Here is a 57,671-nt window from a genome sequence, read left to right as displayed (position 1 = left end):
TAACTATTTGCCCTGTTTCTTCGCAAATCTCAGCAATTTCTCGATGCACCTCATCAGTTTTACCAGCTTTCAACCAACCCAAATTAATTACTACATCTAATTCATTAGCACCATTTTCCACTGCCTCTTGAGCTTCGTACAATTTCACGGCTGAAGTCGTCGCCCCAGTAGGAAAACCTATGACTGTACAGATTTTCGGCATCTTATTATGCAGTAATTCGGCCGCAAGGCGTACATAGCTGGGATTGACACAAACCCCTGCAAAGTGAAACCTTTGAGCTTCTTCACACCATTGCTCAATAAGATCCGGAGTCGCTGTTGGTATTAGCAGAGTGTGGTCTATATATGGCGCAATATCAATATCGTTGTCTGGATATTCTGCTGCCATCGCTTGTTTACCAATGATTGATTATAAAAATTTATAAAACTTTAATACTATTTTAATAAATAAGTCTACAATTCTTATTACTTTATAGAAAAACTAGTACAGTTTTGCGTTAACTATATAACAGACACAGCTAATTCTATCTCTACTGTTGACAATCGTACTTGTTTTATGTAGGCGAAAAACTCCAGAATAGTTTGAGCTAAAGCTTTTGATGCTAAATAAGGCGCGCCATTGCCAATAGTTTTAAACATATTAGTTAATGACATATTTTCTGGAAGTATAAAGCTAGCAGGTAAAGATTGTATTGCTAAAGCTTCTGCTACAGAAATTCGCCGGACTTTATAAGGATGTAAATGTACTTCATTATTGCCATAGCAAGCAGTAGGAGAATAACGCCATCTGTGTAGACGTTTATAAGATTTTTTAGAATCGTCGCCTTCATCAATACTCAGGTAATGAATTAGAAATTAGTTGAAAGATATAATTCATTGACATCAGTGATCCTTACTATTGTGACATCACTCGAATGGTATGCCAATAAAGATCCAGAGATTGCAGAACTTTGCAATAATGCCTTAATGGAACTGATTGATAAACAAGCAGCGACTACTCCTGAATTGGTAGTCGCTGACTCTGAAATTGGTATGGATGGTTTCTAATCAAGTTATTAACTTCTGGTGAAATTAACCCACCGCTTTCTCAGCACCAACAAGTTCACCCTCAGCAACTTCTGGTAACAAACGCTTCACGCCTTGCTTCACAAACCCCTGCCAAAATACCACTTGTTGGTTCTGTTGAAATACCTTTTGCAAAGTTTGCCCCAGTTTCTCAACATTAAACCCAGTGGCAGAATTTACTGCTACTTCTTGCTGTTGGAAATATTCTATCAAGCTAAGTCCAGCCAACCGCGTGAGATAAGCTGCACTTACACCCTGCACTGCACCACCAGCAACGTAGGTGATAGCGTGACTCTTGAGAACAGTACCAATCACTTTACTAGAAAGTTCAACTAAGCCTAGTTTTAGCATCAAGCTTCCCATTTCTCCGGCTATAGTTTTTGCCTGTTCGAGGGAGAATTTCTGCTGATAGATATTACCCAAATCTACGATCATTTGGACATTGATTGCCGTAGTTGCCAAAATATCTAAGGCGGGAACTGGGTTAGCAAAAGCAGCCGCCGCAGCTATCCACTGATATTGTTCAATCACTGGGTGAGCGCGATCGCATCTTACCCCATTTAAGTAATTTTTCGCTTCAGCTTTGAGCAACAGTGCTTTTCTCATCGTAGTTGCCCATACCAATTGTTGCCCTTGCTGTGCTAAAGTCTCACCTAGTTGCTGCGTCAGTTGCTGAATTTCTGGCGCTGGTTGTTCCATCCACTCTTGCACAGAACCATCATCGTTGTGCTTGCGCACTTTCACAGGTAGGGGAGAGGCTGAGGTTGCTACAACATGAGACTGCATTCGCTGTTTTAAAGACAGCAATATACTGGCACGTTCATCTACCAAATACTGATCTTGTTTATTGAAAACCAGCATCAGGTGGTGTTTTTCTGCTTGTAGTTGCTGGATGGTTTGAAATTCTGTATCTGTCAAATCACCGTTTGTCAGGAACAGAATAAAATCAGTTGCTTTTGCTTGTGTTAATGCAGCTGCATCTGATTTTTCACCAGCGTCTGCAAATAAAGACGGTGTTTCTTGTAAACAGACTGTTTTTTGTAGTTGTGGACACCAGTGAGATTTTAGTACTTCTATTAAGGTGGTTTTACCCACCGACTTACCACCAGTCACAGCTAGGTGAATTTCTTCCCTGTCTAACTCAGAGTACAACTGGGGAATTTTTTCTCTTAATGCTGCTAAGGCATGATGATTTTCAGCTTCCCCTGCTAAATGATTTATTACAGTTTCAGCTTTGGCGATCGCACTTTCTACAGTTTCTCGATCCACAGGTAAACTATCAAGTACATGGGAATCCTGTTTAGTGCGATTTTGCTTTAAAAACAACAAACCACCACCAACCAATAAAAGACTTAGAACACTATATTCTCCTAGTTGGATGATCGAATCGTGCCAACTTTGTAAAATCCAGAGGGAGAACGATAGTCCAAGTCCTCCTACTAGTATTGGTCGCTGCAACTTCACAACCATGATTCACCGCGCTTTTTGGATTATTTCTACTCCAGAATAGATCAAAAGTTAGTGGTTAGTAGTTAGTGGTAGTTTACTACTCCACTCTTACGCAAAGCCTATGAGCGCACGGCTCTTTCTTGATACCGGGAAAAGAGTCCACCGCTTGTCTACACACCCCACCCTTACCTTAAGCCGAAGAAGGTGCGTCTACACACTCCATAACCGAGGTTGGCAATGAAAATTTGTTCACCCCCATACCCATTTTCAAGACAGTTCTACTCTGGGTGTCACACAACGCGGTATATTCAGGTGAAGAGAGAGAGCATCGTAAATTAATCTGTGCCGAGAATTATTGCTATCCTCAACGGTAAAGGGGGAGTTGGGAAAACCACTACCGCAGTTAACCTGGCTGCGACTTTTGCAGAAGCACAAAAAGTTCTTCTGGTAGATGCAGATGTTCAAGGTTCTGCTAGTTGGTGGTATAGGCGTAGTCAAAACAGCATGGGATTTGATCTATCTCAAGTGACAGATCCCAAATATTTAGGTGGTTTGCGTAAGATAGAAGGATACGATTTAGTGGTAGTCGATACGCCTCCAGCGTTACACTCTACAAGCTTGAAAGCGGTAGTAGCGATCGCAGACTATTTAGTTTTGCCCACACCGCCAGCACCGATGGACTTAGCTGTTCTAATTGATACAGTTAGTCAAGCAGTCACTCCTTTGTAAATTGCCCATCGGGTGCTTTTAACTAAAGTAGATACACGTAGTTTAGGGGAAACATTAGAAGCACAAAATACACTGATAAAATTGGGTATTCCAGTTTGTAATGCTTTTATCCGTACTTACAAAGCTCACGAACGAGCAGCACTAGAGGGTGTAGCAATTACTCAATGGCGAGGCAAAAATGCCAAAGAAGCAGAATCAGACTACCGCCGCGTAGCAGAAGAATTACAACGTGACTGGAGAAAATAGAAATCATGGCTACTAGAAAACGGGTTGCCGATGTATTACAAGAAGAAGCACATAAAATATCATCACCAGAAGTAGAATCTATTATTGATGTTGCTGCTGAGGAAGTAACAGAGGAAACCACCCCAACTACAGAAGAATCAACTGCTAAAAATAAACGTACAAATCCAACTAAAGCTGATTTAGAAATTACTATCAATCAGTTGCAAACATCCCTAGAACAAACACGTCAAAACGAAGCAAACCTCCGACAGCAACTTAGTAATTTACAGTCATCCTTATCTGAAAAAAATACACTCATAAAGCAATTACAGGCTTCTGTTGCAGAAACACAGCAAAATCAAAAAAATCTCCAATCCCGAATTAGTGAGTTACAATCGGTCTTATCTGAAAAAGATAAATTAGTCGAACGCTTAACAACAGAACTTGACGAAGCCAAGCAAGCTGCTGTACAACTGGCACAGGCAAATTCTCAGCTTACAGAAGAGATTAATAATTTGAATAATCCTAAAAAGGAAAAAGCAATTCCCAAAGCATTAACTTACAGAAAATCATACCGCACACCTACACCAGAAAAACTACCACCTCAAACACCCACCGAACCCGCAGATAATTCTAATCAAATGTGGTTGCTTGATTAAAAAATTGAGATTTGAGATAGCTAATATAGATCTCAAATCTAAAATCCATAGTTCAATAGATATTTTGTCAGATCTCTCATGTACAATTTCTTACCTTTTGCTTACTTCCAGGATAAAATCGTACCTTTTCAAGAAGCAACAATTTCCATTGCTACTCACGCATTACATTATGGAACTCTCGCTTTTGGTGGAATGCGAGGTATTCCTGATCCCCAAGACCCTACACAAGTTTTATTATTTAGATTAGACCGTCACTGCCAAAGGTTAAGTCAAAGTGGAAAGTTCATACACTACGATATCTCAGCTGAAAAAATCAAAACAGCCATAATCGAATTTGTAAAAAAAAATCAACCCACTACTTCTTTCTATATTCGCCCCTTTGTCTTCACTTCTGATTTAGGCATTGCCCCCAGGCTGCATAATATAGATAAAAGTTTTGCTATTTATGGATTAGAACTAGGAGATTATTTATCTCCCGAAGGAGTCAGTTGTCGCATTAGTTCGTGGTGCAGACAAGAAGACATTAGCTTTCCATTGCGAGGAAAAATTAGCGCCGCCTATATTACTTCTTCCCTTGCTAAAACAGAAGCTGTTGAATCTGGGTTTGATGAAGCAATCTTAATGAATTCCCAGGGGAAAGTGAGTGAAGCCTCTGGTATGAACATTTTTATTGTGAGAAACGGAAAAATAATTACCCCTGGATTTGAACAGGATATTTTAGAGGGAATTACCCGCGATAGTGTGATCAAAATAGCTCAAGACTTTGGTATCCCAGTGGTGGAACGTCCTGTAGATAAATCTGAACTTTTAATTGCTGATGAAGTATTTCTATGCGGTACAGCAGCTAAGGTTGTACCAGTCAACAGAATTGAAAATTATTACTTACCAGAACATCGACCCATCGCTGAAAAACTGAGAGAAAAACTAACAGCAATTACAGAGAATAGAGACCCTGATTATCGTGATTGGGTATATCCAATTTCTATATAATCAACTCTATCTTGCTCTCTTGTAATATAAATCACAGCTACACAAACAAAATCTACGAAGTGGTTTTAAAATCCTTGATTTTGAGTTAATCTGCTTCGGCAGATTTATTTGGTATAGCTGTGATTTATAATTGCCAAGGCTAGGTACTAACTTAAATAAATATTTCTCCTCTCAAATATCAATCTTTTTCACTAAATTCCAAAATATGCTGTGCCGTAATTTGCGGTTGCTCTAAATGAGGGATATGTCCACAATCTTGAATCCAAATTAACTGACTATTAGGAATCGCTCTATTAAATCTTTTAGCATCTTTAGTACCTAAAATCCGATCAGAATCACCCCATAAAATCAGTGTTGGTTGCTGAATTTCTCCCAATTTTTTAAATCTAAAGGCTGTGTAACCACCACTTTTAGTAAAGGCAATTAAAGCTTGTTGCCAATTAGGACATTCTAAATGCAAAGCTGCACACAGCTGAGCATCTATCGTCGCTAAGCTTTTATTTTTATATGCAGCACGACTAATACTTTGACGTACTCTAGGATTACGCAAAAATTGAGCCGCTAAATAATCAAACGGCGGAAACATATATTTAGCTAACGGCGAACTACCTATCAAACCAGCACTATCAATTAATACTAATTTTTTAACTATTTCTGGATAGGTGAGTGTAAAATCAATCGCCGCCGCCCCCCCCATTGAAGCACCGACTAAAATCATCGGTTGATTAATCAAGGTTTTCCAAAAATGATAAAGATGGGTTTTAATTTCTGCTGTACTAAACCTTATTCCTGTCGGGCGATTTGTAAACCCAAAGCCTAACAAATCTATTGCCCAAGTTTGATGCTTTTCTGCCACTAATGGCAGCAAACGGCGATATTCTAGGACGGAACTGTCAAAGCCATGAATTAATAGTAACGGCGTCCCACTATTACCCTTTTGCACATAAGTTGTGACAATTGGTTGAGTACTTAAGGGAGTAGCGATCGCAATTTGTTTTATACTTTGAGCCAGAGTCACGGAGGTAGATTCTGTAAGTTGCCTAATTGCAGCAATTTCAATCCCTGATTGGGACTCAGACTGAATCATCTCCACCTCCAATTCAAGATTATAAGGGATCGGGGACTCGGACTCGGCAAAGAATTTGCTCAAATTCTTAGTTACTAGTCTTAGTTTTCATTACAATTTTTAAACATATCATAAGAAAAATAGTTCATGATCGGTAGTTACCTCCTCATTTCCTTATTTCCTATTCTCCTGACTAGATGAAGAGGTTGCATCTTCAACTTTTTTAAGTGCGAGAAAAATGTCATAGCGATTACTACGACTATCATTAACCGCAGATGTGATACCAATTGAGCGTGTGGCTGCTAAGAACGTTTTTTGATTTGGTAGTAAAGTCGGTAGAGGAAAGTTTTGAACTGTGCGTTCCACATCTAAGAAAAACTGGCCATTGGTAGGATTGGGTTCTGAAGGGACTGTTTGTTGAAATAGTGGAGTATTTGCTAGGGTATTGTTGAGTTTAGGAATTATCTTATCGCTGACAGGAGCGCCAAGTGCAAAGAAAGCCACATCTGCATCTAACCAACCATGGGTAGCGGTTAGAGTTCCCAAAGGTCCAAACCAATTGACAACAGGTTTACCTGCTACTGATGTCTGTTGAATCTGGAATTGGTATTGAGTTTTCATCACTTCATCAAGTTTTTTGAGAGATGTTTCCGCACGGGTGCGATCGCTCGCCTGTACCATGAATACTAAAGAGGCACGGAAATTATCTGATAAACTGTCCCGGGGTCTACTGGGAATGACTGAGACTGAAAATTCATTACCCATCCAACTCAGTAAATCTTGCTCGAAATCAAGATTAGTGAAAGATTTGAAACCTGCTTTTAGCTGTTCTGGTGGAATAGGTGAGAGTGGGTTTCCCTGGGATGTAGAAACATAGTCTGACCACAATTGCCTTAAATTACCGCCAGAAAGCATCATCAAAGTTTCTGGTGGGACAAGGTTTGGCATCTTTCCGGCTTTGTTTTCTACCCTGAGTGTACGTTGACTGTTGGGATTAAGCCAGGAAATACCTTTAATCCGTATTCCTTGTGACTCTAAGGAAATGCTTCCAGCTAAACCTTGGTTATTTTGTAATTGTGCTAGAACTTGAGCAGGCAAATGATGATTACCAGATGCAGCAGCGATTTTAGCAGAGACAGGTATATTTACATAGAATTGAGCAAAAGCTTGAGAGGTAGCAATTTTAGGAAAGTTATCCGTAAAACCCGCAGTTGTCGCCAGGGATGTTTTATTTTTATATGCTTGAATCGCACGTTCTGTGGTTTTAGGGTTATCTGTAATTACCAAGAACTGCTGATCTATGACTGCTGCTGATAAATTTTCTCCCGATGCGGAGTTAGTTTCTTTGATGGCAATTCCTTCATAGGTACGATCAATCCATTGGCCTGCTTTTGGATTTTTAGGTTGTGCTAAAACTTTTTTCGCTTGCTCGGGATTTTTAATTGGTAGTACTACCACTGTAGACCTTTGATTGACAGTAGTATTACCATCGGTTGCCACAGGCTTAGATGCAGGTTTAATTGCTTCTGGGGATAGAATTGCTATTGTTACTTGTTCGCCAACCCAAGGACTAATATCTTTTTGAAAATCGTAACCGTTATTGGTGAGGAAGCGATCGCGCAACTGCACTAAATTTTTATCCAGTTCGATTTGAGTTTCTTTTGTGCCAAACTCTCTTAATTTCTGCCATTGAGCGCGATCTGTACTCAGAGAAACTGCAAACAGTGCATCCTGGGGAATGATATTTGCACCTACTGGTAAATCTCGAGACAATAATTGTCCTTGGGTTAACAGCCAGTATGCTGTCATACCACCAGCAATTAATATTCCAGCAGATGAGAGTGTTAGTACTAGAGATGGTTTCTTTTTTTTCATCGAAACAGACACAACAGGCAGCGCCATTGAACCAAATACCTCATTATTAGGGAGCTCTTTACTTGCTTTGTTGGCAAAGTAAACCAAAAGGTTTTCTCAGCATTGAAGATGTTAATTACATTTATTTTTTGGCTTTAGAGTCTGAAATATACTTCGGTAATAAGTTACCATTTTTTTCCAAAATTGCCATTATAGTTTGTGCATTGTATAGCAATCCTATCTAATTTGTGAGAATCACAATATTTCAGCCAAAAAGTTTAATGAAGCTAACCACCAAGACGCCAAGAACGCCAAGGATTCGTAAGTTATGCGTAAGTTCTACTGTTTAGGAAGTCAGATGATGTTGTCTCTCACGAATGATTGATGATTTTTTGTTTTATTGATTGGAAATTAAATTAATCTTCTATAAGTAAGTAGCAAAATTGACAATCTGGCCACTAATTACCGCAACTGTAATTGCTTAAATATCAAAAATTGTGTAGTTAATAAAATATAATTTTTTTGATTATTTTATTTAAAAATAATGGTACGGTTACAAATGCAGTTGCATCAACCATAGTCACTTTTGTAGTTTATTGTGATATTGAGAGTAAAAGAATATTTGATTTCTTACACAGTCTGACAATTTGACTCAACTGCGATCATTCAATAAACCAAACCGTAAAGAAAGTAGTTTGCTGTCCGGTAAATGCTACCAGACCAATCCAATTTTTGCAAAGCCTTCTCTACTTAGACCTTGCACCTACTTTTTCGTCCACCAAGAAATAAATTTCCAGAGTATTTAGGTTAAGTAATATCAAGTTCGGCTAATTGCTTACAATATAATGCTTCGGTGTTGGTCATTGGTTTTTCCCATTACCTATTACCGCTATCTACAAAAAAGACACAACTATCAGGCTTTAGCGCCTGCTTAAACATCTGGCAAAAAGCCCTCGTCGTATTCTCAAGCACATTGACGGTAGTACTCGACTTGCTCTCTGAGAATGTCAGGGTTCATTAAAATTAAAGACCTCTTGATTTTTACTTGCTTCTGGCGATTCTAAATTATTAGCTTCTCCTTCTACCTGTTTTTCTCCACCTTGTTGCAATAGTTGCATCGCTCCCAAGTATTTTGTTAGATAAGGCGAGAAGACTTCATAAATTAGGGTTAAAGGTTGCCCGTGATGCCAAAACAAGTAATGACGTCCCCAAAAAGGCCCCTCCTCATCAAAGCCAGATTCCAGTCCATCTGAGTAACCATAGTAAATCCCCTGCACATCTCGATACAACTCTGTGCGGAGACGAGCTAAACTTGCCCAAATGGGTAATGAACGATTTTGTAAGTACTCATCCACATGAGAGGCTTCCCACCATGAAGTGGCATATGCTAACCTTTGCCCTGAGGCAGTACGTAGCCATACCTGCCGTCGTAGTCTTGGCCCCGGTACAGCCTTGATTAAGTCAGGAGCACCGTCTAAATCCATACCAACCAATGACATGTCAATGACATCCACTTCTGTTGGTTCGCCTGTGAGTAATTGTAAGTGTCTGGTCGGGGAGCCATCACCTAAAAGTAACAGTTGCCAAGCCGGTGCTAGTTGGGCGTGTGGCAAACCTTGTTGAATCACTTCCTCCCCACCTTGCCATATCGGAGTGAGACGATGCCACCCCGTCGGCAATGTTAAGTTGTTTGTCGGTGTAAAAGTAGCAGTCAATGTTCTTTACAAAACTTCACCTATTTATATGAAAGCATAAAAAATCTTCCTACCCAAGACAAGGGCAGGGAAATTAAGGATTATTTAGTGGTTAGTGATTATTAATGCATAAACCTTACACCATTTTTCTACCGCCTTATCAGACACACCAAAGTCTTTGGCTATTTGTGTTGTTGGTTTTTCCCACACCAATTCTTGCAGTTCTGCTTTTGATGGTCTTTCTACTTTTCTGGTGTGAATTCTTGAGTCTAGGTTAACTTTTCTAGTTGTTAAATCAACTCCAAATTCTTTGTAAGTTCGCTTTGGCGCATCTTCTGTAAAATCTATAAAGTCTTCCCACCAGTAAAAAGGTGTTGCAGAATTAGGTACTTTGGTAGTTATGTAGCAACCACTAAAATTAACTGAGGGATACACTACTTTGTCTATGTCAGGTAAATAAACAGCATAATAATCAAAGTCACCTACTTGGTACTTTTTCTGGTGAATACCTTTTTTGTCTACCCAAATAGTTCTGTTTACTACTCTGTTCAAGGTTAAGTCTGCTATTGCTTTTGTAGCAGCAATATCACCCTTGTTTTTAGTGTGATGTAACAAAAACGAACCCTCAAATGAGGTAATCATAATATCACTTCACAGTGCTTAGGGGTTCGTATTTAGTTAAAACGAGCGCGGCAGGACTCGAACCTGCGGCCGATTGCTTAGAAGGCAATTGCTCTATCCACTGAGCTACGCGCCCATGTCAAAAAAGGCTTTAGTTAAAGCCAGCTTATCTATTATATATGTCTTGTGATCATAATGCAAGCTAAATTTATTTACCACCGTAAAAAAAGGCAATTTCTTTTTCTTTGAGAGGTGCAAAACCAGCATCGATAAGCTTTTGATTCAGTTCATCTTGGGTAATATGTTTGGCACCAATCCGGACTATGCGCGATCGCATAGTATTACTAACGCCACTACGCTGTCTATTTGCCTCTAGTGCCATGACTTGATGATAAAGTTCCAGCTTGGCGCTGGGAATGGGAGTACCGTCAAAATCAATTCCCTGGGCGATCGCTTCATCAACAGCATCAGCACCCTTTGTAGTTGACTGGATTTCGTTGGTTTCGGTAGTCATGGCAATATTACTTCATACTTACATTTGAATTTTACCAAGTATAAGGACACTCAGTAGTAAATACTTTTCCTATATTCCTAATTTCTGGCAAAGCCTTTTCCCAAGCTGATTTGACCCAGCAGAATAAACAATTACTAAATGATTATATCTAAAGAAATGCCGTATATTTTCGTATACGCTTGTATATATAAAATTTTTGGTTTAATCTCTAACCAACGGTATATTCAATCTAATTTAAAATTGAATATTCGGAATTGCTGAAATTATTTGCAAATTCCGAATTCCGGTTTCACAATTGTTTTGGTCATAGGTGGTGCAATGTCTGACCCTCATACTCCTCAAAGCAAAGACCGTACCCTAGAAAAAGCTCTGACCAACAAAATTATTGATGATTATTTTGAAAACTCAGAAAGCTGGCTAAGAGCGATTTTGCGGATGTGCATCTTCTCCTTGGCTCACTTCGATGGACAACCTGTGTTTATGGTGGAATGTCCTAATCAAGCCGTAGCCAAGCGGTTGAGCCGGAAAACCTACCCTTTTCGAGGGATGGTATATTATTTAACAGATGACTTCAATGCTAGCGATCGCAGCTTGTTTTGCTACCAAGAAAATAAAGAGGGAAAGTGGCGCTGCTTTGACACCAGCATCAATGCTTGGACTGACTTACAGAAGGCAAAAAGCAGGAGACAGGAGGCAGAAGGGTAGATCATCAAGGCAAAAGGCAGAAGGAACATTCTTAATTTCTCCCCATCACCCTATCCCTCCCCATCTCCCCACACTTCCCTAACTTTTCACCTCTGGGGGCGCGTCACCAAACCACCAAAAAACGCCCCCAAAATCGTGCCAGTCCATAATCCGGTCGTACTACCTTGCCAGATTGCTCCTGGTGCTACCAAAGCATGACACGCCTGCTTGAAACCCCAGGCTTGATTTTGACATCTTTGGCTATGAATACTCAAGCTAATTTGTCCACCAATGTAACCACTCACAAAGCCAGATAGTAAAGCAAAAAAGGTGCAAATTAGAATTCGGTTTTTAGCCATTGTTTAATTTGGTAATTGTTGATTGTTGGTTGTTGTAGAGACGCGATGTTCCTCGTGTCTGTGCATTAGTAGTTAGTTATTGCTTAAGTTGCGGGTGATATTGTGGCAAACCTAAATACTTTGTCAAATTCACGTTATATAAAGTAACCTAAAATTACTGTAATCAACTCGTAGTAAGTATCTCTATCCCTTTTTTAAGGACTAAAGTTCTCACTACAAACCTTTAATTATTTATGCCCTCCTACTTAGTACAACATTTGATTAACTTGTAGCGAATTCTCTATGGAAGGTGTTACTGAATCAAGATATGAATTTACAATTCACAGGTTTGTAGAGACGTAGCAATGCTACGTCTCTACAAAATTTGGCATCGAACTACAAAAATGTATGTAAACATAATTCATACCATTTCACAAAATTTTTGATACAAATTCTCTCCCTTGTCTTCCTTGTCCTCCTTGTCCTCCTTGTCATGACCAAATTTAGTAACGCCCTATAGAAAGACTCTGCATCCCTTTGCACTCACTCTGCATTCCTTTGTGTTTAAGAGCGCTACAACTTTACGCAAAGCTGTACTTAATTAGCAAAGCTTTGCGCCCGTAAAGTAATTAGTAGTTGTTTATTAACCACCAACCAGCAACTAGCAACCACCAACCACTAACTAACACATCAACCCGTATTTCTCATACCAGCAGCAATACCATTAATTGTTAACAGTGCGCCGCGCAGCAGTTCGCCTTTACTATATCGTGAGTGAATCACTCCAGATGTGGCTATATTCTTCGACTGGCGTAGGCGCTTCAGCAGGGAAACCTGAATAAAGCCCAAGGGTACAATTGTACCATTGCGTAACTGTACTGATCGCTGCAAGACAGGATCGCCATCTAAAAGCCGTTGGTGTTCAGTAATTTTGAGTACTAATTCCCGTGTGAGATAGTATTCGCTGGCGATTTGTGCAAATAGTTTCTCAAAACGGGGTTTATCCTCAGGATTAGACAACTCTTCAACATAGCGCCGCGCCATTTGCAAGTCTACTTTTGCCAAAGTCATTTCTGCTTTGGAAATTACCATCTTGAAGAAGGGCCATTTCATATAGAAATAGCGCAGTAATTGCAAATTTTCTTCTGGTTCTTCATTTAAAAACTCTTGCAAAGCTGTGCCAACACCGTACCAAGAAGGGAGCAAGAACCGTGTTTGTGTCCAGCTAAATACCCAAGGAATCGCTCGCAAACTGCTTAAATCTTTTTTACCAGAAGGACGACGGGCTGGACGAGAACTAATTTGTAAGAGGCTAATTTCCTCAATCGGTGTAACTTGGTGGAAGAAGTCGATAAAATCTGGTTGTTCGTAGATCAGGGAACGATAATGAGTACGCGATCGCACTGCTAATTCTTCCATGATTTCATTCCAAGGTTCAATATCATCAAACCCTGTTTTCAATAAGCTGGCTTGAATGACAGCTGTAGTCATTGTTTCCAAATGGTACAGTGCTAAATCACGCAAGGAATACTTAGAAGCTAAGACTTCCCCTTGTTCAGTAATTTTGATGCGCCCATTGATACTGTGACCAGGCTGTGCCAAAATTGCCTCATAAGCCGGGCCACCACCACGTCCAACAGAACCGCCACGCCCGTGGAAAATCCGCAAAGTCACCCCATGTTCTTCAGCTATTCGCTGTAAAGTTTTTTGAGCTTTGTGAATCTCCCAGTTGCTGCTTAAAAAGCCAGAGTCTTTATTACTGTCAGAGTACCCCAACATAACTTCTTGGAGGTTGGGAGTCAGGGGATAAGAAAAAGAGGTGGAGGAAGTTGGAGGAGGGGAGACATTTTCCCTATCGCCAGTCCCCTGTCTGTCTCCTTGAATTGCAGCGTAGCCTCCAGCCAACAAGGCGCGATACAAAGGCAATTCAAACAGCTGTTGCATCACACTCTTAGAGCGTTGCAAGTCTTCCACTGTTTCAAATAGGGGAACTACTTGGATCGTACCTACTGCTGTACCAGGATCGTAAAGTCCTGCTTCTTTAGCAAATAGCAATACTTCTAGTACGTCGCTGACTTGGCGACACATACTGATAATGTAAGTTTTGCAAATATTATTACCAAATTCTCGTTGTAGCGATCGCACTACCCGCATAGTTTCGATAATATCATTGGTTTTTGGTGAAAAAGGTAGTTCGGCGGGAATTAACGGGCGGCGAGTTTGCAATTCTCCTACTAACCAAGCAACTTTTTCTGCTTCTGTTAGTTCATTGTAGGAACACTTTAAAATTCCAAAGTATTCCAAAATCTCATTTAAAGCATCCGAGTGACGGCTTGATTCTTGTCGGATATCTAAACAAGTCAAATTAAAGCCAAAAATTTCGACTTGGCAGATCAGATTTTCCAGTTCCTGGCAATTTAATCCTGTTTCTGCTAAGTTACGTTCAATTAACCGTAGTTCAGCTAAAAATTCTTCTCCAGAGCGATAAATAGGAACTTCAGTTTTTGGTGTTTCGCGATTGTATAAAGCCAAGTTGCGATCGCGTGTATTTTCCAGTCGCTTCAGCACATAGGACATTTTGAGCCGATAGGGTTCTTGACGATAACGTAAAGCTAATTCGTCGTAGACTTCACTCAACTGGGACTGGTCTATTTCTAATGATTCTAGTAAGTCTGGTAAGACATCACTCCAATGCAGCGACACACTCAACAAATTAATTAGCCGCTTCACTGACTGAATGTATCTTTCTAAAACTATTTTGCGCTGATAACAGGCAGTCTGCCAGGTGATTTCTGGGGTGACTGATGGGTTTCCATCCCTGTCTGCACCTACCCAAGAGCCAAACTTACAAAAGTTCTTACTTGGTGGTTCTAACCAGGGAAAAGTATTAGCTAAAGCATATTTGAAGCGTTTGTAAAGTTGGGGGATAGCATCAAATAACACTTCTTGGAAGTAATGCAGAGCATAGTCTACTTCATCAAGTACAGAAGGTTTGAACTGGTGCAATTCATCGGTACGCCACCAGAGGCGAATTTCTTGGATTAATTGTTCCCGTAGTTCTGCCACTTCCCAAGCATAATCAGGATTTTCTACACGTTTTTCTGCAACATCAAGTTGTTGCAGTAGTTTTACTACTCGTCGCTGTTTATCGCGGATGGTATGACGAACAATTTCTGTGGGATGAGCAGTGAAGACTAATTGCACATCCAATTGGGAAATAAGGCGTTGAATTTGCTGGGGTGGTACATTTAGCTGGTATAACTGGGGAAATAGGGCTGCGAAAGTGTCTTGGCGTTTGCGATGGGGATTGGCTTGCCAACTTTTGCTGAGCAATTCTGCCCCTAATCCGCTGCTGGCTTCAGAATTTGTCGAGGATGTGTTTGCTATTTCCTGGGTTCCTGGTTCACCTGACGCCTCATAGCGAGTCATTTGCTGCCGTTGTTCGTAGTCCTGCTCGATGATGTTGATCAGCTGGAAGTACAATGCAAAAGCACGAGCCGCACGAATAGCTTCGTTGATATTTAATTGCTCTATTAATTTAAATACGGAGGAAGCTTGGTCAAGAGTCGCTTGTCCTTCTGGTGAGCATAAATCACGTAACTGCCGTAAAAGATCGACCATTTTTTGACCGCATTCTTGCCGCAGCACGGACTCCCACAATTCTTCTACTATTTGTAGTCGATGGCGCAAAAATAAATCTGAGGCGGGGTAGATGTTCACTTCCTGAGCGAAAAAGTATAAAAGAGAACTCATATTTTTTGTTCTAGTAAAGCCTATTACTTTTTATGATTTCAGGTTTTGCTCTTGACCGTCATGGAATTTGCCACAATAATTTTGAGAAAAAATAGTATAATATTTGACGCTAATTTTCTGGATTCTGTTCTGGAAACTCAAGGATGGGAAGGCGATCGCCACGAAATAATTCTTCGCTGGCTTCCCCAAGAGCTTGTAGTGTTTCTCCGGTGGCTTTCTCTGCTAACAGCAAGATGATCACCGATGCTGTACCCATTTGCAAAAGGAAAGATTGGGGAATGGTAAATAAACCCAAATTAAGTCCTGAGTTAGCTGAAGATTTGGAATTAGCAGCTTGCATAAGTAATTCTCGTGAACTGGAGGAAATCGATCAAAGACAGCAAAATTAAACAAAGCTCAGATTTAGCGAGCTTAAATAATTATTTTTACTGATGAGTGTAAATTAACAAGTTAACAAAAGCGTTAAAAAATTCATGGTGGATAATTCTACGGTTCTAGTTTACAAGTGATTAGGGGAACGGGGATAGGGGATTGGGGATCGGAATAAGGGACAAGGAAGACAAGGGAAGGGAAAGGATAAATAAAACATTAAACCCCTGCTCCCTGATCCTTGCTCCCTACTCCCCACTCCCCACTCCCCAATTCCTACTCCCCAGTTCCAATTCCCAATCCCCAATCTCACCTTTCCATGAAAATAGCATTACCAGTTAGTCAAAAGTCCTTAATACAATGGGTAAGCCAAGCAACAGGAATCAGCTCTTTAGGTGTGAAAGTCCGATTGCGGGGAAATGATCTGCACATTCTTTGCGAAAGTCCAGAGTGTCCCCAACGTTGGCGTACTCTTGTGGATTTGCTGCACGCGCTACAGCACACTGACTTGGACGCTCTGACCAAAAATGAACAACCTTCAATCTACCAAGTTTTCGTCTACGGTCGGAAAAAGGGGGAAAATCGCCCGCAGTGGTGTCATCAGGTTTTCTTAAACCAGTTGGATTTGCACCTACAACAGGTGGAGCAAGCCTTGATCGCAGATGCGGAAAAATCCAGTCGCACGGGTGGGGCGCTAATTCTTTCTAATGAAAGTTTGGCACGTAAAGGCGATCCAAATGCGATCGCTCGCTATTTGAGTGAAAGTCTTAGTACCTTTGGGATAGGGGTGGAAGTCAAAGCCAAAAAGCAACAACCGACTCTCGAAAATCCCAGCAATCAAAATCGCTTGTTGATTTACTGTCAGTCTAGCTATACTCCCGATCCTTCATTAATTGCAGAACCAGTAGCTCAGAAGTTACGCAGTCTCAAGCTTTCTGGTTATCAAGATGCAGTGATCGCCACACAAGTGGATGGCGAAACAGATTTTGACTGGATGCTAAGAGTGGATCTGACGCCTCCAGAAATCATGCTGAAAGAATGGGCGCGTTGGGGAGATTTACAAGCGATCGCCAGGATTTTAAATGAAAGACTGTCTGATCTGGCAATCAAAGTCACAGCAACTCTCAAAGAATCTACACTACATATATTTTGCAGTGCTGCTGACCCCAAGGCAACTGAGCAAATTCCCGATAAAACTCAGTGCTTACAGGCAATTATGCCCCAACTTCAAGCCCTTGCTCCCCAAGGTATTCTCGCCGCCACAGTTTACGGACACCAAACAATCGATCACGAACCCGCTTGGATTGATTGGCAATCATTACCTGCAACAGAACACCCAGATTTAGCAGTATCAGCGTTAGAATTATCCTCAGCTGGAGATGAACCTGCTATCATTTTCTTACTTGAGCGCTTGCTCAACCCCGACATAGATACTCGCCTCAAAACAGGTGGAACTCGCGTCCTCTTGTTACGTAAAGGCGATCTATTACACATCATGTGCGAAGCACTTGTGTGTCCTTCACGCAAACAGGTAGCAAGTAAAGTTACTCAGTTTGTCAGACAGTTAAAAATAGTAGGAATTGCAGGCGTACGAGTCTATGGTCGCCGTGCGGGTAACAAGGAACCTTTTTGGCACTACGGGGTCGATTTTATCAATCGTCAACGTCTAGTACCAGAACCGACTCCTGAATTTGCCGCCACTGCTGCTTATGTTGGTGAACTTTTAACACCTGAAGCTAACGAGCCTGTACTACGTCCCGATTTAACCAGCCAAGATGTACAGAGTATTTTTGTAGAAGTGGCTCAGGACTGGGGTGCAAGAATCAGAAGATGGCTTTTAGCAACGCAGCTGTTTGCTGAAAAGGAACAGTCACAAGAACAACAGGTAGAAGAAAATGGCTGGCGGGTGGCTTTAGTTTGGGGCTTGTTGGGGTTTTTGCTGACTCTGCAATCAGACTGGATTTTGGGCTATATAACTTCTCACTCCATCCCAGAAACACCAAAGATTGCTAGTACCCGACCTCAATTATCTTCAGCTGAAGAACAAAATCAAAGGTTGGAAAGAACTGTTTTTTTTACCAATACATCGCCTGCATCTAAAAATCAGGTGTTTAATGCTTCTGGATTCACCCAAAAAGAAGAATCCATCACTAGGGGAAAAGCAACTGCAACTGCTATTTTATTGGCAGCGCGATCGCCAATGCCAAGTTTCAACGCTCGTCAATTAGATGAGCAACTAGCACTCTACAAACAACGTCTTGCGAAAAACGGTAAACCACCAGATGTATTAATTATTGGTTCTTCTCGCGCTTTGAGAGGAATAGATCCCACCACACTTTCTCAAGCTTTGGCAACTCAGGGTTACTCAGATATCGATGTGTTTAATTTTGGGATTAATGGAGCGACAGCACAAGTTGTCGATTTTATCCTGCGTCGAGTGCTACAACCATCAGAACTACCAAAATTGATTATTTGGGCTGATGGTGCGCGTGCTTTTAACAATGGTAGAGAGGATGTCACCTTTAAAGCGATCGCAGCATCTCCTGGTTATCAACAAGTATTACAAAAAGCACCAGCCAACGAAAATTCTCAGAATTCAAACACCACCTCAGCATCGATAAAACGGGAGCAAAGCTTTAAAAACACAACTCATACAGATAATAATTCTCAAGCATTAGATGCAAGGTTAAACCAAGCTCTCGCAACTATTTCTACTACCTATAATCAACGAAATCAACTTAAGAGTTTACTCAACAAAACACTGAAGTCTTTACCTTTACTCAGAGGTAAATCAGCAGTTAATCAAAAAATTACATCAGCAGACCCAGAACAGGATGTTTTTGAACAAGCAGTTGATTTTGACGGATTTTTAGCAATACCTATCCGTTTTAATCCAGCTACATACTATCAAAAACACCCCAAGGTTAATGGTAGCTATGACAATGACTATAAATCTTTCCAATTAGGGGGTGAGCAAGACGCTGCTCTCCAAGCAGTATTGCAATTTTGTGCATCCACAAAAATTACTATAGTATTTGTGAATATGCCCTTGAGTGCAGAATATCTTGATGCAGTACGAAAAAAATACGAACAAGATTTTCAGCAATATATGTTACGCTTAGCTGAAAATTCCAATTTAATCTATCGGGATTTGAGCTTAATTTGGCCCCAAGCCAACGAAAACTTTTCTGACCCCAGCCATCTAAATCTTTATGGTGCAGAAAAAGTTTCCAAAAAACTTGCTATTGATCCAATGATTCCTTGGCCGACCAAATAGGTTATTGGATATTGGCTAGTGAATAGTAGTTAGTGGTAAATCATAACCAATTACCAGTTACCCATTACCAATTGACTATTTGCATGAACTTCATATCAATTTTATACGGAATATTTTTATTGAGTGTGCTTTTGATTTACTGGTTAATAGCGCAACAAAAACTACGAATGTGGACGCTATTGATTGCTAGTATTGGCTTTTACGCATCTTTGCAAATTTATTATATCCCGCTTTTACTAGCACTAACTTATTGTAATTTCCGCATAGGAATAGCTCTAGGTAAACATAATTCACCAAATCAAAATTCTTTAGAACTGCGATCTTTTGATGAAGAATCGCAGTTATCTCAAGCCGATTGGAATAGTCAGCGTTTAAAACTATTATGGTTGGGTGTCAGCATAAATGTGTTGCTACTTTTGGGTTTTAAATATATACCACCTTTATATAACTTTACCTATCATACTTCTATAAGTTCAGTATTTGATTCTTTTAAATTAATTGCGCCTCTAGGAATTTCATTTTTTACATTTGAGTGTATTTCCTATTTAGTCGATGTCTACCGTGGCGCACCTGCTAGTAATCAATTTATTCAATTTGCATCATACAAATTATTCTTTGCTAAATTGATTTCTGGCCCCATTACTCGCTTCCACAACCTCACTCATCAATTCAATCACTTGCGCTTTCCTACTCCCAATCTTTTTGCGGAAGGTATTTGGTTAATTGCCCAAGGAACTGTCAAAAAAGGTATTCTAGCTGATCACTTGGGAATTTATGTTGATTTGTGTTTCGGCAATTTGCAACGGGCGGGTAGTACTGATTTATGGTTGGCAATATTTGCCTATGGTTTTCAGTTGTATTTAGATTTTAGTGGTTATGTAGATATTGCCCGTGGCACTGCTTTACTTTTCGGTTTAGTTCTACCAGAAAATTTTGACTTTCCTTATTTCAGTACCAGTATTGCTGATTTTTGGCGACGCTGGCACATAACACTAGGAGATTGGTTGCGTAATTACATTTATTTTCCTTTGGGAGGGTCTCGTCAGGGTTTAATTCGCACCTGCTTCAATTTAATGATTGTGATGGTAATTGCGGGTATTTGGCATGGTGCAGCATTAGGTTTTGTAATTTGGGGTGCGTTTCACGGTCTAGCATTAGTTATCCACAGATTAACTAATGCTCTTAGCGATCGCTTTGAGGAGTTAGAACATTTTTGGCACAATCCCTTCGGTAAACTGGTAGCTTGGTTATTTACACAACTAATGGTTTTCATCTCTTGGATTTGGTTTCGTCTACCAAATCTCCAAGATTCTTCTTCAGTATTTAAACACCTTTGGGGTTATCCTGCTGATGCTCAATTTGCTCAAAAAGTTTATGTGGAAGCACTCAATATTAGTCAATATCAATTAGCAATACTCTTAGGCGTAATTGCTACCTGTATGACTTTAGCTTATTTTTTCCATCGTCAATTAAAGTTACAGTTCAACTGGCCTGTCAAACTCTTGTTCGTACTTCCCTGCTTCTACGCTGTCTGGATACTAGCTCCAGAAGGTAGTTTGCCATATATTTACTTTGATTTTTAAAGGTTTTGAGTTCTTGGGAAAAAGGGTGTAGGAGGGAAAAAGTATAGAACTAAACAAAGCAGGTATTATTCTATCTTTTGAGTTAATTATTAATTTTTGAATAAATTGAATAACAGTGATTTATTGAACTAAGTATTTACAAATTTTAATTAATTTAAAATACAATATATTAAGCAATATTAAGATAAAAAAATTAACAAAAAATGAGTGGATAACCGCTTGTAATAAATAAATTTTTGTGTAAAGTTTATTAATACAGGCAACTTAAATGTTTGCCTGAATACATTCTCCAAAAATTCATTCATCGCACTCATAAGAGCAATGACTACAACCTTACAAAGACGCGCAAGCGGCAACGTATGGGAACGGTTCTGCGATTGGGTCACAAGCACCGAAAACCGCCTATACATCGGTTGGTTCGGCGTATTGATGATTCCAACACTGTTGGCTGCAACCACCTGCTTCATCATCGCCTTCATCGCCGCACCCCCCGTAGACATCGATGGTATCCGTGAACCAGTAGCAGGTTCCTTACTCTACGGAAACAACATCATCTCCGGTGCTGTTGTACCTTCATCTAATGCCATTGGTTTACACTTCTACCCCATCTGGGAAGCTGCTTCCTTAGATGAGTGGTTGTACAACGGTGGTCCTTACCAGTTGGTAATTTTCCACTTCCTGATTGGCTGCTTCTGCTACATGGGCCGTCAGTGGGAATTGTCCTACCGCTTAGGAATGCGTCCTTGGATCTGCGTAGCTTATTCTGCTCCTTTGGCATCTGCTACCGCAGTATTCTTGATTTACCCCTTGGGTCAAGGTTCCTTCTCTGATGGAATGCCCTTGGGAATCTCTGGAACCTTCAACTTCATGATCGTGTTCCAAGCAGAGCACAACATCTTGATGCACCCCTTCCACCAGCTAGGTGTAGCAGGTGTGTTCGGTGGCAGCTTGTTCTGCGCAATGCACGGTTCTTTGGTAACTTCTTCCTTGGTTCGCGAAACAACCGAAACCGAATCTCAGAACTACGGTTACAAGTTCGGTCAAGAAGAAGAAACCTACAACATCGTTGCAGCCCACGGTTACTTCGGTCGCTTAATCTTCCAATACGCTTCCTTCAACAACTCTCGCAGCTTGCACTTCTTCTTGGCTGCTTGGCCTGTAGTAGGTATCTGGTTCACCGCCCTGGGAATCAGCACCATGGCGTTCAACCTGAATGGTTTCAACTTCAACCAGTCAGTGATTGACTCTCAGGGTCGCGTGATCAACACTTGGGCAGACATCATCAACCGCGCTAACTTGGGTATGGAAGTGATGCACGAGCGTAATGCTCACAACTTCCCCCTCGACTTAGCTAGTGGCGATGTTGCTCCTGTTGCATTGACTGCTCCTGCGATCAACGGTTAATCTTTAATAGCTGAGGCGCAGCTCCTTGCGTCTCTAAATAAATAAAAAAAGCGCTAACCCAAGGTGAGCGCTTTTTTATTGCGATCGCTTCAAAAAAGCTAGTTGTATGAGTTGAGGCTGTCTAACCCAGACAACTCCAGATCAAGAGAACTAGCTAAAAATATCTGTCTATGAAAATGTATTTTTATTTTTAATTAACAGTAAGAAAATAACTATAGACTTTTTTGCATATATATTTTCTTATGTTTACCTGCCGCTACCACGATCATCACTTGCAAACTTCATAAAATACCCTCTAATTTACCTATTAATTCCTTCTACAAAAAGCAGTAAGACTAACAGGAGTAGTTGAGCATCATCTGGCATTTTGGCAGAAGTCACGAGAAAACAGAAGGGTAAAGCTTAGCATTACTCAGACTTACGCAGTGAGTTTGTCCCTTGAGACACGGTGTAGAGTGGGTGAGTTTTTCCTCTACCTACTACTCATCAACTAGCTGAAAATAGTCCAGGCGCTGAGCTAAAAATTGCCGCAAGTGCAAACACTGCATCTGAAGCTAAAAATCTCAACTACAGCCTTTTCATCCAAGTAGAGTAACACCCTTCCCTAATCCTCCCCGAGAGTTTGGCTACGGTGTACACACAAGTCTGAAATAACTTATGAATCCTGGTTTTACCCCACCCTAACCCTCCCCTTGTAAAGGGGAGGGAACTGGATCTTTTGTTTCCCCCCGATATTCGGGGGATTGAGGGGGGTAAATCCAATTGAGAGTTTGGGGGGAGGTGCGCCACAAGACTGATGGGGTATCTCTGTTTCTGCCTTATATTTCAGCATGGTACAAAACATCCCCCATCCAACCTGATGAATAGATTTAGCCAGACAGTAGTTTTAGCTAAAAGTAATAATTGTTAACCCCAACTGAGAACGAAATAAATTAAAAGAGAATATTAGAATATTTTCCATATTTAGATGTGCGATCGCTTGATTTTGATTAAATTTGAAATATATTTAATCGTACAAAAATAACTTGAGTATTTAGATATTTTTCTCTAAAAATAGAGCGTCACTCCCATTTTTCTTTAACTTTTTTTAATTTCAATATTAAACTTTCTGAACACTACAAAAGAGTTATAAAAATTAACAAAAATAGATTGATAAATATAAAAAATTAATGTACAACCAGATCGTAAGACCAGGAAAATTTTCTCCTCTGATCTGGGTGTCTCCCTAAGTAGAGATTCTTAGTATTAACTTACAGTGTGAGAAAATTAGGGCAGTTTGCATTTGACTGGAATCCAATTATTTTGGTTCATCACATTTGTTTGTTGCTAAAAAATTGTGTTTCATAAAAATGTAAACTGCTATCAAATACATATTTGAATCTTGAATTAGGGAATTCCAGATTATTCAGGAGAAAAACTTTAGTAAACAACCTTGAGGGACACTCCCTGAGATAAATATAGGGTGATTCGCCCAATGGACTGATAGCGGGGATTGTCCGGTAATTGGTAATTGGAAAATTTAAAACAAGTTATTTCCTATTACCTATTACCAATTACTGTTACTGGGTGATGTGCTGTGTTATCCATATACCTTTAAAGAAAAAGCGCTGACAATCACCCAATCCTGGTAAAAATCGCAAATTTCTCAATCTCAAAAAATGAGAAATTTGTCATCTGTACGTTCATTGAATTTTGAAATAAATACAGCCATGACCACAACTTTAACAAGAGGCGAAAGTGGTAGTCTCTGGGATAGGTTCTGTGAGTGGATTACCAGCACCAATAATAGACTTTACATTGGCTGGTTCGGCGTTTTAATGATTCCAACGCTGTTGACAGCAACTATCTGTTTTATTATTGCCTTCATTGCCGCACCACCAGTCGATATTGACGGTATTCGTGAACCTGTTTCTGGTTCTTTGTTATATGGCAACAACATAATTTCTGGTGCCATTGTACCTACATCTAATGCGATTGGCTTGCACTTTTACCCTATTTGGGAAGCATCTTCTCTTGATGAATGGCTCTATAACGGTGGTCCCTACGAGCTAATTGTTTTCCATTTCCTCATCGGTATTTTCTGCTGGATGGGACGACAATGGGAACTGAGCTATCGCTTGGGTATGCGTCCTTGGATCTGCGTTGCTTATTCTGCTCCTGTAGCTGCTGCTACCTCTGTCTTTTTGATTTATCCAATTGGGCAAGGCAGTTTCTCTGACGGAATGCCTCTAGGCATAAGTGGTACATTTAATTTCATGCTTGTGTTCCAAGCGGAACATAACATTCTCATGCATCCCTTCCATCAACTTGGTGTGGCTGGGGTGTTTGGTGGTTCGCTTTTCTGTGCGATGCACGGCTCTTTGGTGACTTCCTCCTTGGTAAGGGAAACCACAGAGAATGAATCCGTTAACTATGGATATAAATTTGGACAAGAGCAGGAAACCTACAATATCGTGGCTGCTCATGGTTACTTCGGACGCTTAATTTGGCAATACGCCAGCTTTAACAACTCTCGTTCTTTGCACTTTTTCTTAGCAGCTTGGCCCGTAGTTTGTATTTGGTTCACGGCTTTGGGTATCAGCACAATGGCGTTTAACTTGAATGGGTTCAACTTTAACCAATCAATTCTTGACTCTCACGGTCGCATAGTTAACACCTGGGCAGATATACTCAACCGTGCTAACCTGGGTATGGAAGTGATGCACGAGCGTAATGCTCACAACTTCCCATTAGACTTGGCAAGTGGTGAAGCTGTACCTGTAGCGATGAACGCTCCTGCAATTCATGGATAGTTAAGTTAGCTGCTTGTAAATGATAAAAAGCGCTCTCTCAATGAGGGCGCTTTTTTACAGTTCAATTATCAGTTATCAACAGCATACCAATTTGTGCAGAGGCATAAAGCAATGACTACGATCCGATTTTAGATTTTAGATTTTGGATTTTGGATTAGTTCCACACATTAATCTGGGGACTTGTACAATTGAGAAATTATCGGGCATTGCGATAATTTGTTGATTGATAAAATCACTTACTATTGCCCATTATCCCGCCCTGCAATAAATTGCGGGCTAATAGCTAAAGTACGTTGAAACGTACTAAAAACTGTGGGGTCGGTAATTGGTGAGCATTGGTTATTTTTCACTATGCTCAATGCTCAAGCTTTATATCGTAAGTAATTAATCGGACATAATATCAAATTTAAACATGGCAAAATCCCAATATCAAGGATATTGTGAGCTTACTCCTACAAAATTAGTCCAAGAAAAATTTGGAGATATCAATATCTATGCTCAAAATTCTAAATCTCTGCTAACAAAAGCCACTGGTTTTATTGCTGCCTATGACTTTACTTTAAATCCTTACCGAGGCTGTCAATATGGATGTAGTTATTGCTATGCTGCTGCATTTAGTCCTAATACAAAAATGCGTTTAGATTGGGGAAAATGGGTAATTTTTAAAGAAAATGCCTCACTAATCTTAGAAAAAGAATTAGAAAGTTGGTATCGAAAAAATCCTAAACAATCTCCTAAAATTTACATGAGCAGCGTTACAGATCCTTATCAGCCTCTTGAATCTAAATATCAGTTGACTCGTAATTTACTAGGGGTGATGCTTGATTTTTATCCAACTCCTACTTTAGTAATTCAAACTCGCAGCCCAATTATCACTAGAGATATTGATTATTTACAACGATTTCAACGGTTGCGTATCAATATGAGTATTCCTACTGGAAGTGAATTGGTGAGGAGAGATTTTGAACCGCGATCGCCCAGTATCAAAGCTAGGTTCAATGCACTCAAAAAAATCAAGCAAAATATTGATCAATTCAAAGGTTTTATTCCTAAAATTTCTGTAACCATCACTCCTTTATTGCCAACTTTACCAGATGAAGAAGATATTTTTATTGAGCAATTAAGATTTGCAGACAGAATTGTCATCCAGGACTTTCACCCTAGTCAAAATAATTCTTTAGTGGCATCAACTAGGCAAGAAGCTGAAGAAATTAAGCGTAAATACGCTTGGTGGTATGAGAATGAGAAAGTAAGCTATATAACATTCAAGCAGAAGTTAGTTTCTCGACTTCCAGAACAAGAAATCAAGGAAGGTAAAGACGGATTTGGTTATGAATAAATTTATCGCTAACTGGTGGCGTAGTCAGCAGTTTAAGTTAGCAATCAGTCGAGGTAACACTCGACAGGCTATGCAGCTATTGCAAGAAATACAAAAATCAGGGGCAAGATTATCTTGGTTAGAAAAACTGTTTAGAGATAAGCTGCAATTAGAAATTTATTCACAGCAATATAAGCAAGAGGTAAAAAGTCTAAAAAATAAACTCAACGACGCATTACAAGAATTAGAAAATATAAATACTCAAGAACAAAATAGCCAGGTATTAGTTCCAGAACAAGAATTTATTGAGTCTGTATATAAAAATTTTAATCTGAAATATCATGACCAAACAAAATTGCAATGTACTGGTATTAACCAAGATATATTTAATGATTTAGAAGAAAATTTAATCGCCTATCTACAAGATGAGTTGAGTAAAATTCCACAAAAGCAGTTGAAACTGAAGCTAGAAGATGCCTTGGAGGATATTAATAACCTAAAAATTGGGCGAGATCCTAGCTATGCTTTTAGTCTTACTCCCCATGTCTATTTCATGAAATATTTTTTAGAAAATGTATATTGTCTTTATTTAGCTTGGTTTCTTATTTACGAAGCTGGTTTGCTTCCGAAAAATGTTAATATTCTTGATATTGCAGCAGGGCCAGGAACAGTTGTCTATGGTCTAGCTTTGTTTCTACAAAGTAGTATTGGTTTCTTGCAGATTCCACAGATGCATATATCTTACTACTCTCTAGAAAAACAAGATGCGTTTCAGTATCGAGGACTTCAGTTTTGGCGGCGATATATCGAGTCTCGAAAAACTTTGATCAATGCTTACTTCAGATTTGTCACTGATGACATATTTAACTTTAATTCTCAATTAAGTAATCTTCCAGAAGATTTTTTTGATTTTATTATCATTTCTCACTGTTTCTTTTTGGAGAGTCAGAAAAAGCAGCGAGCGAATTCTATATATCAGAAAATTATTAATACAAGTATTAGAAAAAATGGTTATGTAATACTAATTATACAAGATAAAAAATTATTTAAATCTTATGATATGCCTCGCACAGAAGATATATCTCAAGAACAGTATATAGTTAATCAGTTTGTTTCAGACCTGGATTTAGAGTTAGTCTGGTATAGATATTTAACATCTAGAGATTCAAGAAGACCTTGTTCTGCAATTGAATTTGCAAAGTTTGCTGATGAGAAATTGCCTAAACAACTTTATATGACTTCTCTAATCCAAAAATATTTTGATCAAAGACACAATTCTAACTATAAATTAGATGATTATATAATCATAGCAAAAAAATAAAATTTCTGAGTATTTGTGAACCAGTATTCTCATTATCCAATCACAACATCAAGCAAGGATTTTTGGCATGGAAATTTACACCTAGTGTATGCCTATCGCCAAAACCAAACTCAGCTGATTTTCAATCAAAATCAAGCACCGCTAAAAGTGCAACGCCCATTTTATCCAGAAGGACAAGAAGTTTGTCATAGTGTGATTTTACATACAGCTGGGGGTGTTGTGGGAGGCGATCGCCTATCTTACAACTTCCACCTCCAACCCCATGCTCAAGCATTAATTACTACCGCAACCGCTGGCAAAATCTACCGTAGTAATGGCACAATCGCCAAACAAACTATTGAGATCAAAGTTGACGATCATGCTTATTTAGAATGGTTACCCCAAGAAACAATTGTTTTTGACGGTGCATTATACAGACAAGAAAATATAGTAAAATTAGCTACGAATTCTCATTATTTGGGCTGGGAAATTACTAGGTTTGGACGGAGTGCAAGGGGGGAGAAATTTTTACAAGGAGAGTGGCGATCGCACACCGAAATTTGGCAACAAGGTAAACCTCTATGGATAGATAGACAATGGCTACCAGGTAGGGAAGAAGTATTTCATAGTTTCCACGGTTTGGCAGGACAACCAATCGTAGGTAGTCTAGTCTACATTGGACGAGAAATATCACCAGAAATAGTCGAAAAAGCCCGAAATCTTTGGCAATTGCCAATTACCCATCCCCAAATTGGTGTCACTCGTTTAGAACATGGACTTTTGTGTAGATACCGTGGATCTTCAACTGCTGAGGTGAGAAACTGGTTTATCGGTGTTTGGCAGTTATTACGTATGTCTTTTTTAAATCGTAGTAGCTGTGTACCAAGAGTTTGGCAGATATGAGCCAACAGTTAAGACGCCAACAAGGGAGGTAAAAAGTGCAACTGACGCCGCAGGAAAAAGACAAGTTATTGATTTTTACTGCTGCTTTAGTAGCAGAAAGACGTAAGGACAGGGGTTTGAAGTTGAATTATCCAGAAGCTGTCGCCTATATTTCTGCTGCAATTTTGGAAGGTGCAAGAGATGGGAGGACGGTTGCAGAGTTGATGAGTTATGGTACTACCTTGTTGACACGAGATGAAGTCATGGAAGGAGTACCAGAGATGATTCATGAAGTGCAAGTAGAAGCAACTTTCCCTGATGGGACAAAGTTAGTGACAGTGCATAATCCCATCAGGTGAAGAATTTTAGATTTTGGATTGAGTATGATGATTCCCGGAGAAATAATTACACCACAAGGCGAAATAGAACTTAACCCAGGGCGTCCGACGGTAAAATTACAAGTGTCAAATACAGGCGATCGCCCCATCCAAGTCGGTTCTCACTTCCACTTTTTTGAAGTCAACACCGCCTTAAATTTTGATCGAGAACAAGCGCGAGGAATGCGCCTCGATATTCCCGCGGGAACAGCAGTTAGATTTGAACCAGGTGATGAAAAAGAAGTCACCCTAGTTCCCCTTGCTGGTACACGCCAAGTATACGGATTCAACGGCAGAATTAACGGACAACTCTAAAACCTTCCGCGTTCCTGTGCGTTTCCAAATTTTCCAGGAGTAAACATGAGTTACAGAATGGATCGCCGCGCTTATGCGGAAACCTATGGCCCCACAGTAGGCGATCGCATCCGCCTAGCTGATACAGAATTGTTTATCGAAGTCGAGCAAGACTTCACCACCTACGGTGATGAAGTTAAATTCGGTGGTGGTAAAGTCATTCGTGATGGAATGGGACAATCACCCATCTCCAACGCTGATGGTGCTGTAGACATGGTGATTACCAACGCTTTGATTCTCGATTGGTGGGGTATTGTCAAAGCAGACATTGGCATTAAAGATGGCAAAATATTCAAAATTGGTAAAGCTGGCAATCCCTACATTCAAGACAATATAGATATTATTATCGGCCCTGGGACAGAAGCCGTCGCTGGTGAAGGCATGATTCTGACTGCTGGAGGAATTGACGCCCATATTCATTTTATTTGTCCCCAACAAATCGAAGTGGCGATCGCTTCCGGTATTACTACAATGATTGGTGGCGGTACTGGGCCAGCTACTGGCACAAATGCTACTACCTGCACACCAGGTCCTTGGAATATTTACCGAATGCTACAAGCTGCCGATGCCTTCCCCGTGAACTTGGGATTTTTAGGCAAAGGTAACACTAGTCAACCACAAGGACTTGTAGAACAAATTTTAGCTGGTGCAATGGGGCTAAAACTCCATGAAGATTGGGGAACAACCCCAGCAACAATTGATACTTGCCTCAGTGTTGCCGATGATTATGACGTACAGGTAGCAATTCACACCGACACCCTCAACGAAGCAGGATTTGTAGAAGATACGATCGCTGCTTTTAAAAATCGTGTCATCCATACCTACCACACCGAAGGCGCAGGCGGTGGACATGCACCGGACATTATCAAAGTCTGCGGTGAGGCGAATGTCCTACCATCCTCCACCAACCCCACCCGTCCTTACACTGTTAACACCCTTGATGAACACTTGGATATGTTGATGGTTTGCCATCACCTCGATCCAGGAATTGCCGAGGATGTGGCATTTGCTGAGTCCCGTATCCGTCGGGAAACGATTGCTGCGGAAGACATTTTGCATGATTTGGGTGCGTTTAGCATGATTTCTTCTGACTCCCAAGCAATGGGCAGAGTAGGGGAGGTCATAATTCGTACTTGGCAGACTGCACATAAAATGAAAGTGCAACGCGGATTTTTGCCCCCCCCTTACCAAGGGGGGGAAACAGGGGGGGTTCAGAATGATAACTTCAGAGCAAAACGTTATGTTGCAAAATATACTATTAATCCAGCAATTACCCACGGTATTGCTCAGTATGTGGGTTCAGTGGAAGAGGGTAAACTTGCAGATTTGTGTTTGTGGCGTCCGGCATTTTTTGGTGTGAAACCAGAGATAGTCATTAAAGGTGGAATGATTGCATGGTCGCAAATGGGAGATGCTAACGCCAGCATTCCTACACCCCAACCTGTGCATATGCGTCCAATGTTTGGCAGTTTTGCAGGTGCGCGTCATGCAACATCGTTGACTTTTATTTCCCAAGCAGCCTTAGAAAGGGAAATCCCTAATCAATTAGGCTTAAATAAGCAAGCAGTTGCAGTTTCCGGGATACGCCAGTTAACTAAACAGGATATGAAGCTGAATGATGCATTACCGCGTATGGAAGTAGACGCAGAAACCTATGAAGTTAGGGCTGATGGAGAGTTGTTGACTTGTGAACCAGCAACGGTTTTGCCAATGGCGCAGCGTTATTTTTTGTTTTGATCGGATATTAACTTTCAAGAAATACATTCCCTATATCCCGGTGTGAGAATAAATTCTCAACGCTGATAGCACAATTCCGTTTAAACGGACTCAAAGACTTTCCTAGTCAGATTTATCTGACTTTTGCTATAAGCCAAGAAATTTATTTCTTGGTGGCACAAAAAGTTGGTGCAAGATATGAATTAACCTCAGTTCTGGTTAAGAAGATTTTGCTGTTGAACTTAAGCACCAGTTCTAAAAAATCGAACCACAGAGGCACAGATATCACAGAGGAATGAGAGTTTGAGAGGTATTTTGCGTAAGTCTTAGGAGTTTCAGTCAACGATAGAATCATGGTTTGGGGTTATCCCGAACTCAGGTAAAATTTAAGAATTTTGTAAATCAAGTTGGAATTTACAAGCAAGAGGTTGAGAAACAAGAAAGTTTATTCTTAACTAATAAATTGTCTATAAACTGGTCAATTTTTTGGGTAGAAATGTGCTGCATAACGACGATGTGAGCAATATTTCCCTGTGTGGCTAATTGCCACTTGCGACACAACTCGATAGCAGGTTTGTCAAAAACAACTGTGGTTGAAAAGTCATTAAGTAAAGGATGGTAATCTAGTTCTAGGAGGCGATCGCGTAAATAGCGCGCATTTTGCAAGCAGTTAGCAACCTCCTTATGGAAGTGCTGACTTCTCGTCTGGATAGCATACCACAAAAATAAAGCAGCGAGTCCGCTACGTGAACCTAAAATAGTCATATCTTTACTGCCAATATATTCAACACTTGTCTCAATTTTTTTGACATAGGGTTGACGGGTGAGAACAATTCCGTAAGTGACCGGAGAACCGATAAACTTGTGGCCGCTAACAGAAATACTTCCAATCGGATAGTCGCGAAAACTAATGTAGACGCGCAACGGCTTGTCAACAGACATCGCCCAATCATAGAGAATCACCAACAAGCGATCGCACCAAAACAAATCAAACAGTCTGCTGAAGCAGACTTTAGCTATGAGACTGCGATTTGAATCGCAGGCGGGTTTTTGAACATTTGTGATGCTCCCTTCCAAGCCGGATCGCACAATTGTAGAGAATCACCAATAAGCGATGTCTGACGACAAGCCACTCACTGCATGTCTACCTAATATTTCTTTCCCCCTTGTCCCTACCTATTTATTGCGGCTGATACTCTCTAATCAAATCCAGCGCATTTTGGTACAACTGTGTGTTTCCTTGTTGTAGAAACAGGTCAGCAGCTTTCTGCAAATCAGCGATCGCTCCTTGCTTGTCTGCCCTCGGTTGTAGTAGGCTTGGGCTAAGTAGGGATTAATTTTGAGGGCAGAGTTGTAATCAGCTAAAATGTGTGGAAATATAGCGTTTTGCATTTAATTAGAATACACCTCACCCTTGCCCCTCTCTTGACGGGGTGAGGTTTTTCATTCTTTATTGGTGTACATAGTTCATGACGGCTACTTATCTAATTTGTCAAAACCATTGGTGGATACTGCTGCAACACCTGCTTTAAATACTTTCCAGTATACGATTTAGGATTTTCTGCAACTTCTTCTGGTGTACCCTTAGCTATGACTTCTCCGCCTTTATCGCCACCTTCTGGTCCCAAATCAATCACCCAATCAGCACAACGAATCACATCTAAGTTGTGCTCAATCACCAAAATCGAATTACCTTTATCTACTAATCTCTGCAACACATCCAATAACTTATGCACATCATAAAAAGATAAACCTGTGGTTGGTTCATCAATTAAATAAAGAGTTTTACCTGTGGCGCGGCGTGATAATTCCGTGGCTAACTTGACTCGCTGTGCTTCCCCACCAGATAAAGTTGTTGCAGGTTGTCCCAATTGAATGTAACCCAAGCCAACATCTACTAAAGTTTGCAAACGATTCACAGCTTTGGGAATATTTTGGAAAAACTCCAAAGCTTCCTCAACAGTCATATGCAAAACATCAGCAATCGATTTGTCTTTGTATTTAACTTGCAATGTTTCGCGGTTGTATCTTGCACCTTTGCAGACTTCACACTGCACATATACATCCGGCAAAAAATTCATCTCAATAACATTCACACCTTGTCCGCTACAAGCTTCGCAACGTCCGCCTTTGACATTGAAAGAAAATTGTCCCGGTTTATAACCTCTAGCTTTCGCTTCAATAGTGGCTGAAAAGGTATCTCGAATGACATCAAAAATACCTGTGTAAGTCGCTGGGTTTGAACGAGGAGTCCTACCAATAGGTGATTGATCAATGACGATCGCTTTATCAATTGCATTCAATCCCTTAATTCCATCAATTTCTTTCGGGAAAGGAACTTTACGCAAAAGGTGATGTTGCAATGCTGGGTAAAGTAATTCATTAATTAAAGTAGACTTCCCAGAACCAGAAACACCAGTCACAGCAACAAGTTTACCCAGTGGTATCTCCACATCTATATTTTTCAGGTTATTACGACGGGCATTTTTGATCACTAAACTTACCCCATTCCCTTCTCTTCTCTTCCCAGGAGTTTGAATCACTCGCCTTCCCGACAAATAAGCGCCCGTCAGGGAATTTTCCGCCTCTAATAACGCCTGTAAATTACCTTCAGCAACAATATTACCGCCGTGAATACCTGCACCTGGCCCAATATCAACAATATGGTCAGCAGCCCGAATCGTTTCCTCGTCATGCTCCACTACAATTAACGTATTTCCCAAATCGCGCAACTTAGTTAAAGTCCGCAATAACCTTCCATTATCCCGTTGATGCAAACCTATACTCGGTTCATCTAAAACATATAACACCCCAGTCAACCCAGAACCAATCTGAGTCGCCAAACGAATACGCTGCGCCTCCCCACCCGAAAGCGTCATCGCCGGACGATCTAAAGTTAAATAATCCAACCCCACATCCAACAAAAACTGTAACCTGGCACGAATTTCGCGCAACACCAAATCAGCAATCTGCATTTGGCGATCGCTCAACTTTAATTGATCAACTCTTTCCCGACACTCGCGAATCGACACCCCCGTCAAATCCAACACTCGGTACTGCCCTAACCGTACCGCCAAAGCTTCCGGCTTCAAACGCTTTCCCTCACACACCGGACAGACTTGATCAATCAAATACTGTTCCAATTTTTGCTTAATTAACTCCGTACCTCCCTCATATTGCCTCTGCAATATCGGAATCACCCCTCTAAAGTCTTTCCTTGGCGTCCTTGGCGTCTTGGCGGTTTCTTCTCCATGTAAAATAATCTGCCGCTGTTCCTCCGTCAACTTCTGCCACTGTGTCTGTAACTCAAACCCGTAAGCTTGCCCCAAACCATACAATAACTCCAAATAATAAGAATTATCCTTTTCCGACCAAGGGGCGATCGCAGCATACACAGGTGCTTCCGGATCAGGAACAACCAACTCCGGTGAAAATGTTCTTAAACTGCCGATACCATGACAATGAGGACAAGCACCATAGGGCGAATTAAACGAGAACAAACGCGGCGATAATTCCTCCATCACCGCACCGTGTTCTGGACAGGCAAAGTTTTCGGAAAAGACTAATTCTTGGTCGTTTGTTGTTTGTTGATCGTTGGTAGTTGATTGGGCGTCGGAAGAAGGAGTAAAAAGGATTACCGCTATTCCTTCCGACAGTTTTAAACACGTAGATAGGGAATCGACCAAACGCTCTTGAATACCGTCTTTTTTCACCAAGCGGTCGATTACTACTTCTATAGTGTGTGTAAAATTTTTATCTAACTCAATGGCATCAGAAAGTTCTCGCACTTCCCCATCAATACGCACACGCACAAAACCTTGAGAAGCGAGACTAGATAACAGCTTTTTATGAGTGCCTTTTTTACCCCGGACTACAGGCGCGAGAATTTGAAAGCGGGTGCGATCGCTCAACTCCATAATTCGATCTACCATCTCATCAATGGTTTGAGGCGCAATACAGCGATCGCAAATCGGACAATGGGGTTCTCCAGCCCGTCCAAATAATAACCGCAGATAATCGTAAATCTCCGTCACCGTTCCCACTGTCGAACGGGGGTTATGGGAAGTGGACTTTTGATCAATTGAAATCGCCGGACTCAACCCTTCTATTGACTCCACGTCTGGTTTGTCCATCTGACCTAAAAATTGCCTAGCGTAGGCGCTGAGAGATTCTACATAGCGGCGCTGTCCTTCAGCAAAGATGGTATCGAATGCTAAAGAAGACTTGCCAGAACCAGAAACACCTGTGAAGACAATTAGGCGATCGCGTGGTAATTCTAAATCAATATTTTTCAGGTTATGCTGCCTAGCACCCCGAATTCTAATCTGATTCAGGCTGGTGGAGTTGGGGTGGGAAGGGTGTCCATTTAAGGATGCAGCAAACTGAGTTTCTGACATATCAACAGGCTAATGAATATGGGGCAGCACGAAACAGTCCTTAATAATACTAGCGTTGACTTGCACATAATAGAACAATAGTACTGTTTCATTCATGGGAAATCGAGGGATTGGGGAGTGTGGGGAGTGAAGATGTTCTCCCTTGTCCCCCGTGTCCCCCCGTGTCCCTAATCCCTTATCCCCGATCCCTAACTACGCCTGTTCCCAAAGTTCACGGACATGACCAGGAAGCCAGCTAGCAATTTCTTGAATGCACTTTTCGGAAAGCTCTTCTTTGGTAGCAGAAAATACTGCTTTGACAACGCGTTCTCGGTCAAGGGATGGTGGTAATCCTCCTTCGTTAGCAACTCGGAAGAGGAAGCGATCGCTATCAATTTTGAAGATACCAGGGCCTTGCCAAGGTGGACGTACCCGGCTCAAAAAGCCCACAATCGGATTAGTATCTCGCCAGAGTTCGGCTATTTCCAGCTTTTGGAGTTCTTTTTCTTCTGTGGTGTACGCTGGTTCATGTAATTCCGCTTCGACATGATCGGCGGTTTCTGTGGTCATTAAATCGCGCATAACACGAAATACAACTTCAGTCAAATCTCTAGCATCATAAGGATCAGCTAGCCCACCTCTGACCATGACTTTATCCAGAAACGATCTGTGTTCATCTGCGATCGCAATTGTACAGAAAATCTTAATTATGCAACGCCAAGTTTTTTAACACCAAGGCACAAAGTCACCAAGTATTGTCAAGCCTGTTGCTTGAGTCATTTCCTGGGATGACACCTGTCGTTCTGGACTTCTGAGATATTGCCCATCTAGGATATAAGTTTTATGAACTGCTTATGTTTTCAGTGTGTCTGTTCCACTCGCTTTACACCAGTAAAGATCAAGGCGTTAGATGCTAAGTTAAGTAAATATATGGGGTGAAAAGGCTCCTCAGGGTTAGGGAGGAGCCTTCAGGGTTTACTTAGCTGCTGTGATTATTTCCGTTCGGGACCGTTTCGCTGGCGGCTTCCAGGGTAGCGGTAGAGGCTGAACCTGACAACTCGCCTAAGTTCACCTTCACAACCCGGCGACGTTCTTGTTCAGTTTTAAGTAGGGTTAGGGTAAGAATACCATCGTGATACTCAGCGCGTACGCGATCAGGTTCGATCGCAACAGGTAAGGCAATCAGCCGGCGGAATTTACCATAGGCAAATTCTGAGCGGAGCCACTGACTGTCTTCAGATTGCTGTGGATAAGGATGCTCACCCTCAATCAGTACGGCATCTCGCGTCGCTTGGATATTAAGATGGTTGCGATCGATACCAGGAAGTTGGACACGCAACACCAGGTTATCAGAGGTATCCATTAACTCAATGGCAGGATACCAGCTAACTTCACGCTCTGTAGATGTACCCGTAACCTCGTCAAAAATTTGATCAAGCTGACGACGCAGGGATTCCATTCGCTCAAACGGTTGCCAATTCAGATCAAAAGGTTGCCAACGCATTATTCTCATAAGGTTAGCCTCCTCTTTAATCAATTTTTAAGGTCTGTAGAGTTTATATATTTCAATATAGATTGAGCAGCACAAGGCATCTAACTTCTATCTTGGAATGCAGACTAGATTCTTGTTGTAGCTGCTCTACTCAATATAGATAGCAAACAATTTTGAAACTCTGAGTTTGCTTGAAGTAGTGTTTCCCGAACGGAGGATATGGCGGTTCTCCCACCCAATAGCTTCGAGGAATTTTGTAATTAATTAAGGTGTCGCGAGCGATTCTTCAGTATTTTGGGTTCAGAGTTCACAGCACAAACCCTGTTGCACAAAGAGATTTTGGAAGGCGAGGAGTTGCGAGCGCGCCTTGATCAGGCACAGCCGTAGGGATGCTTTTTCCCAGCGCTTATATCTGGATCTTTTTGTGGTGTCTCAAGCTGAATGTTAAATTTTGGCTAATTTACATTTTTACATTGTGCTTTACGGTGGAGCGATCGCATCCTCTTTCCTGCCGACATCACGCCAAGCTGCAAGTAAAGGCGATCGTCTTGTTCAAGAATTTACTCCCTCACGACCACAGCCGTCTTAAACGGTTTTGTTCGGAAGGATGAATCAAGTTTTTCGAGAGAACCGAACCCACAATTTTTGGCTCACTTATTAATGTGAAATTAGATAGACCAAATTAAATAAATTACATAATTGAACAGCAAAATCGGAGGTAAATCCTATGTCTCTAATTCGTTGGCAACCATTCCAAGAAATTGAAAATTTACAACAAGATATGAACCGTTTATTTGATCGCTTAATGACAAGAGACGGTGAAAGAATCGGTACAAACTTTATTCCCGCAGCAGAAATGCAAGAAACATCAGATGCGATTCATTTAAAACTGGAAATTCCAGGAATGGACGCCAAGGATATTGATGTACAAGTTTCTGCTGAAGCAGTTTCAATTAGCGGAGAACGCAAAGAAGAAACTAAAACTGAAGAAAAAGGAATGACTCGTACCGAATTTCGTTACGGTAAATTCCAGCGAGTGATTCCTCTGCCTGCACGAGTTGAAAATACCAATGTGAAAGCAGAGTATAAGAACGGTATTCTGCAACTCACACTTCCAAAAGCAGAAGAAGAGAAAAATAAAGTCGTGAAAGTGAATATTGTCTGACCCTTGCTAAAGCGAAAGGTTTAAAGGGATCGAAAAATACTTTACCCTTTAACCTTTCCCCAACTCTTGCAAAATAGTTCACAATGAGGGATCAAGATTTTTTCCCCTACACTTTATAGATCCTCACGGGCAATTGTCCACAACTAGGGGATGAAAATTTAACGAACACAGTGCAAGGCGATGCACACAGATGGATTATGGGTTGGCTGTTAAGTTAATCCCCGATCCCCCATCCCTGATCCCCGTTCCCTATTTTCAAGACAGGTCTTATGGAATGGATTGATGGGTTAATGGGAGTACCATCAACTTATCTCCCAACTACTGTTTTTACCTATTCGACTTGATCTTGAACTCAGATGAAAGGAGGAGTTCAATGGCAAAAGTTGTTGGAATCGATTTAGGAACTACAAATTCCTGCGTTGCTGTGATGGAAGGCGGACAACCCGTTGTTATTGCCAACGCAGAAGGCAGCCGTACCACTCCGTCAGTGGTTGCCTACACTAAAACGGGCGACAAATTGGTTGGACAAATTGCCAAACGCCAAGCAGTGATGAATCCTGAAAATACTTTTTATTCAGTGAAGCGATTCATCGGACGCAAATACGACGAAATTACCGGCGAGGCTAAACAAGTTTCCTATAAGGTTCTGCGTGATAGTAATGGCAATGTCAAGCTAGATTGTCCCATCCAAAACAAACAATTTGCACCAGAAGAAATTTCGGCTCAGGTACTACGTAAACTGGTAGATGATGCCAGCACCTATTTGGGAGAACCCGTCAAACAGGCGGTGATTACAGTTCCGGCTTACTTCAATGACTCTCAACGGCAAGCTACCAAAGATGCCGGACGCATCGCAGGGATTGAAGTATTGCGGATTATCAACGAACCTACTGCCGCAGCTCTCGCCTACGGGTTAGACAAGAAAACAAACGAAACCATCTTGGTGTTTGACTTGGGTGGTGGTACATTTGATGTCTCGATTCTGGAAGTGGGTGATGGGGTGTTTGAGGTAAAATCCACCAGTGGTGATACCCATTTAGGTGGGGATGACTTCGACAAGAAAATTGTCGATTGGCTAGCAACGGAGTTTCAACGCAACGAAGGTGTAGATCTACGCAAAGATAAACAAGCTTTGCAGCGCCTCACGGAAGCTGCCGAAAAAGCCAAAATCGAACTTTCAGGAGCAACACAAACAAACATTAACCTGCCCTTTATTACGGCAACCCAACAAGGCCCCAAACACCTAGACATGACCCTCACACGGGCGCAGTTTGAGCAAATGTGTTCTGACCTGCTCGATCGCTGTCGGGTTCCCGTCAATCAGGCTCTGCGTGATGCTAAACTGACGGCTGCTGACATTGATGAAGTTGTATTGGTTGGTGGTTCGACGCGCATTCCTGCCGTACAGCAATTGGTACGGCAAATGACAGGTAAAGATCCGTGTCAAGGTGTGAACCCCGATGAAGTGGTTGCTGTCGGTGCAGCAATTCAGGCTGGAGTATTGGCAGGGGATGTGAAAGACATCTTGTTGTTGGATGTGACTCCTCTATCACTGGGTGTGGAAACCTTGGGCGGTGTGATGACCAAGATCATTCCCCGCAACACCACTATTCCAGTCAAAAAATCAGAAATCTTCTCCACCGCTGCCGATGGGCAAACCAATGTGGAAATCCACGTCCTGCAAGGAGAACGGGAAATGGCAGCCGACAACAAGAGTCTAGGCAACTTCCGGCTTGATGGCATTCCACCTGCACCTCGTGGGATTCCGCAAATTGAGGTGACATTTGATATTGATGCCAATGGTATTTTGTCGGTGTCGGCAAAAGAAAAAGCCACTGGCAAGCAACAATCCATCACGATTACTGGTGCATCCACACTAGATAAATCTGAAGTCGAACGGATGGTGAAGGAAGCCGAACGTAATGCCGAAGAAGACCGCAGACGGCGCGATCGCGTGGATACCAAAAACACGGCAGATTCTGTTGCCTACCAAGCTGAAAAACAACTCAAGGACTTGGGCGACAAAGTCCCTCCTGCCGACAAAATTCGTTTGGAAGGCTTGATTAAAGACCTGCGTGGGGCTATTGATCGTGAAAACTATGATCGCATGAAGTCTCTCACCAACGATATTCAACAAGCTTTGATGCAAATAGGTAGTGCTGTTTACTCCCAAGCAGGTAGTGCTTCCACCAGTGACAAAGGTGGCGGTGAAGATGTGATCGATGCCGACTTTGTAGAAAATAAATAAATAATATCAAGACCGAGCATCTCGTAGTAATTAGCCGAAGTTGATATAAATTGGCTCACCACAAAGGCACAAAGAACACGAAGCTTTGTGTCTTTGTGGTTCATGTTGATGAGTGAATTAATTTGATGATCATGCCAGGATTAGCCGGAATTGATAAGAGTTAAGTTGTATTAAGTTGTATAAAATTAGAAGCAATTCTATATGCTCCCTAAAAACCAGTAAAATCCCAACACAGGCATTAGCCTTATAAGCCAATGGAACTGGATGTACAAACAAAAAAGTGCATCAGGACTTTGAGAGCAGAACGCTTGTATGAGGGTATGAATATTTATGGTGTGACAGGTATCACACAAGCGCAGAAATCAACATGGTTAGAACTGGGCACAGTCGAAGAGAGATAAAAATCTTTATTGACTTCTAGTCCTGATTTTGCTAGTAATTCCTCTTTAACAGCTGACTGACAATATTAAATCTCTTATCCAGTTCGCCAATTATCTTGAGGATATCTGCAATGTTTCGTGGTGGCTGAGAAATTAGTGTATCTTCACTAACTAATCGCTGAAAATCAACTTTTACTTCTCCCCTACGTTCGGTTTGACCATCACTCTCGTAAAACTTCACACCTGCTGATTGCATAATCTTGATCACTTCCTGAGCAAGAATGCCGTAACCTATTGTGGTAGGATGAACTCCATCTAAAGAGAACAAACCGCCTTGAGTACGACCATTGGAGCCAGAGATGAAAAAGCGAGAGTCTGGAACAGGTGAGAGTGCTTGTAATGCTGGTGGTAGTTCGTAGGCTCCACCAACTTCTTCCCACCAAGAAGGTCTAGCAGTGTTATCTTCTAAATAACGGCGGAATGCTAACCTATCAAGTAACCCACAAGTTTCCAGTAAGTACCAATCTCTACCTTCACTTCTCGCTTGTCGCACTGCATCAGTAATATATTCATTGTACTGGTCAATAGCACTATCGATTGCTCTGACTTCTGCTTCAGTAAGATGTGGATGTTTCTTGGGATTAAAATCTGCATCTGCAATCCAAGGTAAAGTATAGTAAGGAAAGTAACGTGAACCCTGTGTAACTTTACCGCTTACTCCCTTAGCGAAGGGTACAATGGTAATATGAGGTACTGTACCAAAAATTACATGCCGAGCGCGAATTTTCTTGACTTCAGCCACTACCTGGTCTAGTTCTGCTTTGAAGTGAATTGGACGCCAGACAGTGTATTGATCGTTGACTTTCATGTCATCATAGCCAGTATCAGTCCATACAACATTAAATGTGAGAATACTGCCTAGAGCATTATTTGCACCAATAAAGACAATCAAAGTTTCAATTCCTTCTGTTTGTGCTGTTCCTTCAGCACCAAGTGCTGTGGCTGCTTGCAGTGGCGTGAGTGCTTTACCATTTGCATCTCTGGCTGAGTTCAAAACCCGGATAGTGGCCCGTTCATTATGATAAGCAACAGTCTGTTGCCAAAAATCATCTTGAGTTTTGTAATTATTAATGATGTCAATGCAAATATCTGCATTGCGTGAGAGAGTATTCCGCAAATCCCAACCGTAAACAGCTAAGTTGTGATTAATCTCGCGTTGATTTACTAGCAGTGAACCTTCGCCACGTTCCCAGTAATCTTCAGTTTTATCTAAGAATCTACGTAAAAATAGTAAAGCTGGCAAAAATTCTAAAAAGTTGACGTTGTCACCAAACTTTTGCTGGAGATTACGGGCCAGAGATTCTAAGTTTAATGGCAATCCATCACCTGGTGAATCATAGTTAGGATAACGCAACTGTTTCCAACCCATTTCCCTAGCGATAATTGCAGGATAGGATAGCCGTGTATTAAAAATTGCTCCACTTTGAAAACCATGTGTAATTGAATCACCAATAGTCACCAGCCGATGCTGAGGCGTTCCTTGTCTATTGACATGCACAGGAATACCCAAAGTTGGATCTGTAATTGGTTTTCGCGCTTCAGACCGCACTTGTACATCCGCAGGTATTTGATTGTTGCTCTGTAGTTGTGCAGTAGTAATATTAGTCATAATGTGCTTTTTTTAACCCTGTATTTAACATGCTCTCACAAAAATTCCTAACATAGTGCTGAGAAAATCTTATTTTTTGAGAGTGGGAAAAGTCATGTCTTACACCTAATTTTTTAATCGTCAAAAAATAATTTTCAAAGCTTTTAACTCAACTCTATAGAACTTACGCAGACTCTACGAATTCTTGGCGTCTTGGCGGTTGATAAATAAAGCTTTTTGACAACGTCACTGCTTTGATTCACATGAGTCATAAATAACAGCACGGCTGAAAGCCAGATGTACGACAACGTTTGTTGCGAATTTTTGAGCAAAAATCTTTCAAAATTTTCTTTGTTACAATGAACTGCTGGTAGGCAGTATCATTATATATAGTTATCTAGCGCATTATAATAGCCAAGATACTTAAATTTTGTTTGCTATATCGGCAATTAGTAATGAACCTATTCAAAATTAAATACTAGCAGAATTATTAAACAATTTATGAGAGGAGAAACAAATGAAATTTGGGATAGATATCGGGCATAATTGCCCACCTGATACTGGTGCAAGAGGAATTAAGATTGAGGATAATTTGACCTTAGATGTAGGCAACAGAGTTATATCTAAGCTAAGAGCTTTAGGGCATCAAGTTGTAGATTGTAAGCCAGACAGAGCCTCAACAGTAGGAGAGTCGCTGAGGAAAAGATGCGCGACAGCAAATGCTAGTGAAGTAGAACTTTTTGTATCCATTCATTTTAATGCCTTTAACCGCCAAGCAAATGGTACAGAAGTATTTGCAATTAGCGATACAGGTAGAAAATTTGCCAAACCAGTATTAGATGAAATTGTGAAATTAGGCTTTTTTAATCGCGGTGTGAAGAATGGTAGTCATCTATTTGTCCTTAAGAATACAAACATGGTTGCGATTTTAATAGAATGTTGCTTTATCGATTCGCAAAAAGACATGAATCTGTATAATCCAGAGGCAATGGCGAATGCGATCGTCAAAGGTTTAACTGGTAAATTACCTACCGCAGCTGTAACTCCCGTTGCCGATGAAGAAGACAATCCAGATACAACCATCCAGAGATTGCAAAAAGCTTTAAATCGACTTAAAATTACCGATAAAAATGGTAGGTCTCTGTTAGAAGATGGCATTAATGGTGCTACAACCAAATCGGCAATAGAAAAATTTCAAAGTATAACTGGTATTCAACAAACGGGAATTGCTGGAGACACTACCTGGAATGCAATTAATCAAATTTTAGCGAAACGAGTTATTAGAGTAAATCATGCAGGTGGTATAGTTGTCAGATACCTGCAATTCCGCTTGGGTGTGGAAATTGACGGCGTTTATGGACCACAAACAGAAGCAGCAATGAAGAGATTTCAGCAACAAAATGGTTTAACTGCTGATGGAATTGTTGGACCTATTACTTGGCAGAAATTAATTGGTTAATAGATGTCTTTTGTTGTTGGTTGTTTGTTGGTTGATGATTATTTCAACCGACAAACAACACTTGAGGAGAAATTTATGGCTTTTAACATCTCTGTACTGAAATTACCAGTTCTCAAAATTGGTTCTAATGGAATTTATGTGAGTGCGTGGCAAAGTTTTTTAAAAGAAGCTGAATATCCGATTCAAACTGTTGATGGTGACTTTGATAAAATCACTGACGAAGCTACTCGAATTTATCAACAAAGAAATGGCTTAGAAGCCGATGGAATTGTTGGTAACGGCACATATAGTAAAGCCATTACTCAAGGTTTTATCGCTAAAATTCCTAACCTTTCAGCTAGTACATTGCTGAATTATTTAGGTTTTAGTGAGACAGAAGTTAAGGATTTACAAAAGTGTTTAAATCAGGTAGCACAACTCAATCCTCCATTAACAGTAGATGGTGATTTTGGTAATACAAGTACCAAAGGATTAACTGAAGCATATAAAAAAAGAGATGTACGTCTACGTGGTGAATTAGAACAAGCTTTGAGTGATACCACTAAACAAAAACTGGGGACAAACTTTACCCAAGCAATGGATATATTTAATACCTATGCAAAAACACAAAGATTTCGGTTGAGTGGTTCCCATTGGGTTGATTATTTTCCCACAAGTAAGTTAATTGCTGATTTAGCTTCTCCTTTTCGTGAAAAAGTAGAAGCATTTCACAATGCATTGATTGATGCTGGCTGTCAGGTGATTGTTACTGCTACCCATCGTCCCAAAGAACGTGCTTACCTAATGCATTATTCGGCTAGAATCAATCGCCAAGAAATATCCCCCCAATATGTACCAGCAATGAATGGAGTTGATATTAATTGGGTGCATTATACCAATGCAGGCTCAATACAAGCTGCTAAAGAGATGGTAGTGGCTTATGGTGTAGGTGGTAATCCTGTATCTTTAAATTCTCGCCATATTCAAAGATTAGCAATTGACTGGAATGTAACCTGGGATGGCAAAATTAATATTAGGGATAGAAACGGCAGAATGGTTAGCGTTGGTGAACCTTGTAATGCTGCTTTGAATAAAATTTTATGGAAAGTGGGCGAATCTTACGGTGTATATAAACTGAGTAATGACCCTCCCCATTGGTCAGTGGATGGTTATTAAGTGCTTAGGCAAAATTAAATTCATTCGTAGAGACAGACAATAGGTAATAGGGAACAGCTTGAAAATATGTAATTAATTGTGTAATGGTAATTAAAAGTTGGGGAAAAGATTAAAGGCGTAGACTTAGATCTTGCACCTAGTTTTTCGTCCGCCAATAAATAAATTTCCAGAGTATTTAGCTCAAGTAAGCTCAAGTTCGGCTAATTGCTTACAGTATTATGCTTCGGTGTTGGTCATTAACCATTACCCTTTAACCTTTCCTCTTTACCTGAGTCTTGCAAAAGCGACTTTTGCAAGAGGTCTATTATTGCGTACTTGCTGGCTGTAATGGTAAAGTGCCATTGTGCAATACTGGGTAATGTTTTTGTGTGAATCCCATTGAGATTCCGAAAAATAAGGATATATAACTGAATAAATCATCAGCACTCCTATTAACTGGAGAGCTTACTAATGCTTTACCTTCTCCAACGTCTCGTCCTGATCATACTTTGCCTGACTTTCCTGGTTTCGTGTGATATCCTGGCTCCTCAGTCTCCGACAACAGATACATCAACACAACGTCGTACAAAAGAGGCTTTGCAGTTACAACAACAGGGACTGCAACAGTTCAATCAAGGTAAGTTAAGTCAAGCTTTAGCAACTTTTACACAGGCGTTAGATATTTTTAAAGCAACTGAGCAGCGTCAAGGCGAAATAACGACTCTCAAATATATCGCAGAGACTTACGAGAAATTACGCGATTACCCCAAAGCCTTAGATCATTATCAGCAAGCCTTGATTATTGCTAAAGAAACTGATAACAAGACTGAGGAAATGGAAATTTTCAGTCATATAGGTGTAATTTATTACAAAACTGGAGTTTATGGGAAAGCACAGGAGCTTTATCAACAAGCTTTGGTAATGGGTAAAGAAACCAATAACATGCAAGCCCAAGCAGAAATTCTGCACCAAATAGCTTCTCTTTTAGAAGCACAACAAAAGCCTGAGTTAGCGATCGCTTTTTACAAGCAAGCAATTAATGCTTTGGAGGGAATGGAACTAGATTCCCAACCATCGCCACCAAAACAAATTCAGCAGTTGTATACAAGCAGGTTAAAAAATACCTATCGCCATCTAGCTGATTTGTTACTCAAGCAAAACCGTATAGTGGAAGCACAAGTAGCTATTGACTCGCTCAAAGTCCAAGAACTAGATGGTTATCTGAATAATGTCCGAGACAAAGCCAAAACACCCCAGGGCGTAGAATATCTGCAACCAGAAAAGCAAGTTGTAGATAAATTTAACAATGAAATTTCTCTAGTAGTCAAACAGGGTAAAGAACTCAGTGAATTGCAAAAGATTCCCGAAAAAGACCGCACACCTCAACAAGAGACACGCAGACAAGAATTGGAAGCTGCTCAAAGAGAAACCTTAAAAGAATTCTTAGCATTTAGTGACAGTCCAGAAGTCATGGCTCATGTCCAAGAACTCAACCGGGCTACTGGTGGTGAAAATCTCAATCCTAAAATACTCAGACGCCTGCAAGACTTTATTAAGCAACTGGATATAAATGCGGTTTTGCTCTATCCCCTAATTCTAGAAGACCGCTTGGAGCTAGTGTTAGTTACCCCTTATACACCCCCAATCCGTCGTTCTGTGGTTGTGAAACGTCAAGAATTATACCGGGCAATTGAGGAATTCCGCAAAGCTTTAGAGAATCCACCAAACGATGCGAAAAAACCAGGACAGAAACTTTATAGTTGGTTAATTCAACCAATGGAACCTGCTCTGAAGGAAGCAAATACGAAAACCATTATATATGCACCAGATGGACAGTTACGCTACATACCCCTGGCAGCCCTTTATAATGGCCAAGAGTGGTTGGTACAAAATTATCGGGTAAATAATATTACTGCTCTTAGTCTCACCGATTTACAAGAACGTCCACGGAATTTGAAGATATTGGCAGGTGCTTTTACACGAGGGAATTACGATATTAAGGTTGGTAAGCGTACCTTTAAGTTGGGTGGACTACCTTTTGCGGCGAAGGAAGTAGAAAATGTCACCTCAGCGTTTCCTGGTTCAGCAAAGCTGATTAATTCAGAATTTACTAAACAAGAAACTGTAAAGGTGATGAGTAATTTCCCTATCCTTCATTTTGCCACCCATGCTGCTTTTGTTCCAGGTGCGCCGGATGAATCTTTTATTTTGTTTGGTGACGGTGATGTAGCTAGTTTTCGGGATTTACGATTTTGGAATCTTTCTAACACTGATTTAGTAGTATTGAGCGCCTGCGAAACTGGGTTAGGAGGACACTTAGGTGATGGTATAGAGATTTTGGGATTTGGCTATGTTATGCAAGAGGCGGGTGCAAAAGCTGCGATCGCTTCTTTATGGCAAGTTTCTGATGACGGTACACAAGCACTGATGAATGCTTTCTACGCCGCACTCCAACAAGATAAACTCAGCAAAGTTGCAGCTTTACAAAAAGCCCAATTATCACTACTCAATGGCATTTACGACCATCCCTACTACTGGGCAGGATTTATTTTAATTGGGAATGGGATGTGATTGGTTAGTAGTTAGTAGTGGGCGTAGCTTTCGTTGTCACTCAATGCAACCTAACTACTATTTTCTTAACTAAATATAGCAATTCCAAATCATTTGTGAGAAGTGAGATCCCCGACTTCGCAAGAGTTGTTGGGGATCTGGGGTTCCGTATTTTCTCACAACTCAATTAGGATTGCTATATGGGATTCCTATTTGGTTTTTGAAAAAAATTCCTTCTTTCCTCTTGCCTATTTTCTATTTCCTCTTGCCTGCCTCCGCAAGTAAATTCATTCATCAAATCAGATTACTATATTTGCTTTTATAAATTCAAAAAATAAATTCTATTTATAGCCACATATTAACTTGATTTTTTCTAAATAAAGATATTTTGAAGATAAAAATTTAACTATTTTTTATCGATTAATTAATTAATTCATAAACTGTTCTTAACTGCAAAGAATGTAGTTTTATTTACAGGTCTAGATTTCAACACAAATCTGTCGTTTTATTGCCAGGATGTTTAAATTTTATGTCACTGATTTAAGCAGTGTAACTACTTCTTCAGTAATGACAGATGCTGTTGTATTTGGACTATTTTGTTGCAGCGATCGCCCAAGCCGTAACTCAAGAGCAGTAGATAAAACCAAGCAAATCAAAATTCCCACTACTTTTGAGTGTCGGTTAGTTACAAAAACTCAACTTTTAAAAATCATTAGTTTAGCGTCACGGAGTAAACTTTATGGTGGTCAAGGGAATAAGATTAGGGCTTAACCGCTTCACTTTGATGATTTCATTAGCACTATCCACAGCAACTTTTGCTGTGTCAATGCCTTCAGTTCTGTCTCAAGGTACAAACAGAATCACCATCGATGGTTCTAGCACAGTCTATCCAATTACTGAAGCCGTTGCAGAAGACTTTCAAAAAAACACAGGAGGTAGAGTAAAAGTCACAGTTGGTGTTTCTGGAACTGGAGGCGGTTTTAAAAAGTTCTGTTCTGGTCAAACTGACATTTCTAATGCTTCCCGACCCATCCTTGCTAAAGAAATGCAAGCTTGTAATAGTGCTGGTATTAAGTATATTGAACTGCCAGTTGCTTACGATGCTTTAACAGTAGTTGTCAACCCTGCAAACACTTGGGCAAAAAGCTTAACTGTGGCTGAATTGAAAAAAATCTGGGAACCAGCAGCCCAAGGCAAAATTAAAAATTGGAATCAAGTCCGCCAAGGATTTCCCAATGCTCCCCTCAAGCTTTATGGTCCAGGACCAGATTCTGGTACATTTGACTACTTCACCGAAGCCATTGTTGGTAAATCCAAGGCTAGCCGTACCGACTACACTCCCAGCGAGGACGACAACGTACTAGTTCAAGGGGTAAGCCGTGACAAAAATGCCCTTGGCTACTTTGGCTATGCCTATTATGTTCCAAACAAGAATCGTTTGAAGGCGGTGGCAATTAATAACGGTAAGGCTACAGTAGCACCTTCTGAACAAGCAGTGTTGAACGGAAGTTACCAACCTTTATCCCGCCCTATCTTCATTTACGTCAACGCAAAGTCAGCACAGCGTAAAGAAGTCAAGGATTTCGTGAATTTTTACCTCAAAAACGGTGCTAAATACGCAAAAGAAGTAAGATACATACCTTTACCATCCTCAGCTTACAATTTAGCACTCAGCCATTTTCAAAAACCCAAACTGGGAACAGTCTTTGCTGGTAAAGAAGCTGTAGGATTGCGGATTGAACAACTTCTACAGCGGGAAGCACAACAATAAAAAATTTTGCCGTGAGTTAAATATCTAAAAATATATAGAGACGCGATAAATCGCGTCTCTACAAGCAGTTAAATGCAAAATATTGTTTTCCATGCAGCAGCAAACTGAAACGCTAAAAAATGTTTCTATATCCCCAAAGTTAGTAAGGGATTTGCGAGAACGGGTGATAGAGTTCCTGTTATTTCTTGCAGCTTTTTCTTCAGTAGCCACAACTATTGCCATTATTGTTCTGTTGGTATACGAATCTGTAGAATTCTTTGGCAAAGTTTCTCTTAAGGAATTTCTCACAGATACTCAATGGTCGCCTTTGTTTGCTGACGCCCACTACGGGATTTTGCCCCTAGTTTCTGGAACTTTGGTAACAACCACCATTGCTTTGTTAGTATCAGTACCAATGGGCACAATCACGGCGATGTATCTCAGTGAATTTGCTAATCCCAGACTGCGAGAGGTGGTTAAGCCTTTTTTAGAATTGTTAGCAGGTATTCCGACAGTAGTTTACGGCTATTTTGCGCTTTTATTCGTTACCCCACTTTTGCAAACAGTTCTACCTGACTTACCTGGGTTTAATATGTTGAGCGCCGGATTGGTCATGGGTATAATGATTCTGCCTTTAGTTAGTTCTATTAGTGAAGACGCAATGCGGTCAGTTCCTCTGCACATACGAGAAGGTTCCTATGCGATGGGGGCAACACGCTTGCAAACAGCTTGGCGAGTAGTATATCCATCTGCCATTTCTGGAATATTTGCAGCCTATATTTTAGGTATATCTCGTGCGGTTGGGGAAACAATGATCGTTGCGATCGCCGCGGGACTCCAACCAAATTTAACCTGGAACCCAATGGATGAAGCAGCCACAATCACCGCTTACATTGTGCAGGTTAGCTTAGGAGACTTACCATATGGTAGCCTTGAGTATCAAACAATATTCGCCGCCGGACTGACTTTAGTGTTGATGACACTAGTTTTCAATATCATTGGATACTTTCTGAGCAAACGCTATCGGGAAATTTACTAGTATGTCAGGAGAAAATCTACAGGAACTCCGAGCTAATATTTCTTGGCGCAAATTGCTAGATGCTATATTTGCTATTATTGGCTTGTTAACAATTCTCGTAGCAATTATTACTCTGTTAGCATTAATCATTCGTTTAGCACTAGATGGCACACCCCGTCTGAACTGGCAATTTTTTACTTCTTTTCCTGGTCGTGATCCCGAAGAAGCTGGAATCCTATCTGCTTGGGTAGGAACAAGCCTAGTTATGCTGGTAACTCTTGTGGCTGCAGTCCCACTCGGTGTCGCCTCAGGGATTTACTTGGAAGAATACGCACCGAAAAACTGGTTGTCTGCACTCATTGAAGTTAATGTAACTAACCTTGCCGGTGTACCTTCAATTATCTACGGTCTATTGGCACTAGGCTTATTTGCAGAGCAGTTAAAATTGGGCGAAAGTATTCTCACAGCAGGTTTAACTCTAGCTTTATTAGTATTGCCAGTTGTTATAGTTACAACCCGCGAGTCTCTGCGAGCTATTCCCAATAGTATTCGCGAAGCAGCCTATGCATTGGGAACAACCAAATGGCAAATGATCTGGGATCATACATTACCCTATTCCATGAGTGGCATTTTAACAGGAGTGATTATCGCCCTAGCCAGAGCGATCGGCGAAACTGCTCCCCTGATCACGATTGGCGCTCTCACTTTTATCGCCTTTTTACCAGAGCCTCCCATAAAAAGCCAGTTTCCTTTTATCTCCCTTAAATGGTTGCAAGCGCCTTTTACAGTAATGCCCATCCAAATGTTCAACTGGGTATCCCGTCCTGAGCCAGAATTTCAATTTAATGCAGCCGCAGCAGGCGTCATACTCATTGCCATGACTCTGGTCATGAATGGAATTGCTATCTATTTACGCTATCGTTTTCGTAGAGGTATTAAATGGTAGAAAGCAACAATAAATTACAAACGTTGCAACCCAAAGCCAAGGTCGAACAGCTCAATTTCTACTACGGTTCTACCCATGTGTTAAAGGATGTCAACATGGTTGTAGCTAAGAATGTAGTTACTGCATTGATTGGACCATCTGGCTGTGGTAAAACAACCTTGTTACGCTGTTTCAATCGTCTGCATGACCTCTATCCAGGTAATCGCTACGAAGGATCAATCTTACTAGACTCTGCTCCTACTAATATTCTGAGTCGGAAGGTAGACCCAATTGAGTTGCGGATGCGGATTGGTATGGTATTTCAAAGACCAAATCCCTTCCCTAAGTCAATTTATGAAAATGTCGCCTATGGTTTGCGAGTCAGGGGTATATCAAAACAAAGCATTATTGATGAAAGAGTAGAGCAAGCCCTCCAGGATGCTGCTTTGTGGGATGAAGTCAAAGACCGTTTGAAGGACATGGCTTTTAACCTTTCAGGGGGTCAGCAGCAGCGCTTGTGTATCGCTCGCGCTTTAGCAACAAATCCAGAACTGATTCTTTTTGATGAACCAACTTCTGCTCTCGATCCCAATGCAACTTCTAGCATAGAACAGTTAATTGGTCAGTTAAAGCAACAAGTAACAATTCTCATCGTCACTCACAGTATGCAGCAAGCAGCACGAATCTCTGACTACACAGCTTTTATGTACTTGGGTGAATTAGTAGAATTTGGGGCGACACAGAGTGTTTTTAGTAGTCCAAAGCAGGAACGGACAGCCGATTATGTTTTTGGACATATTGGTTAGTGAAAGCTCTGCTTTCTTCAAGATTTTAACTGCACAGAAGCTGAGAGTGTAGAGAAAATGGGGGACGTGGCTACCCCATTACAGGACTATATTTAATATTTGTAGTCAATGAACACACACTGCAAATTGTGTTGCATATTTGCAGGATGATTTTATTTTTTCTCTTAATTGAAAAACTCAATCCTTGGCGTTCTTGGCGTCTTGGTGGTTCGTTTTTGATGTTAAGTGCAAATTGGTATTAAGCACTCACATCTTATTAAAATTCATATTTAAATAAACCAGGGTAGGTTAGTCATGGCAAAAAAATCTGCCAAAAATCATATTATGTCTTCTCAAGATAATAACACAATATCTTTGTTAGAACTGCTCACAATTTTAGAAGCACATCGCAATCATATTATTGTCAATCTCAAGCATCTACAAGCAAATTATCAAAGAACTAAGGCTATGACCGTGGAAGAACTGACTCAAAAATATCCGCATTTGCAGTTTTCTAAAGACGAGCAAGAAGGTACATTTTTTATAATTGGTGACAGTATCATTAGCGTATACGCAACAAGGGAGTGTTACTCTAAAAAAGACAGTGTTGCAATAGAAAAATAATATCCCGCTGGAACACTTGTATTATTCCTTGGGGTCGGTAATTGGTAATTGGTAATGGGTAATTGGGATATTACTACACGCAATACCCCAGCTTTATATCATGACCAATTAGCCGGAATTAGTATAAGAGAATTATAGAGTTCAGCAATTCGTGGTGAAAAAACTCTGCGTCTGGTTGCGTTTCCTTTGCGATCCTCTGGGTTATTTATCTATCAAATAGAAACCAAAGTTTCACCTGTCTGGTGTTCAATTTTAGTAAGCAGTTCTAAAACTTGTTGATACTGTGTAGTATTTCCTTGTCGTAAAAATAGGTCTGCGGCTTTTTCAAAGTCCTCTATTGCCCCAAAGTAGTCTGCCTGATTATAACGAGTTACACCCCGGTTGTAATAAGCAAAAGCTTCATTGGGATTGAGACGCACTGCTTGATTATAGTCTTCGATCGCTCCCTTGTGATCTCCCTGCTCATCACGGACATTCCCTCGACCCACATAGGCAAGAGCATCATTTGGGTTAAGACGAATTGCTGTGCTATAGTCTTCTAGAGCTCCTTTTTTGTCTCCTAAATCATTGCGGGCAAGACCTCGGTTGTAGTAGGCAAGAGCATAATTAGGATCAAGATTAATAGCTCTGTTATAGTCCTGTATGGCGCTTTGGCTGTTTCCCAAGTCATAACGGCTGTATCCGCGATTGACATAGGCGACAGGATCACGAGGGTTGAGGCGAATTGCTGCGGTAAAGTCCTCTATTGCTCCTTGTTTGTCTCCTAAATCGTAGCGGGTATAGCCCCGGTTCACATAAGCGATCGCATCATTAGGATCAAGTCCAATGGCTGCGGAAAAAGCTGCGATCGCACCTTCTAAATCTCCTTGATTATACTTATTGACTCCCTGATTGTAAAAGTCATCTGCTTTGGTGGTTGCAGCTTGTTCTATTCTGGGGCTGGTTATCTGTTTAGCATTAGCAGGTACTACAGATGCGGTCAAAGTCAATATAGCAATTCCACAGAACCCTACAACCCCTGTCAATACTTGACCTGATAATTTTAGTCTCATTTTTATAGCATTATTTATAGTTGCTTCTTTATATTGCTACACTTCTGGGAGATTTTTTTACGCAATAATTTTGTAAAACTGTGTAAAGTTAAGTGGAAGATTCGCAAGAATTTATTTTTTTAGATCAACGAACACCGTGCAAGGCGATGCACACGGATGATTTATCTGTGTTTGTTGTCTTGCACTAAAAATTTTTGGTTATATCTTGGGTGATTTTCGTAATCGTGATCATCACTGATGTATTCATCTGGCAAATGAACCTATTTACCTACACCCATGATTAAATCTCTTCATTCAAAATTCCCGATTCGAGTTCGTTGGAATGCGATGATCTCCCAAGCAACAGTTGGCTTATTGTGTTTGTCTTCACCGTTATTGATCACCAGTGCTAGCTGGGCGCAGCAGGCGAATGGACAAGATATTAGAGTAACTGTACCCCTCAAGGGTAATTCTCAACCTAGTGCTAATCTTGGTGCTGCGGCTGTACCAGTGTTAATTCAGGTGTTACAAGGCAAACAAGCGCCAGCAGGCTTTGATGCAAGTTCTGCAATACCTATTTTAATTCAAGGGTTACAGGGCAATAATCCACAAATACGCTCAGATGCTGCTGCTGCGGTTCCCGGTATTCTTCAAGCCTTGCAAAATCAAAATCCACAGCTACAACAGCAGGTGCAACAACTAGGTCAACCAAACGTCCAACCACAGGTTCAACCACAGGCTCAAGTGAATGCTCAGCCCAAAGTCCAATCAAATGCAGGTAGATGTTTTGTGTCCAATCCAACATCTGTTCTACCTGCACTGATTGGAGGTTTGCAAGATAAAGACGAACTGGTTCGCTTTTTTGCTGGTGCAACTCTCGGCTGTCTTGGCGATCAAGCTAAAGGTGCAGCTCCTGCTTTACTCACTAGTTTGACAGACCCCAGTCAAGCTGTGCGCTTAGTTGCTGCCTTTGCTTTGGATAAAATCGGTATTGGTATTCAGCAAGCAGCTAAAAATTTATCTGCTGGGCAATTAAATCAATTAGTATCTTCTTTTAGCTCTAGCCTTGGTTTTTTAGCTGATCCATTAATTAAGTTACCCCAGAATGCGGTTAACTCTTTATTCAACCCTTTACAAACTTCTCAACCAGTCCAACAGCCAGTCCAACAGCCCAGATAAAATCCCCGAATTACCGGATAGCCAAACTCAAGATAAATTTTGCGATCGCCCGACAATGAATGCAACTACAGGCGATCGCTTTCAATGTTCAAGAAGTCTACTATCACTTAATTACTGCTTAACCAAATTATCCAACTCTTGCTGCATTTGACCACGGACAAGTTCGTAGCAAGCGTTGACATAATCGCGATCGCACGCTGCTTCTCTACCATAGTGTTCAAAAACTATTGGTGGACAAACTCGTGTGCGGATGGGTACTGGTAAAGGAATATTAGGTAAAGGTCCTAACGACAATCCCCAGGGTAAACCTAAATAAATGGGAAAGACAACCGGGTCGATCCCAAATAGCCAAGGGATTCCCCATTGATGTAATTGCTGGGCTAAGTCGTAACGCTCAGCCAGAACAATCAGTGTCTCATGAGCGCCAGTAGAAATGAGTGGTACTATGGGCACTTTTTCTCGTAGTGCTAGTTTGATAAAGCCTTGGCGTTCAGCAAAGTAGATTTGATTACGCAAAGAATAAGGTCGAAACAGATCTTCTGCGCCACCAGGATAGACGAGTACGCTGGCTCCGGAACGCAAAGCTGCGATCGCCATTTTCGGATGAGCAATGATGGCTCCAACTTTAGCAGCAGCTTGTGCTACAGTGGGGAACTCTTTCCAAACCGTGGGATGCATCAAACCGTAGATTGGTTTTTCCACACCGAAGCGTTTAAACCAGTCGTAGACCATCATATGGGTGTCGGGAGCAGCGAGTCCGCCATTATGGGAACCTACGAATAAAACTTTTTCGTTGCTGGGTATATTTTCCCAGCCACTAGTCTGGACTCGAAAATAGTATTTATACAGCCACTCCCAAAAAGGCATCAAAAATTTGATAAATTCTGGATCTCGCTGATCCAAAGACCAGCCGATTTCGGTTTGTTGAGATAGTTGTTTTGACTTCTGTGTTGGCATTTCGCCTCAATTAATCTCCCTTTTGGTGGTAGTAAATTTGAGAGTGATGTGTAAGCGGTCGTGAATTCTCATTTTACTCAACAGGTGATAGATAAAATAAATATTTAAAAATGTCAGTATTATGTAATTTATCTAAATAACTCTTTTAGAGATTAATGTATTGCTTTATTTGCTTGATCAGTCTATAGTTTTAGAGGAAGAAAAATAATACTCTTTTCTACTACTCATGCCCAAGCCAAAGTGTAAGGTTTTGAAAATGCACAATTTATTGAACTAGGTTGTGGGTAGAACGAAGAAAAGTTTCTAAACTTAATTCAGGGGATGCAAAACAGCGGGAGGATGTGATAATGCCCACGACTGTTATTAAAAGTGTGCTTGCACGACTAGTGAATGCTAGTTCTGGAACAGAAAAAGATTTGGTGCGCACATACTACTTTTTTTGCAACTATAATATTGGTTACCTGAACTATTGGTTATTTCTGACCTAAATAGTGTTTAACCATATTAGCATTTGCTCCCATATATTATCCACAAGACTTTCATATTCGAGAATAACTTCCTAAGTCTGTAGAAGTTTACGTTGTGGATAGCAAGACTTCATGAAAAGAAGAATTAAAAGCTATTGATTCCGAAAAAGTAAAGCTTGAATTTTTATACCTGGGAGTCGGCTAACTCCGAAAATATATACCTGTAAACTTTCTCTAAGGTTAAAGCTTGCACCGATTTAAGTATAAAACTGTACTAAGCAAGGATATGTGCGATAAAGCCACATTATTTTTATGGGTTTTGATCGCTAAATCAAGGACTTTTAAATTAATACTGAGTGACCAAATATTATCAAGAAATTTATTTATTGAATTATAGGAATTATACGCTTGAGGGGTGAGAATTTATTTCCTGATGGATAATCAATTTGGTGCAAAATCCAAGCTTATGAATTCGCTTATTTATTTTCACTGCTACGGATTTTAGTTCCAATAAAAGCAACAACAAAATGACTATTTATGCAGAGAATCAACAATCTTAAGTCCTGACTTTTAACCAGAATTCTAATTTGCAAGCATACTGCTAAGATTTATCCATTTGTGTTGTGAAGGTAATTTCATTCTGAAATCTAAACAAGTGCATCTAAACAAGGAGATCTAAGAATGCTCACAAATAATATCAACGCAGACCAGTACAAATTGGACGTAAATTTACACAACGAAGAAATTCTTGATGCTACTAAACTCGATCTTAACCAGTTAACAATAAAAATTAGCAAAGTTGCAGAAATTTCCAATTCAGATTTACAAAGGTTGTTTGAAATATTTAATAAGTTTAAATTTGTCATTTTGGAATGTGAACCAATCCCGAATCTGCAAGAAAACTTGTTAGCTTTACAAAAGTATTTTGGCTCCATCAAGAAACATAGGCTTTCTGCTCCTAACGGTATTAGTACAATTGAAAACTTACGCGACTCTTCCCTTGCTAAAACTTACGTAGCTACAAGTAATATAACCCATTTCATGCATACAGACGGCTCTTTTGAAATGGAACCTCCTAAAATTGTTGCTATGCAGTGTGAAGTTCCCTCTAAAACAGGAGGACTATCTCAAATCATTTATGCTGAAACTGTCTATGAATATTTAAGAAATAACTATCCTGAAGAATTACAGAATTTGTTCAATTATCCATTGACTATAACCAGAGGAGATCAAACAGGTAAACGAGCAATATTTACAGAGTACGAAGACAGAATGTTCATGTGTTTTAGGGCAGATGCAATCATCTCAGTTGCGATTCCACCACAAGTAGAAAGGGCTTACAATCTGATTAAAAACTATGTCAACGATACTAATAATCAATTAATTTTTCAACTTCAACCTCATCAAATTATTATACTTGATAATGCGAGTGTTCTACACGGAAGAACATCTTTCCCAGAAAATGAATTT

At 40.6% G+C, this 57,671-nt stretch carries 46 protein-coding genes, 1 tRNA gene and 2 pseudogenes (2 of these 49 running past the window's edge); 28 read left to right on the top strand and 21 right to left on the bottom strand.

Annotated features, from left to right (window positions below; genetic code table 11):
• Together deoC and UYK_RS24700 are read right to left on the bottom strand one after the other, a co-directional pair.
• Nucleotides 1-388 carry the 5' portion of a deoxyribose-phosphate aldolase gene (deoC, locus tag UYK_RS0101115; protein WP_009455252.1) on the bottom strand. It extends 302 nt beyond the left edge of the window, so only the first 388 of its 690 coding nucleotides appear in the window; its start codon is at nucleotides 386-388; its stop codon lies beyond the left edge, outside the window.
• A 113-nt stretch (nucleotides 389-501) separates the two neighbouring features.
• A pseudogene (locus UYK_RS24700) lies at nucleotides 502-837 on the bottom strand (DNA cytosine methyltransferase); the annotation flags it as partial.
• Nucleotides 838-885: 48 nt separating this feature from the next.
• Here UYK_RS24700 and UYK_RS0101100 point away from each other — a divergent pair.
• On the top strand, nucleotides 886-1,047 hold the full coding sequence (locus tag UYK_RS0101100) for a hypothetical protein (RefSeq protein WP_009455250.1): 162 nt from the start codon (nucleotides 886-888) through the stop codon (nucleotides 1,045-1,047).
• A 24-nt stretch (nucleotides 1,048-1,071) separates the two neighbouring features.
• On the opposite strand, the gene UYK_RS0101095 is transcribed toward UYK_RS0101100, so the two are convergent.
• Entirely contained in the window at nucleotides 1,072-2,535 is a 1,464-nt protein-coding gene (locus UYK_RS0101095) for a YcjF family protein (RefSeq protein ID WP_009455249.1), read from the bottom strand.
• Between the two features lie 321 nt (nucleotides 2,536-2,856).
• On the opposite strand from UYK_RS0101095, the pseudogene UYK_RS27640 reads away from it, so the two are divergent.
• The 3 genes and pseudogenes from UYK_RS27640 to UYK_RS0101080 all read left to right on the top strand — a co-directional run bounded on the left by UYK_RS27640 (nucleotide 2,857) and on the right by UYK_RS0101080 (nucleotide 5,117).
• Nucleotides 2,857-3,489, top strand: a pseudogene (locus UYK_RS27640) (ParA family protein).
• A 5-nt stretch (nucleotides 3,490-3,494) separates the two neighbouring features.
• The gene (locus tag UYK_RS0101085; RefSeq protein WP_009455247.1) at nucleotides 3,495-4,127 is read left to right on the top strand and encodes a hypothetical protein; all 633 of its coding nucleotides are present in this window, start codon (nucleotides 3,495-3,497) and stop codon (nucleotides 4,125-4,127) included.
• A 78-nt stretch (nucleotides 4,128-4,205) separates the two neighbouring features.
• Nucleotides 4,206-5,117 carry a branched-chain amino acid transaminase gene (locus UYK_RS0101080; protein ID WP_009455246.1) on the top strand — a complete coding sequence of 304 codons (912 nt, stop codon included), beginning with the start codon at nucleotides 4,206-4,208 and terminating at the stop codon, nucleotides 5,115-5,117.
• 178 nt (nucleotides 5,118-5,295) lie between these two features.
• On the opposite strand, the gene UYK_RS0101075 is transcribed toward UYK_RS0101080, so the two are convergent.
• The 6 genes from UYK_RS0101075 to UYK_RS0101050 all read right to left on the bottom strand — a co-directional run bounded on the left by UYK_RS0101075 (nucleotide 5,296) and on the right by UYK_RS0101050 (nucleotide 10,866).
• Entirely contained in the window at nucleotides 5,296-6,204 is a 909-nt protein-coding gene (locus UYK_RS0101075) for an alpha/beta fold hydrolase (RefSeq protein ID WP_009455245.1), read from the bottom strand.
• 153 nt (nucleotides 6,205-6,357) lie between these two features.
• Nucleotides 6,358-8,085 carry a DUF3352 domain-containing protein gene (locus UYK_RS0101070; protein WP_009455244.1) on the bottom strand — a complete coding sequence of 576 codons (1,728 nt, stop codon included), beginning with the start codon at nucleotides 8,083-8,085 and terminating at the stop codon, nucleotides 6,358-6,360.
• 959 nt (nucleotides 8,086-9,044) lie between these two features.
• The gene (locus UYK_RS0101065; protein WP_009455243.1) at nucleotides 9,045-9,752 is read right to left on the bottom strand and encodes a chorismate lyase; all 708 of its coding nucleotides are present in this window, start codon (nucleotides 9,750-9,752) and stop codon (nucleotides 9,045-9,047) included.
• 84 nt (nucleotides 9,753-9,836) lie between these two features.
• Nucleotides 9,837-10,373, bottom strand: coding sequence for a PDDEXK-like family protein (locus tag UYK_RS0101060; protein ID WP_016870748.1), 537 nt, complete (start codon nucleotides 10,371-10,373; stop codon nucleotides 9,837-9,839).
• 42 nt (nucleotides 10,374-10,415) lie between these two features.
• Nucleotides 10,416-10,488, bottom strand: a tRNA-Arg gene (locus UYK_RS0101055).
• 72 nt (nucleotides 10,489-10,560) lie between these two features.
• On the bottom strand, nucleotides 10,561-10,866 hold the full coding sequence (locus tag UYK_RS0101050; RefSeq protein ID WP_009455241.1) for a small RNA NsiR4-regulated ssr1528 family protein: 306 nt from the start codon (nucleotides 10,864-10,866) through the stop codon (nucleotides 10,561-10,563).
• A gap of 318 nt (nucleotides 10,867-11,184) precedes the next feature.
• Between UYK_RS0101050 and UYK_RS0101045 the strand changes: the two genes are divergently transcribed.
• Nucleotides 11,185-11,571, top strand: coding sequence for a hypothetical protein (locus tag UYK_RS0101045; protein WP_009455240.1), 387 nt, complete (start codon nucleotides 11,185-11,187; stop codon nucleotides 11,569-11,571).
• A gap of 86 nt (nucleotides 11,572-11,657) precedes the next feature.
• Here UYK_RS0101045 and UYK_RS0101040 read toward each other — a convergent pair whose 3' ends face one another.
• From UYK_RS0101040 to UYK_RS0101030, 3 genes are all read right to left on the bottom strand, one after another.
• A complete protein-coding gene (locus UYK_RS0101040; RefSeq protein WP_009455239.1) occupies nucleotides 11,658-11,909 on the bottom strand; it encodes a hypothetical protein in 252 nt (83 codons plus the stop codon).
• A 669-nt stretch (nucleotides 11,910-12,578) separates the two neighbouring features.
• Nucleotides 12,579-15,641, bottom strand: coding sequence for a phosphoenolpyruvate carboxylase (locus UYK_RS0101035; RefSeq protein WP_016870745.1), 3,063 nt, complete (start codon nucleotides 15,639-15,641; stop codon nucleotides 12,579-12,581).
• Nucleotides 15,642-15,750: 109 nt separating this feature from the next.
• Nucleotides 15,751-15,981, bottom strand: a complete 231-nt coding sequence (locus UYK_RS0101030; RefSeq protein WP_009455237.1) for a hypothetical protein — start codon at nucleotides 15,979-15,981, stop codon at nucleotides 15,751-15,753.
• Between the two features lie 348 nt (nucleotides 15,982-16,329).
• Here UYK_RS0101030 and UYK_RS0101025 point away from each other — a divergent pair, with 348 nt between their 5' ends.
• The 10 genes from UYK_RS0101025 to ureC all read left to right on the top strand — a co-directional run bounded on the left by UYK_RS0101025 (nucleotide 16,330) and on the right by ureC (nucleotide 31,034).
• Nucleotides 16,330-19,287, top strand: coding sequence for a DUF1574 family protein (locus UYK_RS0101025; RefSeq protein WP_009455236.1), 2,958 nt, complete (start codon nucleotides 16,330-16,332; stop codon nucleotides 19,285-19,287).
• Between the two features lie 83 nt (nucleotides 19,288-19,370).
• On the top strand, nucleotides 19,371-20,870 hold the full coding sequence (locus tag UYK_RS0101020) for an MBOAT family O-acyltransferase (protein ID WP_026086319.1): 1,500 nt from the start codon (nucleotides 19,371-19,373) through the stop codon (nucleotides 20,868-20,870).
• 321 nt (nucleotides 20,871-21,191) lie between these two features.
• Nucleotides 21,192-22,274, top strand: a complete 1,083-nt coding sequence (gene psbA, locus UYK_RS0101015) for a photosystem II q(b) protein (RefSeq protein ID WP_009455234.1) — start codon at nucleotides 21,192-21,194, stop codon at nucleotides 22,272-22,274.
• Between the two features lie 1,709 nt (nucleotides 22,275-23,983).
• Complete coding sequence (gene psbA, locus UYK_RS0101010) at nucleotides 23,984-25,066, top strand: photosystem II q(b) protein (protein ID WP_026086318.1); 1,083 nt, start codon at nucleotides 23,984-23,986, stop codon at nucleotides 25,064-25,066.
• 412 nt (nucleotides 25,067-25,478) lie between these two features.
• On the top strand, nucleotides 25,479-26,405 hold the full coding sequence (locus tag UYK_RS0101005; protein WP_009455232.1) for an SPL family radical SAM protein: 927 nt from the start codon (nucleotides 25,479-25,481) through the stop codon (nucleotides 26,403-26,405).
• A complete protein-coding gene (locus UYK_RS0101000; RefSeq protein WP_016870743.1) occupies nucleotides 26,398-27,705 on the top strand; it encodes a hypothetical protein in 1,308 nt (435 codons plus the stop codon). Before UYK_RS0101005 ends, UYK_RS0101000 begins: the two co-directional genes overlap by 8 nt.
• A gap of 15 nt (nucleotides 27,706-27,720) precedes the next feature.
• A complete protein-coding gene (locus UYK_RS0100995; protein ID WP_009455230.1) occupies nucleotides 27,721-28,587 on the top strand; it encodes an urease accessory protein UreD in 867 nt (288 codons plus the stop codon).
• Nucleotides 28,588-28,622: 35 nt separating this feature from the next.
• Entirely contained in the window at nucleotides 28,623-28,925 is a 303-nt protein-coding gene (ureA, locus tag UYK_RS0100990) for an urease subunit gamma (protein WP_009455229.1), read from the top strand.
• 27 nt (nucleotides 28,926-28,952) lie between these two features.
• The gene (locus tag UYK_RS0100985; protein ID WP_009455228.1) at nucleotides 28,953-29,258 is read left to right on the top strand and encodes an urease subunit beta; all 306 of its coding nucleotides are present in this window, start codon (nucleotides 28,953-28,955) and stop codon (nucleotides 29,256-29,258) included.
• Between the two features lie 45 nt (nucleotides 29,259-29,303).
• Nucleotides 29,304-31,034, top strand: coding sequence for an urease subunit alpha (ureC, locus tag UYK_RS0100980; protein WP_026086316.1), 1,731 nt, complete (start codon nucleotides 29,304-29,306; stop codon nucleotides 31,032-31,034).
• 393 nt (nucleotides 31,035-31,427) lie between these two features.
• Here the strand turns inward: ureC and UYK_RS23915 are convergent, their stop codons facing one another.
• From UYK_RS23915 to UYK_RS0100955, 5 genes are all read right to left on the bottom strand, one after another.
• Nucleotides 31,428-32,102: a PLP-dependent aminotransferase family protein gene (locus tag UYK_RS23915; RefSeq protein WP_016870740.1), complete on the bottom strand. Its 675-nt coding sequence runs from the start codon at nucleotides 32,100-32,102 to the stop codon at nucleotides 31,428-31,430.
• Nucleotides 32,103-32,216: 114 nt separating this feature from the next.
• Complete coding sequence (locus UYK_RS0100970; RefSeq protein ID WP_016870739.1) at nucleotides 32,217-32,405, bottom strand: hypothetical protein; 189 nt, start codon at nucleotides 32,403-32,405, stop codon at nucleotides 32,217-32,219.
• Between the two features lie 92 nt (nucleotides 32,406-32,497).
• On the bottom strand, nucleotides 32,498-35,410 hold the full coding sequence (gene uvrA, locus UYK_RS0100965) for an excinuclease ABC subunit UvrA (RefSeq protein WP_016870738.1): 2,913 nt from the start codon (nucleotides 35,408-35,410) through the stop codon (nucleotides 32,498-32,500).
• Between the two features lie 192 nt (nucleotides 35,411-35,602).
• Entirely contained in the window at nucleotides 35,603-36,100 is a 498-nt protein-coding gene (locus UYK_RS0100960; RefSeq protein WP_071588095.1) for a DUF2267 domain-containing protein, read from the bottom strand.
• A 268-nt stretch (nucleotides 36,101-36,368) separates the two neighbouring features.
• On the bottom strand, nucleotides 36,369-36,893 hold the full coding sequence (locus UYK_RS0100955) for an Hsp20/alpha crystallin family protein (protein ID WP_016870732.1): 525 nt from the start codon (nucleotides 36,891-36,893) through the stop codon (nucleotides 36,369-36,371).
• Between the two features lie 439 nt (nucleotides 36,894-37,332).
• Between UYK_RS0100955 and UYK_RS25855 the strand changes: the two genes are divergently transcribed.
• From UYK_RS25855 to dnaK, 3 genes are all read left to right on the top strand, one after another.
• On the top strand, nucleotides 37,333-37,470 hold the full coding sequence (locus UYK_RS25855) for a hypothetical protein (RefSeq protein WP_157221800.1): 138 nt from the start codon (nucleotides 37,333-37,335) through the stop codon (nucleotides 37,468-37,470).
• A gap of 138 nt (nucleotides 37,471-37,608) precedes the next feature.
• Nucleotides 37,609-38,046, top strand: coding sequence for an Hsp20/alpha crystallin family protein (locus UYK_RS0100950; RefSeq protein WP_009455221.1), 438 nt, complete (start codon nucleotides 37,609-37,611; stop codon nucleotides 38,044-38,046).
• Between the two features lie 373 nt (nucleotides 38,047-38,419).
• Nucleotides 38,420-40,294: a molecular chaperone DnaK gene (dnaK, locus tag UYK_RS0100945; protein WP_009455220.1), complete on the top strand. Its 1,875-nt coding sequence runs from the start codon at nucleotides 38,420-38,422 to the stop codon at nucleotides 40,292-40,294.
• Between the two features lie 432 nt (nucleotides 40,295-40,726).
• Here dnaK and UYK_RS0100935 read toward each other — a convergent pair whose 3' ends face one another.
• On the bottom strand, nucleotides 40,727-42,343 hold the full coding sequence (locus tag UYK_RS0100935; protein WP_009455218.1) for a hypothetical protein: 1,617 nt from the start codon (nucleotides 42,341-42,343) through the stop codon (nucleotides 40,727-40,729).
• 496 nt (nucleotides 42,344-42,839) lie between these two features.
• On the opposite strand from UYK_RS0100935, the gene UYK_RS0100930 reads away from it, so the two are divergent.
• From UYK_RS0100930 to UYK_RS0100920, 3 genes are all read left to right on the top strand, one after another.
• Nucleotides 42,840-43,781, top strand: coding sequence for an N-acetylmuramoyl-L-alanine amidase (locus UYK_RS0100930; protein WP_009455217.1), 942 nt, complete (start codon nucleotides 42,840-42,842; stop codon nucleotides 43,779-43,781).
• A gap of 75 nt (nucleotides 43,782-43,856) precedes the next feature.
• Nucleotides 43,857-44,936: a peptidoglycan-binding domain-containing protein gene (locus tag UYK_RS0100925; RefSeq protein ID WP_009455216.1), complete on the top strand. Its 1,080-nt coding sequence runs from the start codon at nucleotides 43,857-43,859 to the stop codon at nucleotides 44,934-44,936.
• A 450-nt stretch (nucleotides 44,937-45,386) separates the two neighbouring features.
• Nucleotides 45,387-47,486 carry a CHAT domain-containing protein gene (locus tag UYK_RS0100920; RefSeq protein ID WP_009455214.1) on the top strand — a complete coding sequence of 700 codons (2,100 nt, stop codon included), beginning with the start codon at nucleotides 45,387-45,389 and terminating at the stop codon, nucleotides 47,484-47,486.
• A gap of 506 nt (nucleotides 47,487-47,992) precedes the next feature.
• Here the strand turns inward: UYK_RS0100920 and UYK_RS27045 are convergent.
• Nucleotides 47,993-48,130 carry a hypothetical protein gene (locus tag UYK_RS27045; protein WP_157221799.1) on the bottom strand — a complete coding sequence of 46 codons (138 nt, stop codon included), beginning with the start codon at nucleotides 48,128-48,130 and terminating at the stop codon, nucleotides 47,993-47,995.
• A gap of 74 nt (nucleotides 48,131-48,204) precedes the next feature.
• Between UYK_RS27045 and UYK_RS0100910 the strand changes: the two genes are divergently transcribed.
• From UYK_RS0100910 to UYK_RS0100885, 5 genes are all read left to right on the top strand, one after another.
• On the top strand, nucleotides 48,205-49,236 hold the full coding sequence (locus UYK_RS0100910; protein WP_040468958.1) for a PstS family phosphate ABC transporter substrate-binding protein: 1,032 nt from the start codon (nucleotides 48,205-48,207) through the stop codon (nucleotides 49,234-49,236).
• A 91-nt stretch (nucleotides 49,237-49,327) separates the two neighbouring features.
• The gene (gene pstC / locus UYK_RS0100905; protein ID WP_009455211.1) at nucleotides 49,328-50,254 is read left to right on the top strand and encodes a phosphate ABC transporter permease subunit PstC; all 927 of its coding nucleotides are present in this window, start codon (nucleotides 49,328-49,330) and stop codon (nucleotides 50,252-50,254) included.
• A gap of 1 nt (nucleotide 50,255) precedes the next feature.
• On the top strand, nucleotides 50,256-51,179 hold the full coding sequence (gene pstA, locus UYK_RS0100900) for a phosphate ABC transporter permease PstA (protein ID WP_009455210.1): 924 nt from the start codon (nucleotides 50,256-50,258) through the stop codon (nucleotides 51,177-51,179).
• The gene (gene pstB, locus UYK_RS0100895) at nucleotides 51,173-51,964 is read left to right on the top strand and encodes a phosphate ABC transporter ATP-binding protein PstB (protein ID WP_009455209.1); all 792 of its coding nucleotides are present in this window, start codon (nucleotides 51,173-51,175) and stop codon (nucleotides 51,962-51,964) included. Before pstA ends, pstB begins: the two co-directional genes overlap by 7 nt.
• A gap of 294 nt (nucleotides 51,965-52,258) precedes the next feature.
• Nucleotides 52,259-52,567 carry a hypothetical protein gene (locus UYK_RS0100885; RefSeq protein ID WP_009455208.1) on the top strand — a complete coding sequence of 103 codons (309 nt, stop codon included), beginning with the start codon at nucleotides 52,259-52,261 and terminating at the stop codon, nucleotides 52,565-52,567.
• A 212-nt stretch (nucleotides 52,568-52,779) separates the two neighbouring features.
• Here the strand turns inward: UYK_RS0100885 and UYK_RS0100880 are convergent, their stop codons facing one another.
• Nucleotides 52,780-53,619, bottom strand: a complete 840-nt coding sequence (locus UYK_RS0100880) for a tetratricopeptide repeat protein (RefSeq protein WP_009455207.1) — start codon at nucleotides 53,617-53,619, stop codon at nucleotides 52,780-52,782.
• Between the two features lie 276 nt (nucleotides 53,620-53,895).
• Between UYK_RS0100880 and UYK_RS0100875 the strand changes: the two genes are divergently transcribed.
• Entirely contained in the window at nucleotides 53,896-54,777 is an 882-nt protein-coding gene (locus tag UYK_RS0100875) for a HEAT repeat domain-containing protein (RefSeq protein ID WP_009455206.1), read from the top strand.
• A gap of 111 nt (nucleotides 54,778-54,888) precedes the next feature.
• On the opposite strand, the gene UYK_RS0100870 is transcribed toward UYK_RS0100875, so the two are convergent.
• On the bottom strand, nucleotides 54,889-55,734 hold the full coding sequence (locus tag UYK_RS0100870; RefSeq protein ID WP_009455205.1) for a lysophospholipid acyltransferase family protein: 846 nt from the start codon (nucleotides 55,732-55,734) through the stop codon (nucleotides 54,889-54,891).
• A 1,148-nt stretch (nucleotides 55,735-56,882) separates the two neighbouring features.
• Here UYK_RS0100870 and UYK_RS0100860 point away from each other — a divergent pair.
• Nucleotides 56,883-57,671, top strand: the 5' portion of a protein-coding gene (locus tag UYK_RS0100860) for a TauD/TfdA family dioxygenase (RefSeq protein WP_016870726.1). Its footprint extends 105 nt past the window's final position; 789 of the gene's 894 nt are visible here — the first part of the coding sequence; its start codon is at nucleotides 56,883-56,885; its stop codon lies off the right edge, out of view.

This window comes from Fischerella thermalis PCC 7521, assembly GCF_000317225.1.
In the GTDB taxonomy this organism is placed as follows: Bacteria; Cyanobacteriota; Cyanobacteriia; order Cyanobacteriales; family Nostocaceae; genus Fischerella; species Fischerella thermalis.
The sequence above is the reverse complement of the archived record's forward strand: the minus strand, read 5'-3'. Positions and strand labels throughout refer to the sequence as shown.

What these genes read in the sequence shown, in the direction of transcription:
- UYK_RS0101095 (WP_009455249.1), bottom strand. Translation starts at nt 2,535, where the DNA reads ATGGTTGTGAAGTTGCAGCGACCAATACTAGTAGGAGGACTTGGACTA.
- UYK_RS0101085 (WP_009455247.1), top strand. Translation starts at nt 3,495, where the DNA reads ATGGCTACTAGAAAACGGGTTGCCGATGTATTACAAGAAGAAGCACAT.
- UYK_RS0101080 (WP_009455246.1), top strand. Translation starts at nt 4,206, where the DNA reads ATGTACAATTTCTTACCTTTTGCTTACTTCCAGGATAAAATCGTACCT.
- UYK_RS0101075 (WP_009455245.1), bottom strand. Translation starts at nt 6,204, where the DNA reads ATGATTCAGTCTGAGTCCCAATCAGGGATTGAAATTGCTGCAATTAGG.
- UYK_RS0101070 (WP_009455244.1), bottom strand. Translation starts at nt 8,085, where the DNA reads ATGGCGCTGCCTGTTGTGTCTGTTTCGATGAAAAAAAAGAAACCATCT.
- UYK_RS0101060 (WP_016870748.1), bottom strand. Translation starts at nt 10,373, where the DNA reads ATGATTACCTCATTTGAGGGTTCGTTTTTGTTACATCACACTAAAAAC.
- UYK_RS0101050 (WP_009455241.1), bottom strand. Translation starts at nt 10,866, where the DNA reads ATGACTACCGAAACCAACGAAATCCAGTCAACTACAAAGGGTGCTGAT.
- UYK_RS0101045 (WP_009455240.1), top strand. Translation starts at nt 11,185, where the DNA reads ATGTCTGACCCTCATACTCCTCAAAGCAAAGACCGTACCCTAGAAAAA.
- UYK_RS0101040 (WP_009455239.1), bottom strand. Translation starts at nt 11,909, where the DNA reads ATGGCTAAAAACCGAATTCTAATTTGCACCTTTTTTGCTTTACTATCT.
- UYK_RS0101035 (WP_016870745.1), bottom strand. Translation starts at nt 15,641, where the DNA reads ATGAGTTCTCTTTTATACTTTTTCGCTCAGGAAGTGAACATCTACCCC.
- UYK_RS0101030 (WP_009455237.1), bottom strand. Translation starts at nt 15,981, where the DNA reads ATGCAAGCTGCTAATTCCAAATCTTCAGCTAACTCAGGACTTAATTTG.
- UYK_RS0101025 (WP_009455236.1), top strand. Translation starts at nt 16,330, where the DNA reads ATGAAAATAGCATTACCAGTTAGTCAAAAGTCCTTAATACAATGGGTA.
- UYK_RS0101020 (WP_026086319.1), top strand. Translation starts at nt 19,371, where the DNA reads ATGAACTTCATATCAATTTTATACGGAATATTTTTATTGAGTGTGCTT.
- psbA (WP_009455234.1), top strand. Translation starts at nt 21,192, where the DNA reads ATGACTACAACCTTACAAAGACGCGCAAGCGGCAACGTATGGGAACGG.
- psbA (WP_026086318.1), top strand. Translation starts at nt 23,984, where the DNA reads ATGACCACAACTTTAACAAGAGGCGAAAGTGGTAGTCTCTGGGATAGG.
- UYK_RS0101005 (WP_009455232.1), top strand. Translation starts at nt 25,479, where the DNA reads ATGGCAAAATCCCAATATCAAGGATATTGTGAGCTTACTCCTACAAAA.
- UYK_RS0101000 (WP_016870743.1), top strand. Translation starts at nt 26,398, where the DNA reads ATGAATAAATTTATCGCTAACTGGTGGCGTAGTCAGCAGTTTAAGTTA.
- UYK_RS0100985 (WP_009455228.1), top strand. Translation starts at nt 28,953, where the DNA reads ATGATTCCCGGAGAAATAATTACACCACAAGGCGAAATAGAACTTAAC.
- ureC (WP_026086316.1), top strand. Translation starts at nt 29,304, where the DNA reads ATGAGTTACAGAATGGATCGCCGCGCTTATGCGGAAACCTATGGCCCC.
- UYK_RS0100970 (WP_016870739.1), bottom strand. Translation starts at nt 32,405, where the DNA reads ATGCAAAACGCTATATTTCCACACATTTTAGCTGATTACAACTCTGCC.
- uvrA (WP_016870738.1), bottom strand. Translation starts at nt 35,410, where the DNA reads ATGTCAGAAACTCAGTTTGCTGCATCCTTAAATGGACACCCTTCCCAC.
- UYK_RS0100955 (WP_016870732.1), bottom strand. Translation starts at nt 36,893, where the DNA reads ATGCGTTGGCAACCTTTTGATCTGAATTGGCAACCGTTTGAGCGAATG.
- UYK_RS0100950 (WP_009455221.1), top strand. Translation starts at nt 37,609, where the DNA reads ATGTCTCTAATTCGTTGGCAACCATTCCAAGAAATTGAAAATTTACAA.
- dnaK (WP_009455220.1), top strand. Translation starts at nt 38,420, where the DNA reads ATGGCAAAAGTTGTTGGAATCGATTTAGGAACTACAAATTCCTGCGTT.
- UYK_RS0100935 (WP_009455218.1), bottom strand. Translation starts at nt 42,343, where the DNA reads ATGACTAATATTACTACTGCACAACTACAGAGCAACAATCAAATACCT.
- UYK_RS0100930 (WP_009455217.1), top strand. Translation starts at nt 42,840, where the DNA reads ATGAAATTTGGGATAGATATCGGGCATAATTGCCCACCTGATACTGGT.
- UYK_RS0100925 (WP_009455216.1), top strand. Translation starts at nt 43,857, where the DNA reads ATGGCTTTTAACATCTCTGTACTGAAATTACCAGTTCTCAAAATTGGT.
- UYK_RS0100920 (WP_009455214.1), top strand. Translation starts at nt 45,387, where the DNA reads ATGCTTTACCTTCTCCAACGTCTCGTCCTGATCATACTTTGCCTGACT.
- UYK_RS0100910 (WP_040468958.1), top strand. Translation starts at nt 48,205, where the DNA reads ATGGTGGTCAAGGGAATAAGATTAGGGCTTAACCGCTTCACTTTGATG.
- pstC (WP_009455211.1), top strand. Translation starts at nt 49,328, where the DNA reads ATGCAGCAGCAAACTGAAACGCTAAAAAATGTTTCTATATCCCCAAAG.
- pstA (WP_009455210.1), top strand. Translation starts at nt 50,256, where the DNA reads ATGTCAGGAGAAAATCTACAGGAACTCCGAGCTAATATTTCTTGGCGC.
- pstB (WP_009455209.1), top strand. Translation starts at nt 51,173, where the DNA reads ATGGTAGAAAGCAACAATAAATTACAAACGTTGCAACCCAAAGCCAAG.
- UYK_RS0100885 (WP_009455208.1), top strand. Translation starts at nt 52,259, where the DNA reads ATGGCAAAAAAATCTGCCAAAAATCATATTATGTCTTCTCAAGATAAT.
- UYK_RS0100880 (WP_009455207.1), bottom strand. Translation starts at nt 53,619, where the DNA reads ATGAGACTAAAATTATCAGGTCAAGTATTGACAGGGGTTGTAGGGTTC.
- UYK_RS0100875 (WP_009455206.1), top strand. Translation starts at nt 53,896, where the DNA reads ATGATTAAATCTCTTCATTCAAAATTCCCGATTCGAGTTCGTTGGAAT.
- UYK_RS0100870 (WP_009455205.1), bottom strand. Translation starts at nt 55,734, where the DNA reads ATGCCAACACAGAAGTCAAAACAACTATCTCAACAAACCGAAATCGGC.